General features: G+C 37.0%; 46 protein-coding genes, 2 pseudogenes and 1 riboswitch (1 of these 49 cut by a window edge). Of the genes and pseudogenes, 14 read left to right on the top strand and 34 right to left on the bottom strand.

The annotated features are described in order from the left end of the window. Positions 1 to 256: 256 nt before the first annotated feature. The 5 genes and pseudogenes from PZE06_RS10215 to PZE06_RS10195 form a co-directional block, all read right to left on the bottom strand. Positions 257 to 982 carry a DUF2161 family putative PD-(D/E)XK-type phosphodiesterase gene (locus tag PZE06_RS10215; protein WP_150915583.1) on the bottom strand — a complete coding sequence of 242 codons (726 nt, stop codon included), beginning with the start codon at positions 980 to 982 and terminating at the stop codon, positions 257 to 259. A 188-nt stretch (positions 983 to 1,170) separates the two neighbouring features. Continuing rightward, complete coding sequence (locus PZE06_RS10210) at positions 1,171 to 1,356, bottom strand: hypothetical protein (protein ID WP_150915582.1); 186 nt, start codon at positions 1,354 to 1,356, stop codon at positions 1,171 to 1,173. Positions 1,357 to 1,430: 74 nt separating this feature from the next. Next, a pseudogene (pepF, locus tag PZE06_RS10205) lies at positions 1,431 to 3,221 on the bottom strand (oligoendopeptidase F). A gap of 142 nt (positions 3,222 to 3,363) precedes the next feature. Next, positions 3,364 to 3,729 (bottom strand): PH domain-containing protein, encoded by a 366-nt coding sequence (locus PZE06_RS10200; RefSeq protein ID WP_150915581.1) that lies wholly within the window; start codon positions 3,727 to 3,729, stop codon positions 3,364 to 3,366. Between the two features lie 29 nt (positions 3,730 to 3,758). After that, positions 3,759 to 4,256 (bottom strand): GyrI-like domain-containing protein, encoded by a 498-nt coding sequence (locus PZE06_RS10195; RefSeq protein WP_150915580.1) that lies wholly within the window; start codon positions 4,254 to 4,256, stop codon positions 3,759 to 3,761. 134 nt (positions 4,257 to 4,390) lie between these two features. On the opposite strand from PZE06_RS10195, the gene PZE06_RS10190 reads away from it, so the two are divergent. After that, positions 4,391 to 4,849 (top strand): DinB family protein, encoded by a 459-nt coding sequence (locus PZE06_RS10190; RefSeq protein ID WP_150915579.1) that lies wholly within the window; start codon positions 4,391 to 4,393, stop codon positions 4,847 to 4,849. A 190-nt stretch (positions 4,850 to 5,039) separates the two neighbouring features. Here PZE06_RS10190 and PZE06_RS10185 read toward each other — a convergent pair whose 3' ends face one another. The 3 genes from PZE06_RS10185 to PZE06_RS10175 all read right to left on the bottom strand — a co-directional run bounded on the left by PZE06_RS10185 (position 5,040) and on the right by PZE06_RS10175 (position 6,875). Further along, positions 5,040 to 5,909 (bottom strand): mechanosensitive ion channel family protein, encoded by an 870-nt coding sequence (locus tag PZE06_RS10185; protein ID WP_150915578.1) that lies wholly within the window; start codon positions 5,907 to 5,909, stop codon positions 5,040 to 5,042. A 368-nt stretch (positions 5,910 to 6,277) separates the two neighbouring features. Continuing rightward, positions 6,278 to 6,472: a histidine kinase gene (locus tag PZE06_RS10180; RefSeq protein WP_150915577.1), complete on the bottom strand. Its 195-nt coding sequence runs from the start codon at positions 6,470 to 6,472 to the stop codon at positions 6,278 to 6,280. Between the two features lie 76 nt (positions 6,473 to 6,548). Continuing rightward, positions 6,549 to 6,875 carry a hypothetical protein gene (locus tag PZE06_RS10175; RefSeq protein ID WP_150915576.1) on the bottom strand — a complete coding sequence of 109 codons (327 nt, stop codon included), beginning with the start codon at positions 6,873 to 6,875 and terminating at the stop codon, positions 6,549 to 6,551. Positions 6,876 to 7,004: 129 nt separating this feature from the next. Between PZE06_RS10175 and PZE06_RS10170 the strand changes: the two genes are divergently transcribed. From PZE06_RS10170 to PZE06_RS10140, 7 genes are all read left to right on the top strand, one after another. After that, positions 7,005 to 7,145 carry a hypothetical protein gene (locus PZE06_RS10170; protein ID WP_191963213.1) on the top strand — a complete coding sequence of 47 codons (141 nt, stop codon included), beginning with the start codon at positions 7,005 to 7,007 and terminating at the stop codon, positions 7,143 to 7,145. 51 nt (positions 7,146 to 7,196) lie between these two features. Beyond that, entirely contained in the window at positions 7,197 to 7,475 is a 279-nt protein-coding gene (locus PZE06_RS10165) for a ferritin-like domain-containing protein (RefSeq protein WP_150915575.1), read from the top strand. 18 nt (positions 7,476 to 7,493) lie between these two features. Next, complete coding sequence (locus tag PZE06_RS10160; protein WP_150915574.1) at positions 7,494 to 7,835, top strand: spore coat protein; 342 nt, start codon at positions 7,494 to 7,496, stop codon at positions 7,833 to 7,835. Positions 7,836 to 8,452: 617 nt separating this feature from the next. Then, entirely contained in the window at positions 8,453 to 9,100 is a 648-nt protein-coding gene (locus tag PZE06_RS10155; RefSeq protein ID WP_150915573.1) for a glycoside hydrolase domain-containing protein, read from the top strand. 175 nt (positions 9,101 to 9,275) lie between these two features. Next, complete coding sequence (locus tag PZE06_RS10150) at positions 9,276 to 10,055, top strand: hypothetical protein (protein ID WP_150915572.1); 780 nt, start codon at positions 9,276 to 9,278, stop codon at positions 10,053 to 10,055. An 18-nt stretch (positions 10,056 to 10,073) separates the two neighbouring features. Then, on the top strand, positions 10,074 to 11,693 hold the full coding sequence (locus tag PZE06_RS10145) for a glycosyl hydrolase family 18 protein (RefSeq protein ID WP_150915571.1): 1,620 nt from the start codon (positions 10,074 to 10,076) through the stop codon (positions 11,691 to 11,693). Between the two features lie 218 nt (positions 11,694 to 11,911). Next, positions 11,912 to 12,502 (top strand): guanylate kinase, encoded by a 591-nt coding sequence (locus tag PZE06_RS10140; protein ID WP_150915570.1) that lies wholly within the window; start codon positions 11,912 to 11,914, stop codon positions 12,500 to 12,502. A 648-nt stretch (positions 12,503 to 13,150) separates the two neighbouring features. On the opposite strand, the gene PZE06_RS10135 is transcribed toward PZE06_RS10140, so the two are convergent. The 3 genes from PZE06_RS10135 to PZE06_RS10125 form a co-directional block, all read right to left on the bottom strand. Next, on the bottom strand, positions 13,151 to 13,564 hold the full coding sequence (locus PZE06_RS10135; RefSeq protein ID WP_150915569.1) for a YxiG family protein: 414 nt from the start codon (positions 13,562 to 13,564) through the stop codon (positions 13,151 to 13,153). A gap of 321 nt (positions 13,565 to 13,885) precedes the next feature. Next, complete coding sequence (locus PZE06_RS10130) at positions 13,886 to 14,119, bottom strand: RHS repeat-associated core domain-containing protein (RefSeq protein WP_150915568.1); 234 nt, start codon at positions 14,117 to 14,119, stop codon at positions 13,886 to 13,888. Positions 14,120 to 14,372: 253 nt separating this feature from the next. Then, entirely contained in the window at positions 14,373 to 14,525 is a 153-nt protein-coding gene (locus tag PZE06_RS10125) for a helix-turn-helix domain-containing protein (protein WP_225310669.1), read from the bottom strand. 142 nt (positions 14,526 to 14,667) lie between these two features. After that, positions 14,668 to 14,769: riboswitch (purine riboswitch) on the top strand. Between the two features lie 263 nt (positions 14,770 to 15,032). On the opposite strand from PZE06_RS10125, the gene PZE06_RS10120 reads away from it, so the two are divergent. Both PZE06_RS10120 and PZE06_RS10115 read left to right on the top strand, forming a co-directional pair. Further along, positions 15,033 to 15,620: a xanthine phosphoribosyltransferase gene (locus tag PZE06_RS10120; protein WP_150915567.1), complete on the top strand. Its 588-nt coding sequence runs from the start codon at positions 15,033 to 15,035 to the stop codon at positions 15,618 to 15,620. Then, complete coding sequence (locus tag PZE06_RS10115) at positions 15,620 to 16,924, top strand: nucleobase:cation symporter-2 family protein (RefSeq protein ID WP_150915566.1); 1,305 nt, start codon at positions 15,620 to 15,622, stop codon at positions 16,922 to 16,924. The genes PZE06_RS10120 and PZE06_RS10115 overlap by 1 nt, the downstream gene beginning before the upstream one ends. 509 nt (positions 16,925 to 17,433) lie before the next feature. Here PZE06_RS10115 and map read toward each other — a convergent pair. From map to PZE06_RS10045, 14 genes are all read right to left on the bottom strand, one after another. Then, positions 17,434 to 18,177 carry a type I methionyl aminopeptidase gene (map, locus tag PZE06_RS10110; protein WP_150915565.1) on the bottom strand — a complete coding sequence of 248 codons (744 nt, stop codon included), beginning with the start codon at positions 18,175 to 18,177 and terminating at the stop codon, positions 17,434 to 17,436. 153 nt (positions 18,178 to 18,330) lie between these two features. Then, positions 18,331 to 19,680 carry a UDP-glucose dehydrogenase family protein gene (locus tag PZE06_RS10105; protein WP_150915564.1) on the bottom strand — a complete coding sequence of 450 codons (1,350 nt, stop codon included), beginning with the start codon at positions 19,678 to 19,680 and terminating at the stop codon, positions 18,331 to 18,333. Positions 19,681 to 19,694: 14 nt separating this feature from the next. Continuing rightward, positions 19,695 to 20,846, bottom strand: a complete 1,152-nt coding sequence (locus PZE06_RS10100; RefSeq protein WP_150915563.1) for a glycosyltransferase family 4 protein — start codon at positions 20,844 to 20,846, stop codon at positions 19,695 to 19,697. A 15-nt stretch (positions 20,847 to 20,861) separates the two neighbouring features. After that, positions 20,862 to 21,389: a phosphatase PAP2 family protein gene (locus PZE06_RS10095; protein WP_150915562.1), complete on the bottom strand. Its 528-nt coding sequence runs from the start codon at positions 21,387 to 21,389 to the stop codon at positions 20,862 to 20,864. 850 nt (positions 21,390 to 22,239) lie between these two features. Then, entirely contained in the window at positions 22,240 to 22,695 is a 456-nt protein-coding gene (locus PZE06_RS10090; RefSeq protein ID WP_150915561.1) for a hypothetical protein, read from the bottom strand. 330 nt (positions 22,696 to 23,025) lie between these two features. Continuing rightward, a complete protein-coding gene (locus PZE06_RS10085) occupies positions 23,026 to 23,766 on the bottom strand; it encodes a sirohydrochlorin chelatase (RefSeq protein ID WP_150915560.1) in 741 nt (246 codons plus the stop codon). 22 nt (positions 23,767 to 23,788) lie between these two features. Continuing rightward, positions 23,789 to 24,565 carry a uroporphyrinogen-III C-methyltransferase gene (gene cobA, locus PZE06_RS10080; protein WP_150915559.1) on the bottom strand — a complete coding sequence of 259 codons (777 nt, stop codon included), beginning with the start codon at positions 24,563 to 24,565 and terminating at the stop codon, positions 23,789 to 23,791. A gap of 22 nt (positions 24,566 to 24,587) precedes the next feature. Next, complete coding sequence (gene cysC, locus PZE06_RS10075) at positions 24,588 to 25,184, bottom strand: adenylyl-sulfate kinase (RefSeq protein WP_150915558.1); 597 nt, start codon at positions 25,182 to 25,184, stop codon at positions 24,588 to 24,590. 2 nt (positions 25,185 to 25,186) lie between these two features. After that, positions 25,187 to 26,347 (bottom strand): sulfate adenylyltransferase, encoded by a 1,161-nt coding sequence (gene sat / locus PZE06_RS10070; protein WP_150915557.1) that lies wholly within the window; start codon positions 26,345 to 26,347, stop codon positions 25,187 to 25,189. 23 nt (positions 26,348 to 26,370) lie between these two features. Continuing rightward, complete coding sequence (locus tag PZE06_RS10065; RefSeq protein ID WP_150915556.1) at positions 26,371 to 27,450, bottom strand: sulfate permease; 1,080 nt, start codon at positions 27,448 to 27,450, stop codon at positions 26,371 to 26,373. A 14-nt stretch (positions 27,451 to 27,464) separates the two neighbouring features. Then, positions 27,465 to 28,181, bottom strand: coding sequence for a phosphoadenylyl-sulfate reductase (locus tag PZE06_RS10060; protein WP_150915555.1), 717 nt, complete (start codon positions 28,179 to 28,181; stop codon positions 27,465 to 27,467). A gap of 106 nt (positions 28,182 to 28,287) precedes the next feature. Next, positions 28,288 to 28,434 (bottom strand): YezD family protein, encoded by a 147-nt coding sequence (locus PZE06_RS10055; RefSeq protein ID WP_225310671.1) that lies wholly within the window; start codon positions 28,432 to 28,434, stop codon positions 28,288 to 28,290. A gap of 114 nt (positions 28,435 to 28,548) precedes the next feature. Next, the gene (cysI, locus tag PZE06_RS10050; RefSeq protein ID WP_150915553.1) at positions 28,549 to 30,273 is read right to left on the bottom strand and encodes an assimilatory sulfite reductase (NADPH) hemoprotein subunit; all 1,725 of its coding nucleotides are present in this window, start codon (positions 30,271 to 30,273) and stop codon (positions 28,549 to 28,551) included. Between the two features lie 26 nt (positions 30,274 to 30,299). Further along, positions 30,300 to 32,108, bottom strand: a complete 1,809-nt coding sequence (locus tag PZE06_RS10045; RefSeq protein ID WP_150915552.1) for an assimilatory sulfite reductase (NADPH) flavoprotein subunit — start codon at positions 32,106 to 32,108, stop codon at positions 30,300 to 30,302. 209 nt (positions 32,109 to 32,317) lie between these two features. Here PZE06_RS10045 and PZE06_RS10040 point away from each other — a divergent pair, with 209 nt between their 5' ends. Beyond that, positions 32,318 to 33,208: a LysR family transcriptional regulator gene (locus PZE06_RS10040; protein ID WP_150915551.1), complete on the top strand. Its 891-nt coding sequence runs from the start codon at positions 32,318 to 32,320 to the stop codon at positions 33,206 to 33,208. A 69-nt stretch (positions 33,209 to 33,277) separates the two neighbouring features. Next, positions 33,278 to 33,584 (top strand): annotated as a pseudogene (locus PZE06_RS30085) (DUF5634 family protein). On the opposite strand, the gene PZE06_RS10025 reads toward PZE06_RS30085, so the two are convergent. The 9 genes from PZE06_RS10025 to PZE06_RS09985 all read right to left on the bottom strand — a co-directional run bounded on the left by PZE06_RS10025 (position 33,526) and on the right by PZE06_RS09985 (position 42,643). Then, positions 33,526 to 34,638: a sugar efflux transporter gene (locus tag PZE06_RS10025; protein ID WP_191963212.1), complete on the bottom strand. Its 1,113-nt coding sequence runs from the start codon at positions 34,636 to 34,638 to the stop codon at positions 33,526 to 33,528. The pseudogene PZE06_RS30085 and the gene PZE06_RS10025 overlap by 59 nt on opposite strands. 44 nt (positions 34,639 to 34,682) lie before the next feature. Beyond that, on the bottom strand, positions 34,683 to 36,122 hold the full coding sequence (locus PZE06_RS10020) for a glycoside hydrolase family 1 protein (RefSeq protein ID WP_150915549.1): 1,440 nt from the start codon (positions 36,120 to 36,122) through the stop codon (positions 34,683 to 34,685). 215 nt (positions 36,123 to 36,337) lie between these two features. Then, positions 36,338 to 37,288 carry a mannose-6-phosphate isomerase, class I gene (gene manA, locus PZE06_RS10015; RefSeq protein ID WP_150915548.1) on the bottom strand — a complete coding sequence of 317 codons (951 nt, stop codon included), beginning with the start codon at positions 37,286 to 37,288 and terminating at the stop codon, positions 36,338 to 36,340. Positions 37,289 to 37,305: 17 nt separating this feature from the next. Next, positions 37,306 to 38,169, bottom strand: a complete 864-nt coding sequence (locus PZE06_RS10010) for an ROK family protein (protein ID WP_150915547.1) — start codon at positions 38,167 to 38,169, stop codon at positions 37,306 to 37,308. Between the two features lie 24 nt (positions 38,170 to 38,193). Beyond that, positions 38,194 to 38,898, bottom strand: a complete 705-nt coding sequence (locus tag PZE06_RS10005; RefSeq protein ID WP_150915546.1) for a GntR family transcriptional regulator — start codon at positions 38,896 to 38,898, stop codon at positions 38,194 to 38,196. 308 nt (positions 38,899 to 39,206) lie between these two features. Further along, positions 39,207 to 40,601, bottom strand: a complete 1,395-nt coding sequence (locus PZE06_RS10000; RefSeq protein ID WP_191963214.1) for a glycoside hydrolase family 1 protein — start codon at positions 40,599 to 40,601, stop codon at positions 39,207 to 39,209. Positions 40,602 to 40,686: 85 nt separating this feature from the next. After that, the gene (gene celB / locus PZE06_RS09995; protein WP_150915544.1) at positions 40,687 to 41,979 is read right to left on the bottom strand and encodes a PTS cellobiose transporter subunit IIC; all 1,293 of its coding nucleotides are present in this window, start codon (positions 41,977 to 41,979) and stop codon (positions 40,687 to 40,689) included. A gap of 15 nt (positions 41,980 to 41,994) precedes the next feature. Further along, positions 41,995 to 42,327: a PTS sugar transporter subunit IIA gene (locus PZE06_RS09990; RefSeq protein ID WP_150915543.1), complete on the bottom strand. Its 333-nt coding sequence runs from the start codon at positions 42,325 to 42,327 to the stop codon at positions 41,995 to 41,997. Positions 42,328 to 42,340: 13 nt separating this feature from the next. Then, a complete protein-coding gene (locus tag PZE06_RS09985) occupies positions 42,341 to 42,643 on the bottom strand; it encodes a PTS sugar transporter subunit IIB (protein WP_150915542.1) in 303 nt (100 codons plus the stop codon). 532 nt (positions 42,644 to 43,175) lie between these two features. Between PZE06_RS09985 and PZE06_RS09980 the strand changes: the two genes are divergently transcribed. Further along, positions 43,176 to 44,429, top strand: a complete 1,254-nt coding sequence (locus PZE06_RS09980) for a PucR family transcriptional regulator (protein WP_150915541.1) — start codon at positions 43,176 to 43,178, stop codon at positions 44,427 to 44,429. 113 nt (positions 44,430 to 44,542) lie between these two features. Further along, positions 44,543 to 45,480, top strand: the 5' portion of a protein-coding gene (gene ald / locus PZE06_RS09975) for an alanine dehydrogenase (protein ID WP_150915540.1). The gene runs 193 nt beyond the window's last position; only the first 938 of its 1,131 coding nucleotides appear in the window; it begins with the start codon at positions 44,543 to 44,545; the stop codon falls past the right edge of the window.

Below are 45,480 nucleotides of genomic sequence, written 5' to 3'. Positions count from 1 at the left end.
AAGATGTCTTGAAGAAAACGAATAAACAAACACAGCAATTACTTAAAAATCAACTATCACAATGGGTTACAGGTTTACCCGGTTATATTAGGGCTTACCTGCCTGATTTGGTCTGCGAAAGTTGAGTTATTCATAATAACCCGCCTTTTGCTGCGGAAGTTAAATTAACTTCATTTAAGACGCCTATTGCTGGACATTATCGCTGGAATTATTAATGCGTTCCTAAATCAAACCTAGTCTAAACTGTAGCTTTAGACTAGGTTTGTTGTTTAATCAAGCTTGTGTAGTAATGGACAGCTTCAGGGAATTTTGTTAACTCTTTTTTTCCTAGTTCACTAAGATCATAGACCCCTCTTGCAATTCTTCTAAACCAGCCGTAATGGTTTTGAGATAAAATCGATAACGTCTTGTCTCCAGTTCCCAATTGTCGAAGCTTTTTTGGTGATAATGGTCCGTAGTGAAGGAAACAAATAGCAATCTGAATACAATTTTCCTTATACACAGTCATAATTTTTGTTTGATTGCTACCGCCAATATTATTGTTTATATTTCGACCTTTAATTTCATCAAATAATTTTTGACGTTTTCTTTTATAACTTTGAACACTATATTTTCGATCATATGGTCCAGGTTCTAAAATTACTTCTAGTTTAGTAGTAGATTTTAAAAATGTAACCATAATTAAGCCAAGCTCTAATCTCTTTAGTAAATGGCACATATCATGCCATTTTTTTGAATTTCGTTTGAAACGTGGTTTTGGAATGGCAACGTACACTTGATCCGTAAGACGTTGTCGATTTGTTGCTTGAATTAGCAAATCACTGTTGAAGTGTAATTTTAATTCGATAATAATCAATTCATCCGCTTTAACGGCAACAACATCACAGTCGTTCACCTCTCCATATACTTCATAGTTCAGTTTAGAAAAATACTTTTTTACCGGTGGAAATAAATCTTTTTCATATTTCTTCTCTTTGTTCATCGATAAACCCCTCATACTTTCTGAAGGTAAGTATAACATGAATGAGTAAAAAGAATGGTCATGCTATCCAGCAGTTCAATTTCAATGACACGCTCCCCTTTGTTCACTTAACAAAAAACAATCCGATTCAACTACTCCTTTTTTCAATAAAGAAATACGGTGTTAATTGATTTTTCATCTGAAATTTTTTATTGCTGTGGTTTAGTCGATTGTCCAATCCGTGCCAACGAACCTGTTGTTCCTCCATTAAAGGAAAACAGCCAAACGCTTCGACTTTGGCTGTTTATTATTTTGGCTTTGTAAAGCAATATTGTTGATAAAATAATCGTTGGTTCATTTGTTTGAAACCGAGGTTTCGCACGTCTTTCAGCCACGCTGATCTGAACTCATGAAAAGACAGGAGAACATGAGTCAAAAATCAACAGTGATATATAACCAAGCCATTATGTTATAGAGATGAAAATTCTTCAACTAGTTGCTTAAACTTGGCCAAAGAATTTTTGATCGGCGCTGGTGAAGTTAAATCGACTCCCGTTTTCTTTAACAGCTCAAGCGGATAATCAGAGCTGCCACTCTTTAAGAACTCTAAATAAGCGTGTAAAGTTTCTTTATTCCCCTTAAGAAGATTCGTCGCAATTTGAATTGCAGATGCAAATCCTGTTGCGTACTTATATACATAGAATGGTCGATAAAAATGAGGGATTCTTGCCCATCCGTACTTCATTTCTTCATCTGCGACGATAGTATCACCATAATATTCTCTTAATAAAGTTTCATAAATGGTATTAAAGACTTCGACATTTAATGGCTCACCTTGTTCGGCTCTTTCATGTGTTAATTTTTCAAACTCAGCAAACATGACCTGTGTGAAGAATGTCCCTCTAAATTTATCAATGAAATGATTAAGCAAATGTCGTTTCACTTTTTCATCTTTTTCTTTATCTAACAAATAATTAATAAGTAACACTTCATTTACCGTTGAAGCCACTTCTGCTACGAAAATACTGTAACGAGCTGTAATTTGTGGTTGGTATTGAGAACTTAGTTGACTATGTACGCCATGACCGCATTCATGGACTAACGTAAATAGACTATCGAGATCATCTTGATGATTTAAAAGAATAAATGGATGTACGCCATAGACACCAAGATTATAGGCACCTGAACGCTTCCCTGGAGTTTCTCTGACATCAAAATAACGTGACTTCTTGAAGTGCTTTAATGTATTTATATAATCCTCACCTAGTGGAGCCAATGCTTTTATCATAATCTCATATGCTTCATCATAAGGGATATCTTGCTTTACACCACTGACAAGAGGAACATTCATATCATACTGTCTTAATTCATCGAGCCTAAGCTTTTCTTTGCGAAGTTCTGAGTATTGATGTAACGGTGCAATATGCTCCTTTGTGGCCTTGATTAAGTTCTCGTACACCTCTTTCGGAACATTATCTGCAAATAAGCCTTTTTCGAGTGCAGATGGATAGTTGCGAATTTTTGAAGTGGTTACATTATTTTTAATTGCCGCTGCTAAGGTCGAAGCGATTGAATTTTTCATCTGGAGATATGGTTGGTAATAAGCTTTGTATGCTTCCTTTCTCTTCTCCCGATCTTCATCCTCGATTAACTTCGAGTACATTCCTCTTGTAAGTTCAACCTTTTCACCTCTTTCATTTGTCACTTCTCCAAACTTAATATCGGCATTATTGATCATCCCATAAGTATTGGCTGGTGCAGATAAGGCTTCCCCAAACTGAGACATGAGCGCTTCTTGTTCCTTGCTTAATACATGCTTTTTGTATCGAAATGATTCAAAAAGATCTTTCTCAAAATAAGTTAATCATTGCTCCTCAGCTATATATTTTTTTAAGGTATGTTCTTCTAAGCTTAGTAAAAATGGGAGAAAGAAAGAAGTAGCAGAACTAACCTTCACACTTAACGCTCTTGCACGTTCCAATAAGGATTGAGAAGTTGTATCACGAGTATTTTCATCAACTTTTAGCATCGCATAGGCATAGAGGTGATTAAATTTATAGGACAATTTCTCTTGCGTTGTTAAAAATTGCAATAATTGATTTCCATTATTGATAGCTCCATCAAAAGTTTTTAATTCGTTTGCTAGCACTTCTATCAGTTGTAAATCATCTTCCCACTTTTGAAGATTTACGTAAAGGTCTTCTAAATTCCATTTTTCACTTAAAGGAACTTCATCGCGCGATTTATAAGTTATTGTCATGGTTGCACTCCTTCGTATTTAACTGATCCTGGCCCATTCGGATAAAAGTATTTCCGTTTAGTAGAAAGTAACAGACGTTTTTTTATTATTGCAAATTAACCGAGTGTTGTCCAAGAATTAAGACAATAATGATAATTCTTTTTTAAAGAATATAGCTTCCAATGATTCTGTCTAGCTTACGAACATCCACTTTTTTATTTAAATTTAATTTGAACTTTCCTGCTTTTGTCCATAATTCAAGTTCTGAGTTAAAATCAAGTCTGCCCCCGTTTTCGGAGGAGTACATGATAATCGATTTAAAAGGAATCGTATATACCTCTACTTTCTTTCCTGTCAACCCTTGACGATCTGAGATGATCAACCTTTTATTTGTAATGACAGCAATATCTCGTATCGTTTTATAAGCAACCTCTGCTCTTTCACCTGCTACTAAAATTTCCTCTACTTCTGGTGGCACACTTGTTTCCTCGTGAAAAGTCCATGACATAATTTCATTAACATTGGCCATCTAATTCCCTCCAAATATGCACTTTATTTTTATTCTGAAGTTACGGTCTCAATTGGGATGAGAATATCAAAATGTGGATCTGACAAGTCTCTATCGCGTGGATATCTTTCATGCTTAATTGGTAATGGATCGTAATACGCTTTGCTTGGATCAACATACGGGATATAGTTCATCTCATTAATCCATATCCCGATATCTGTATAGCTTTTCCCTATATTCTCTCCTTTTTGATGATGGGTGATGACGTATGTTAGTTCAGGAACATAAAATTCTATCATTCCAGGTGGGATATCCTCAAACTCGTTTACTTCAAAAAGAGAGTAATGGACAAAACCGTCAGGTCTTAAATGATAAGATAAACCAAGCTGCGTGTTTCGATCAAGCGGATTTTTTAACTCGTCTATTCGTTGACTCATTTCATTGATCACTTCTTTTAATTGTGCCACTTCACTGTAAGCACCTTCCCATTTCAAGCCAATAGCCCGATACGCAGGTAACTTCTTGACCGTATAGCGGGATGATTTCATTTAGCATACACCTCTTTATAATTAATTAACATTTAATTCGTTTACGATTACGAAAATTCCTTCTATTTTTGAAGGAAATCAGTAGCCCGATCACGTAATATATTCGTTGAAAGTGAATTTAGGGGGAATGAAAGGTGAAAAAAAGGCACGAAGTATTATTTAATCAGTTAGAAGCATATCGTACTTTAACATTAAAAACGGTTGAAGACATTAGCGAAGAGCAAGCAGAGCTTATTCCGAACGGATTTAACAACAATATTCGTTGGAATTTAGGCCATATCTATTTAGATCAATATCTTTGGATTCAGGACGTAACAAAGGAAAATGCAAATCTACCGGCAGTTTTCCAGAATTCGTTCGGTTTTTGTACATCGCCTAGCGATTTCACATGGGAAACTCCTAGTACACAAGACTTAAAAATACTTTTAAAAAACCAACCAAGCGAAATTAAAAAACTCTATGGCGAAAGATTAGAAGAGGAATTTGAACCTACAGATATGGGAATGTATACGATTGAACAGGTTCTCATCCGCACAATTTTCCACGAAGGAATACATTATCAAGCTATTTTAGATATGAAGAAATTTCTATAATTGTTTAAAAGCCGTCAACTGATGTTGATCGGCTTTTTTAGATTTCTTAAAATGTTCGTCACTTTTTAAAAGAGTGCATCGATATCTTCTTCAGCTTCATTCATTTTTTACTGCCCCGTAGTTTTCCTTACGCCAGAATCGGGATAATTCGAATTATCATTGTTGTGAAGGCACCGCACGCTTTTGTTTCTTAGCTTAATGATTTTTGCTGAGTTTCTGTCTGTTTTTGGATTAACACTTGATGTGGGAATGGAATTTCGATTCCATGGGTATCAAAAGCTTCTTTAATCGCTTTTCTTAATTGTCTCTCGATTGCCCATTGTTCACCGTTTACTGTTTTTGCGATCACACGAATGACTATTTCTGAGGTTCCGAATGCTTGGACACCAAGAACATTTGGCCCTTCGATGATTGTTGAGGTTTCTTGAGCAACTTGCTCACACGCATGCTGCATGACATCAATGGCCTTATCGATATCGTCCTCATAGGAAATGCCAATATCGACTAACGCGCGCATGTTTCCTCTTGAATGATTGCTTAAACTTGTTATTTCTCGATTCGGAATATAGTGCAGAGTCCCATCGAAACCGCGAATTTGCGTTGTTCTAAGTCCTACTGCTTCGACAACCCCGTCAAAGTTTCCGACCGTGACATAATCATTCACATCAATCTGTTTTTCAAGTAAAAGAAAAAATCCAGTTACAACATCACTTACCAATCCTTGTGCGCCGAAACCGACTGCTAGTCCGACAATCCCTGCTCCAGCGATTAAACTGGCAACTGGGATTCCGAGAACACTAAAAAGAGTGGCAGCAAGGATAAAAACTAAAGCATATGAGAAAATATTCTCCGCCAAACGATGTAATGTTAAGGCTCTTCCTTCGGTTATATCTTGGCGATGCAATACATTATTAAATGTCCGATCAAGAATTTTGCGGCCAATCCGTCTAATAATCCAGTAAGCGAGGAGTACCCCGATAATTTGAAGTAAAATAACTCCTCCTTTTATCAGCAGACTTTCCCAATCGAAATTAGTAATGAATTTTTCTAATTTAAACATAATGACATCCTTTCTTTTCTTACACAATCGCACCGTTACTTGTTGCAGTTGGCTTTTTAGATTGGTTGTTAATAAACATGATTTCTGTTTGACGTAATGCTAGATAAAGTCAGTCGCCCCTTCTCTCAGCATAGATTTGTCAGAGACTAACATAAAAGTTACGCTAAAATTGAAGTTAAAAAACAAACGGTTTAGACTAGTTTGAAATTCTTTTAAATTTGTTTTGTTATTGGTTGGTTTTGATTTTTGCTACCGTTTTATTGAACTGAAATACTTGTAAATTCTTAGTTTCATAAAGGATTTGCGTATAAGTTTTAGAACAATATTATTGAACACATCCAAATAATAAAAGATGAAACCTACTGATTTCATCTCCGTTTATTTTCTTCATTTTCAGGAAAGAGAAAATAGGAAATAATTCCTGAAAAAACAACGGCACCGAATGTAATGAACAACCGAATGGTAAGATCAATTTCGGAATAGCCTGTTTGTAGCATCCAAATCGATGCTATGCCAACAACCATCATAATTGGAATGATAAAAGTAACTCTTTTTGATTTCAAAATCTTGTTTCCCCTTTTTTCAGCATTTATCTTTTTCTATTATAGCGATCTTGCTTCAGTTGGTAAAATGGAAGGTTTAATAAAAATGCTTCAAAATATGGATTCTTGCAGAGTAAATAAAGAGATCATCTAAATTATTTTCTATATATTCAGCAATATTTTCAATTGCTTTGCAAGCTCTGGCGATTAATGCTTCGGACTGTTCCTTTTGCCAACTAAATCGATTAAGTCGGACAATTTCTTCCCCTAATAATTGTATACGATATTCTTCTACGATGTTTTTGAGTCGAAATAGTTTATGGCGATCAGATAGGTAATTTACATCTTCACTATTAAGCACATATTGCGCAAAATGAATTAAATTTTCTCCAAATAGAGTTGCACGCTCTTGTTCAAATTTCAATTATTGTCCCTCCTCACACTGCTGTTATTATCATAAATGTATGTGAATTTGTCGATTTTTAGAAGATGCCTTGAACGATGAATATCCGATTTAATAATTGGAAACCTAGTGATGAGGAGGTGTACATAATTGAAGAAACAGAAAAAACGAGGCCAAAAAAGGGATTCTATGAATGCGATGGATCAAGGATTCAACCTCGTTTTTCAAAGTTTTAATCGTGCAACAGGAGTTGATAAAGGGAATGATGGAAAAGAGGGAAATGAGTCTTAAGTTACAACATGGCCCTTTATTAACATAAATTTTTTTGTAAAGGAGAAGACTATGCAATTTTCACAACAAACACCAATGCCATCACCACCACCCGCTATTACGACAAAGGACTTGTCCTATTTAAAGGATGCAATGTCGTGGGAATTACTTGCATTTAAGAAATTTCACTTCTATGCACAGCAAGTAAATGATCCGGAAATTAAACAAGCATTTGAACAGGCTGGAAAAATGCATCAAAACCATTACCAACGTTTACTTTCTCATTTACAAGTCAATAACGATACCATTATGGCGAATGTACCGAATCCTAATCAAGGTCAACAGCATTAAGAAAGCAGGTGATGTATTTTGCAAAATCAACAACAAAATAAGCAGATTGCGAATCCTTCAACAGGACAGCTACCTAAAGTAAAAACACCAGAAATGAATGAAAGAGATTTTATGAACGATGGTCTTTCTACTTGTAAATATTTAACAGATAGTTTAAATGTTGCCGTTCGTGAAGCAAGTCATGACCAGTTATATCAAGAATTTTTGCAAATATTAGAAGAGACACATCAAAGTTCAAGAGACCTATTTAATTTAATGTTTAAAAAAGGTTGGTATAAGTTGGAGGCCGCTGAACAACAAAAGGTTGATCAAGCACACCAACAATTTAGTAATTACTCTACACAGTTTCCTTATCAATAATATTGCCTTTTTACCGGGATGATTTTGCAATGTGAACGGCGCTTAAGTTTGGGTTTATTTAACCAAATGAGTGTTGTGTTACAAGGCCTGCTCTGACTCGCTAAAATGTTAAGAGAGAGTTGTTGACTTTATCCTTTTCGTTTGCTCGAATCTCGAATCAGAGTTATTGTCCCGTTATTAAAAACAAACATATGTTTTCATGGTAGCTTTGTTAACCAAAGAGTTGTAAAAATGATTTTTGGCTCATTTCGTGTAAATGCCTTTTAATTATACGGAAAGGAGAGAAAATGAGCCAAAAATCAACTTCATATAACCTTTTAATACTCCCCCTCTTCTCTCTTCTAATGGTTTTACAATCTTATATAAGTAACAACAATGCTGAATCAACGGACCATCACTCCATTTTCTAATCCGTCTAAATGGTTCTTTTTTGATGCTATCTCCTCCTTCTATTTATTGATTTAATCAACTCTTTTAGTTAAAATTCCTGCGAATTCATAAAGACATGGTGTAAGAATGAATATTGGTTGATTTGTGGTGAGAGTTACTGGTCTATGACAAGCATAGCTAGAATAATATTTATAATTAATGATGCTCTTGAGAAAGGAGAGAATAGATTGCCTTATTATTGGGGAGTAGATTCTGCCACAACGGTAACGAATGATTTATATGATTGTGTCTTAAAGAACTTTGGGAAGCCATCTTATTGGGGAAGATATTTAGCATCTGTCCCGGGGAGAGTGGATATGTTAAAAAAAGAGGAAGTGAATTTGCTCCATCGAAGTGGAACTAAAATTCTTCCAATTTTCAGTAACTTCGAGCGCGCGATTGGTTATAGAGAAGGTGCGGTTATTGCTCAAAATACGATCTATCGGGCTCGAAGAATCGGCGTCCCTACAGGTAAAGTAGTATTTGCCAATCTTGAAAAGCATTTTGATATAGATGAAGCATGGATAAGAGGCTTTGTCGATGGAATATTTACAAGTGGATATAAGGCGGGGCTGTATCACGACCCTATTAATGGTTCGTTTAGTACTGCGTATTGCGAAGCGTTGTCCCATGATAAAAAGGTAGGCAATCAATTGATATTATGGAGTGCTGAACCACAGCATGGTGTAACAATATTGCGAAGAGCACCAAATTTCAAACCGCGAAAGCCCCCATGTAAAGGCAATGTGTGGGGTTGGCAGTATGGAAGAGAATCTGATGTCTGCCCGATTGATACGAATCTTGTGAATGGACAAATGTTTGAGTTGCTTTGGTAAACAAAAGGAAAACATGCTTAAGTTAGTATGTTTTCCTTTTGTTTATTTTTGTCGTAATGATTTGAATAGTTTTTGCGTTCCAGTCAAAAGCTTATAGTATCGCCTAAAAACATCGAAATAAGCTAAGGTGAATTTGACTTCCATTTTACCACTATTAATGAAGGAGGAATTGAGCATGGCACATTATTATCGAACGCTGCTCCTTGTTTGTTTTCTATTTTTGTCTGCTTGTAACGGTGATCAAAAACAGCCCCTTGAAGGTCAACCGATTAGCGAGAACCCCCTTCTCCCTCTTTCAACAACAAACGACCATGCTGATCCGACAGAAGAAATTTTCACTGAAGAGGATCGTAATAATCAGTTAAAGGATCCGGAGCCTGTGAACCCAGAAGAAAATAATATGTCAGATAATGCTGAGAGTGACATGGTAAAGGAAGGAATAGATGACGTTCCCCCATCACCTGGATACGGAATTCCACAAGCAAAACCGAGTCAGCAAGAAACCATTGACACAGGAGAAAGCAATGATTTTCAACTGCCGCTTGCAGATTTTCGGGAGCGTTGGAATGCCATTTCAAACGAGCAAGGAATGGATCTTAAAATACCGGCTTTGGAAAAAGTTGAACAAGGGAACTTTAAAGCTACTCTTAAAAACAAAATTAATCTTTATCTTAGAGCTCCAAGTGATCGCATTGAAACAATTGAAGTTGTGACAAGCGATATAGAGCGGGAACAGCTATTAAATATGCTTGCTGCATGGAGCCAAGTTATTTATATGCTTGAACAAAATGCGGATCCCCATCAAATTGATCAAGTTTTTTCTGAATTTAACATTGGTCCTAACGCTGATTTAAGTGGAGTGCAGGAGAAAACGATTGTTCGTGGAAATCTTCGGTATACCGTAAAACCATTAGGGACAGGCTATTTTTTCGAAGCTGCATATACCAATTCCTAAATAGAAAGGAATAGTCGAATGAAAGCCAAAATAATTTTTTTTATTGTAATTCTTGGAGTCACTTCGTACTCTTTAGTAAAGGCTCGAACGGAACTATTTAATATGTCCTATATTTTTTTTGGAAGTCCCAACACTTATATTAATCAAGTCAACGCAACAAAAAATAGTTTACATGTCGTTTCCCCCAATTACTTTGATATTACTAAGGATGGTACCCTGAGCATTACTTGGACATTGCAAACATCCTTTATTGATGAAATGCATAAAAGAGGGAAAAAAGTTGTTCCGTTTTTATCGAATCACTGGGATTCTACAGCAGGAATAAACGGTTTAAATAAAAGAAAGCAATTGGCCGCTGACATTGCAGCCGCTATTGAAAAATATAATTTAGATGGTGTTAACGTTGATATTGAAGGAGTTGGGGCAGCTTATAAAGATGCCCATACCGATTTCATTAAAATACTAAGACAAGCGATCCCCAGCCATAAAGAAGTATCAGTTGCAGTTGCTGCAAATCCAAATGGGTGGACCGCTGGATGGCACGGATTTTATGATTATAAGAAAATATCTGATTATGCGGACTATCTTATGATAATGGCTTACGACGAAAGCTGGGAATCTCCCGATAGTCCAATTGGACCTGTTGCTAGCATATCTTTTTCAGAAAGATCTATCCAGTATGCCATCAACCAAGGAGTGCCGAAGGATAAGATTGTTTATGGTCTTCCCTTTTACGGTCGTCTATGGAAGTTAGATGGTCCAACATTGGAGAATAAAGCCATTACTGGTCTTGGTGTGTCAAGCACTCGCGTTGAGCCTGTAGTCAAGCAGTTTAGAGGAAGTATTTTATTTGATGATAAAACACAATCATCCTATGCTAATTTCACCATCCCACATGGCCAATCTTACTATATTGGAAGCACGAAACTAACGGAAGGTAAATATGTCGTCTGGTTTGAAAATGAGCGCTCTTTAAAAGCAAAACTGCGGCTTCCAGCGAAATATGGCATTAAAGGAACTGGGTCCTGGGCACTTTATCATGAAACACCGGATACATGGAACTATTACACTGCTTGGTTAAACGGTAAATATTTTTCAGATGTTAAACCTGGCTACTGGGCAGAGAACAATATTCAGTATGTTTCTCAACAAGGATGGATGCTAGGGACGACAAGTACCACTTTTTCTCCTACAACGAATTTAACTAGAGCTCAAGGTGCTGTTATATTAGTGAGAGCTTTAGGAAAGGATAACCTGACGCCAAAGTCTTATGCTTTTACTGATGTTAAAGGTCATTGGGCGCAAAAAGAAATTGAAGTGGCGAGAGAATTGGGTTACTTACACGGGGTTACCCCGACTCGTTTTGCTCCTAATTCGCTATTAAATCGAGAACAATTAGCGACAATATTAAATAACATTTTTAAGTATAATGTGAGTGACCAACCTTCAGAATCAGTCTTTCTTGATATGACAACAACTGACTGGTCCTATCCTGCGGTATTTGCAATATATCAACAAGGACATATTCAAGGGATTGGTGATGGGAAATTTGGACCGAAAAAAAGTTCTACAAGAGCTGAAATGGCCGCACTTATGGAACGGATGTCAGCCGATATTTTAGCAAAACGCGCTCAATAAGAATCATTCTAACTGGTATTCATATAAATAACCAATTTGTAAAAGCGGATGAAGTTTCATTCGCTTTCTTTTATTTGCTTGAAAAAGTTTAAAAAAAGTAGAACCCTTGACAAAATATTCTAATTTTAAAAAAATTCTGATACAATATAAATAAGAATAAACTCGGCAGCTATTTCTATTGCACATGACACCAATTATTTAATTGAGGAGGTTTGTCCATGTACAAGATTAAAGAAAAGGAAATGCTATTTATTTATACTGGCCCTGATGGTTCTGGTCGAAAAACAGTAGCAAAAATGGTGGCGACTGCTTTTGATATGCAGACAGTACTCTCTTACACGACACGTCCGCCCCGCCACTACGAAACAAACGGAGAGGATTATCACTTTGTCGATGAAGAGACATTTAAAAAAATGAACTTAGCTGGAGAATTTTTAGAAGCTGTTGAGATTGATGGAAATCACTATGGTATTCGAGAAAAAGATATAATTAAAGCTTTTGAAAATCATAATCTTGTCTACTTAACTTTAAATCCTGAAGGAACGGAAAAGCTGAAGAGGATGTATGATGAACGGGTCATGAGATTTTTTATTTATGCCAATCGTGATACAGTCATAAATAGACAAAAAGAACGAGGTGACAACGAGAAAGATATTGAGCGTCATCTCACCCATTACGATGAAATTATGGCTTACAAAAACGAATGTGAATATGTATTTGAAAATTATGATTCACCGCAAATATCGTATCAGGTCAGCGAAGAAATTGAAAAATTTTTAGACCGAGATTTGATTGTCACCGATTATTAATCACTGATCCTATTTATGAAAAGCCCATGCTAAACTATTTTGTTGATAAAGTGAATTTTGACTCATTTCGTGTGAAACCAATGTTTCACAATGAAATGAGTCAAAATTCAACTCGAATTATACCAAAGCCTATAGAGGTCCTACCAATAAAAAGCGAAAAACATATGCTAAGATTTCGACACGAAGAAAGCCGATTTCCTATGCTAATTAATCGGCTTTTTGATTTGATGTTGATTAAAAATAAATTTCCTACTTCATAATATCCATATTCTTTTCTTGTTATAGGGATATGAATTAAACACTCAAAGCAAAGATATATACAGTTTAACTTGTTGGAACTAACCATTTAGAGAGAATATAGTAATAATAGATCAATTAGAGGGCAACGTAAATTGCTAGAAAAGAAAAAACACTGTAGAGATTTCTTTCCAAAGAGCCCTTCTTAAAGGACATTGAATCTGTCCCTTTGTCCCCGGGCAGTCAATCGAAGAAAGCTTGAAGAAATAAAAAATAAGGATCATCAATTTTTTGTCCATTTACTTTTATTACAGATTACTTTGCGGTCTACAGTATGAACCCTGTCTATCATTAAACCTAATTAACAAAATTGTAAAAATTTTACTTTTACAAACGGTTTTTTAATATTCGTTAAAATTTCATTAAATGAGTGTAAGTTTTTTTATTGAGTTCAAAGATATCCGCCTCAATTAATAAAAGAGAACTCCATATTTCTACCACAAAATTAGCGCTAGAATAATATTCTTTTGTCCATTCGTAAGATGAATTCATAGAAATCTCTCCTATACCATTTTCAAAATAGTCAATAGATGTGAGTTCTAAATAATCCCCATCTTCTAATTCATCAAAAGAAAATCTATTTTCTCCTTTGTTCTTTAAAAAAGAATAAGAGGAGACATTTTTAAAAGCTATTTCAAAATATTCAACATTTCCATTTTCCGTTAACTTCAAATTCATACGAATTGAGTTTTCCATTAAGTTAAAGTCAATTTCTTCAATTACACTTGCCCACAAACTACCTAACTTTTCATTTAAATTCTCCATTTACATCATTTCCTTTTAGTTGCATTTACCATCTTGGTTATTTGACTTAAGAATTTATCACCTAAATCAATATGAGTTTATCCTTTGTCCCAAGAAAGTTGACCTTTAATTGTATAAGACCCCTTTTCCATCAAAACTTACTCTCAAATATGGTTTAGCCCTACCACCTGAATCAGTATTCATTATTTGAACAGTAATCGGTTTCTTTCCATTAGGTATTTCAACTTTATAACCATTTTTTAATTTGGAGGATTTTCCGCCAATTTTCTTTGCTGCAAGTTTTGCAACAGTTTGTTTGTGTAAATGGTATTGGCATTTTTTTTATATTTTTTGGCAGCATACTTCATCTCTTTTTTTGCAACATACCGCCACCAGTGAATGCTCACCATCCGGATCATCTAGCATAACTGGATTATTTTGAGCATACGCATATGGATGCTGGCTAATAGGATCTTTTTGCTTCACCTGGCTTAGATCAACAGCTAAGAAAACTCCTTCTTTTGGTTCATAATATCGTGCCAACAAATAGTATAAACCTGTTTCATTGCAAGTCAAAGGTCAAGTTGCCCATCTTCTACAGATTTAACAACCTTCGCCGCTCCATATCAGTTACGTTCATTTTAATATTAGGATATTCCTTGTGAAAATTGGCCATGATACTTGAAAAAAAAGACTACCGATGAACGGAGATAAACCGATTTGAATTTCCCCCTTTTTAAATTGGTTAAATCATTCAGTGTTGTCGTCATATTGTCTATTTCAGAAAATATTTTTTGTGCATATTCCATAACAATTAAGCCCACATCGGTTAATTGGAACGCAAAAGCAAGGTCATATCAAGTTCTTCTTCTAATTCTTTCATCATTTTACTTAATGCAGGCTGTGAACTATGCAATACTTGAACAGCAATCGTAAAATTTTTACATTTTGCTATTGTAAGAAAATATTTTAATTGCCGCAATTCCGATTTTATAAACCTCCAAACCTTTATCTATAACTTATTATTAGCACGTTTTTACTAGTTAAACAATCTGCATTCATTATTAATATTTCAACTTCTCCCATTTACAAAATTAAGATTTGCTCCTATAATACTTTCATACAAATGAATAAGTGCATTCACTCATATAATCGCGGGGATATGGCCTGCAAGTTTCTACCAGTGTACCGTAAATATACTGACTATGGGTGAGCAATGGGGATAACACCTAATGAAAGGTGTTTATTCCATTTCCTTCTATGATAGCACCTGAAGGTCATTGGCTCACTCATGTTTGAGGAGTGTCATGACGTTCAGTTTTTTTTATGTAATGGCTTTTTATACTGTCGAATTTTTGGTTCATGTCCTCTTTAAATTATTAAAGTGTTACTTAAAAAGAGTGTGAAGCTTTGATTTCATACGCAATGATCCAAAATCACTTTATCAACCATTCTGTTTTAAAAAGCCAATGCCATAAGGAGGAAAATGATGAAAACATTAAAAGACAAGATTAGGTTTGAAGGAAGAGTACTTTCTTCACAAGTTTTAAAAGTTGATTCTTTTTTAAACCATCAAATTGACCCTCGATTGATGGCGGAAGTTGGAAAGGAATTTGCCAACCGTTTTAAGGAAGAAAATATTACTAAAGTGTTGACGATCGAGTCTTCCGGAATTGCACCAGGCTTAATGGCCGCTTTAGAATTAGAGGTTCCTGTCGTTTTTGCTCGCAAAAGAAAGTCACTGACACTAGTTAATGATTTACTCACTGCGAGCGTGCACTCGTTTACAAAAAATGAAACAAACGAGATTTCTGTTTCTAATCAATTTTTAACGCAAGATGACCGTGTCTTAATTATTGATGATTTTCTCGCTAACGGTCAGGCAGCATTAGGTTTAGTCAATATTGTCAAAGCTTCGGGTGCAGAAGTCGCAGGTATTGGGATTGTGATTGAAAAATCATTCCAAAATGGTGGCAGCCTACTTAGAGAAAAAGGCTTTCGAGTCGAATCTCTTGCTAGAATAAGTTCTCTTGAAGACGGCGTGCAATTTTTGGACGAAGTGGAGGCAGCGCTATAATGGATAAGAATTTGTTTAAAACAACATCATTAGGGATTCAGCATGTTTTGGCGATGTATGCTGGAGCAGTGATTGTACCGATTATTGTCGGAGGTGCACTAGGATTAACAGGTGAGCAGCTTACTTATTTAGTATCAATTGATATTTTAATGTGTGGGGTTGCAACCCTTTTGCAGGTTTGGAAAAATCGTTTTTTCGGAATTGGCTTGCCGGTTGTACTCGGATGTACATTTACCGCAGTCGCTCCTATGATTGCTATTGGTGGAGAACATGGAATTTCCGCAATTTATGGAGCTATTTTAGTATCAGGTTTAATTGTCATTTTAATATCAACTATTTTTAGTAAATTGGTTAAATTTTTTCCACCGGTAGTAACTGGCTCTGTTGTAACAATTATCGGTATCACTCTTATCCCAGTAGCGATGAATAATATTGCTGGTGGTGAAGGAAGTGCTGATTATGGCTCACTGACAAATATTTCCCTTGCCTTTTCTACTTTATTATTCATTTTACTGTTGTATCGCTTTACGAGAGGATTTGTCCGCTCCATCTCAATCTTAATCGGGCTGTTAGCAGGTACAGTTGTTGCTTACGTAACCGGCATGGTTGATTTTAGTGAAGTTGCCGAAGCTTCATGGGTGCATTTGCCAACACCGTTTTATTTTGGAATGCCGACTTTTGAATGGTCTGCTATTTTGACGATGACGATTGTCGCTATTATCAGTCTTGTAGAATCCTCAGGCGTCTATTTTGTGTTAGGTGAAATTACTGAGAAAAAAATTACTGAAAAGGATTTATCGAAAGGATATCGTGCAGAAGGCTTAGCGATTGTTTTAGGAGGCTTATTTAATGCATTCCCGTATACAACCTATTCACAAAATGTTGGCTTGCTCCAGCTCTCTGGAGTTAAAAGAATTAATGTTATATACACAGCAGGTCTCATTCTGATCTTGCTTGGTCTTATTCCCAAAATAGGTGCATTCACAACGGTTATTCCAACCTCTGTGCTCGGTGGAGCAATGGTTGCTATGTTCGGTATGGTGATTGCAGCAGGAATCAAAATGCTTAGTAGGATTGATTTTAATTCTCAAGAGAATCTATTAATTGTTGCGTGTTCCATTGGAATGGGGCTCGGTGTCACAACGGTTCCCGCTATTTTTAGCAATCTTCCAGAAGGAATTCATATTTTAACAAGCAATGGCATTGTTATTGGAAGTTTAACAGCAATCGTGTTGAATATCATTTTCCATATTGCCCCTCGAAAAAAAGCAAGTCATCCGGTTCAAGAACAGCAAGCATCATAAATGATAAAAGCACTCATTCTTTTAAGAAGAGTGCTTTTTTACGGTATAAAAGATTACTTATCTGGTAGGAGAAAAGTATGAATACAATTGATTACCGATTTTCCCGTTAACATTGAAACGATGAGTACTGGTGTTTTTCAAATGAGATTGTCTACTACCCGAAAAAACAATTTGGTTATTAAAGTTGTCTAAAGTTTTATTGATAGGCAAGTTGGCACATTCTGTCAACGGTTGTTGCGATACTTGATCCTTACTTATGAAACGAAAAAAGTACCACTGGAAGAAAACACTAAGTTTTCTTAATTGAATCATTCATATCAAGACGCTCTTTCTTATAGAATGACTTAAATTAAATCACTTGATATATGACGATCCAACAAAAAGAAAAGCTATGTATGTTAGAAAATTGGTGGATTTACTACGTTAAATGCTCATACTAATAGAGTAATTTTGAACGATGAGGCGTTATTGTAGCTTCGTTAAAGCAATCAATTGGCGTATTATGGCTTTTACAATGTAGTAATAATTGGTCCTTCCTTGGTTAGAATAACGGTATGTTCGTATTGAGCGACAAAGCTTTTATCTGTTAAAAGAGTCCATCCATCTTCTGATTGAAAAACTTCCTCTTCAAAAGTAGAGATCATAGGTTCAAAGGCAATTACTATACCATCTTTTAAAATCTCGTCATTCCATCGGGTAAAGTAATTAAAAATATGTTTTGGCTCTTCATGAATCGAACGCCCGACACCATGTCCAGTAAGATTTTTAATGACTGTTAAGCCATGCTGTTTTGCTACATTGTGTGCAGCTTTTCCCAGTGTGCTTTTTTTTGAACCTGGCTTTGCTTTCTTTAAACCAGCATAGAATGCTTCTTTAGCAACGTCACATATTTTGTGTAGAATTGGCTCTCCTTCCCCCACTACAAAGGAAATTCCCGTATCTGCGAAATATCCATTTTTTGAACCTGAAACATCAATATTTACGATGTCACCTTCTTGAATGGTCCGTTTCCTCTTCGGAATTCCGTGGGCTACTTCTTTATTTATGCTGATGCACGTATATCCAGGAAAATCGTATTCACTTTTTGGGGCAGATTGGGCTCCTGCTTTTTCAAACATCTTTCTCGCAATTTCATCTAGCTCTTTGGTAGTAATTCCGGGTTTCGTCCAATGGACTAATTCATCTCGAATGGCTCCACAGATTTCACCAATTATTTTTAATCCGTTAAAATCCTCTTTATTTTTTGCAACCATTGATATCCCTACTTTTTAAAGTTTTATGATTATTATTCACTTTAGATATTAACATAGATGGGATGTTTGCAACAATCTCGTTCTCTAAGGCCATAAAAAACGTTTCTTTATTTCCTCTTTCTTATAACTAAACAGCTGCTATGTTAATAATTACTATATATACATACTGTTTAGATGAAAATTTCTTATGCCATGAATCACTTGTCTTCCGATGGAGTGATATTCAATTGCATACTGGGAAATCTTGTTAAGCGGATAACAATTACGTCCATCAAAGATAACGGGCCTTTTCATTAATTTTTCATATAAGGCTAAAGGGAAATCCTTAATAACATCCCAATCGGTAATGATAAAGGCGAGATCCGCATCTTGGAGGGCGTGGCGGATATCGGCGGTAACCTCCACTTCTTCTGGAAGCAGCTTTTTCCCCTTTTCAAACGCGACAGGGTCGAATGCTGTTACCTTTGCCCCTTCTTGAACAAGTTTGTTTGCCAATGGTAGCGCTGGTGATTCCCTCATATCATCTGTGTTTGGTTTAAAAGAAAGGCCAAGAAGTGCTATTTTTAAATGATTAAGTTCTGTAAATCTCGTTTTCGCTTTTTCAAAAAGTAGTGATTGTTGCCGATTATTTACATGTATAACAGCTTCAAGAAGTTCGAATTGATGACTTAAATTCCCAGCGATTTGCATTAATGCATTCGTATCTTTCGGAAAGCATGAGCCGCCATAGCCGATTCCAGCTTTTAAAAATTGCGTTCCGATTCTTGAGTCACTGCCCATTCCTCGAGCAACATCATCAATATTGGCGTTTAATTTTTCGCAAATGTTGGCAATTTCATTAATAAAGCTAATCTTCGTCGCTAAAAATGCATTGGAGGCATATTTAATTAGTTCTGCGCTTCTTAAGTCAGTGCGAATAATGTTCAGATGCATCGGTTCATATAATTCCATTAAGATTTTAGCACCAACGTCATCATCAGCACCGATGACGATCCGGTCTGCGTGAAATGTATCTTGAAGTGCTTGCCCTTCTCGAAGAAATTCTGGATTGGAGACAACGTGGACATTAATTGGCTGTACCGCATGCTTTTCGATATATTTCTTTACCATTTCACTCGTACCGACGGGAACAGTACTTTTCGTGACAACAACGATATCATCATGGGCTGAGAGACTGATTTCTTTGGCGGCTTCCATCAGATAGGAAAGGTCGACGGAACCATCCTGCAATGATGGGGTCCCCACTGCGAGATAAATAATATCTGCATTTTGAATGGCTTGGCGATGATTCCACGTAAAAGAGAGTCGTCCGCTTTTTAAATTTTGCATTAATAATGGCTCTAATCCAGGCTCATATATAGGGGATTTCCCAGCCATTAAAAGGTTGATCTTCTCTTTATCAATATCAACACAGATGACGTTATGTCCGAGTTCTGCTAGAGATACAGCAGTAACTAAACCAACATAGCCAGTTCCGATTATCGCAATTGCCCTCTTCTCCAAAATGACCCCTCCAATTATAAATTTGCAATCATGCGCTTAGTTTCTGTCTCTGTAATAACGCCTTCGTACTGTATTAAAAGATCCGAAAATATTCTTTCCCATGATTGCCCTAATGCATAATTTCTTGCTTCCAGGCCCATTAATTTTAGAGTAGATTGCTTATTTACTAGTTCAGTGATGCTTTCAACAAACTCGGTTATATTTCCTGGTTGGCATAGTTTTCCTGTGCGTCCATCTTCAATGATTTCTTGAACTCCGCCAGCTTTAGCTCCAACGACTGGAGTTCCACAAGCAAAAGATTCTAGCACAACATTTCCGAAAGTCTCAGTACTTGAAGGAAAAACAAACAGATCAGAAGCTGCATAAAGCTCTGCTAAGCTCTCTCCCTTGATATAGCCTGTAAATGTCATATTTGCTAGCTTCTGTTCTTGTAGTTCCTCATACAGCGGCCCGTTCCCAGCTATTATCCAATGTACTTTATTTTGGATATGAGAAGGCAAGCGCTTTGCGATTTCCATTAAGACATCAAGATCTTTCTCAGGTGCTAGTCGTCCTACATAACTTAAAATATATGGCTCTGTTATTTTGTATTGCTCTCTTAAGCGAGTAGAAGAAAAATGGGGATGAAATACAGAACAATTCACACCTCTACTCCAGATATCTACATTTGTAAACCCTCTGTTAATCAATTCCGTTTTGGTTTCATAAGAAGGAACAAAAGTTTTTTTAAACGAACGATGAAACCAACGTAGGTATTTCCATATGAATTTAGATAAAAATTGTAAGTCGTAATATTGCAGATATCGATCAAAATGGGTATGGTATGACCCCACAAGGGGAATCTGAAGTTTTTTCGCATAATAAATACCGGCTAATCCAATATTAAAGGGAGTCGCCACATGAATGATATCCGGTTGAAATTGTTCAAGTTCTTTTTTTATATGAATGATGTTTGGTAAGGCGAGGCGACATTCAGGATATAGAAAAAACTGATAACTTGTAAATCTGAAAATTTGGTTGGAAAATAAATCTGTTTCATGGCCGTCTGGAACAAATAACCGATATTCGATCCCTACTTCATCCAAATAATCGACAAAGCGTTGAAACGTTAAGGCGACCCCATTAACTTGTGGTGTAAATGTATCGGTAAAGATGGCGATTTTCATGCGCGTTTCCCCTCCTTAAAAAATCGATTCGGCTAAAATGGCAAAGATCGAACCTAATAATGCACCTGCTAACACATCTGAAGGATAATGCAGGCCTAAAACGACGCGCGATGCCCCTACACAAAAGCCAATTGGATATAGGAGGAGACTAGTGATTGGCAAATGTATAATGAATGGAGTAATGACGGAAAAAATCGCTGTTGTATGTCCGGAAGGAAAAGAGTGATCCTTTAATGGATTGATATCAACGAATGCTTCTTTAATCGAGAGATAAGGACGTTCTCGCGGATAAATTTTTTTAATTAGCATGACGACAAGATGGCTAAACAGCAGAGCAAGCCCACTTTCAATTCCCCACATTTTTACTGGGGATTCTGCGAATAGAATGATAAAAAGGCAGAAAGCGATTGTAAAAGTGGCTCCGCCAAAATAGGTAATACGGCTAAAGAAGATATTTAATGCCCTGCGCTCAAATAGACAATTTAGCGAATGAAATAATCCGCAATCATAACGATACAGATGATGGGCCCACTTTGTAATCATGAGTAATCCCCCTTTATGTCGTTTTACTCTATTTTAAGCTGTTCGTATATGGGGAATATTAACGGGGTGTAAAACTTCATTAAATCTTTTTTGATGAACGGAAGTGAATTTCTCAATCCCTATTGTTGAAAAGCGGCATCCATTATTTTTAGAAATTCCCCGTCTCTATTTTAGGGAGCGTCCTCTTCTAAACATAGGCTTTATTATATGTTTTCTTTTTCAATAATACTGCCATTACATTAAAGGAAAAAACCCTATTTGCCGCTCTAACTAAATTTTGAAAAAGGAGCAAAATCGCTGTTTAGTAGAAGCAACTGAAGCAATTGTTTAGAAAGTTTGTTTACAGGTGAAACGTTTATTATCCGGATTATAACTAGGAATACATTCTAATGAAAGCAACTCTTGAACTGAAAATGATATTTACTGAAATATCAGTTTTGCTAAGATTAAAAAGAAAAACGGGTTCGGCTGAAGGAGAGATAATGGTAAAGAACATACCAATTTTCTCAAGAATTATGACCACAATTAGCAGAGATTTAACACTATAACTAAAAAAATGCACCCGTAACTTACTGATGCTATTTCAATGGCAATATTATTTCGAGATTTGTCGTTATTCTGGTTTAGGTTGAAAAAAAACTTAATAATTCACAAAATTTGTGGTGAGTATGAAGCTGTTGGATTAGATAATTCTTGTAAACTAAGAAGAGTAATTAGGGAATTAGCTAACAAATCCTGCGAAAGGAACGATGAAGCATTAAGAAAAACGGATACTACAACATGGAAAAATAAAGTTAAAAATTTTGGCATTGGATTAAGGCTCTAATGCCGTTTTTATAAATACATTTAATTATTCAATAAGAACAAGATTCCCAACATATTGAGCATTGCCTCTATCAGTTTGAAGATTTACTTCAATCACATACTCGCCTTTTTCTTTTGGTAAATAGAAGGAAATATCATCCGCTTGCAAATTTAACGTATTATCATTTTGCCAAACCGAAACATTAACCCCTTCAGTCTTGAAATCTGCGTGTTCAGAAAGTATATCCACTTTTTCCCCTGTTTTAAAGTATATTGGTTGTTGTTTTTTTGCTAACGCTAAAATGTCATTTGTTACTTTTTCGATTAGGTTATTATCTTCTCCACGCCAATCAATATTTGCTTCTGCTAATTCCTCGGATTTAATGTTGCTGTTACTAGAAAGATTAATTGCGGGAGGAGAGAAATCATAATTCTCACCAATACACCCTGTTATGATAAAAACAAAAATAAACCCGATAGATAATTTAAAAAATATTTTCATTTCACACCTCATAGTTCTTGCTTCACTAATCTGCTTCTTAGTAGTTTAGAAGTATATATTATATTAGCATAAATTTCCACAAAACCTTAAAACTTCATCCCATTTCTTAAATAGGATGATTTACCTTACATAAATTATATCGGTCAATGTGTGTCTGTTACTCCTAATTGTTGAGCAGGTGTAGCAATGAGCTTCTCCTCTCCATCAGATCTCTTTCTTAATCGGTAACTGGCTGGCATAGTTTAATTACATGAAATTTAAAGCGCTCGCTAAAAAAGAAAAAGCCTCCCCATTGTTATTGGAAAGCTTTAAGTAAAAACTATTTTTACACTAAGCATGGAGTGCCGTTACTTTTTCCGTTTCAAGTACGGAACGAATGACAATATTTTTGATTGCATCATGGCGACTTAGTGGTTCAACTTGAACAATTTTAGGTGTGAATTTTTGACACCAATGGGTTATTTCTGATAAAAGAAGACCGGAGAATAGGAGATATGGAATGACAATCACCCTTTTTTTATTTTTACCAAGCATGCCATCTAATCCTTCTTGAAAAGTTGGTTTTGCTGCCGCAAGATAACAAGTCGAAATTTCCGCGATTTTTAGCCTTTTCGAAATTCCTTCTTCAATTTTAAAAAAGGCTTGATGAATATCGCGATCACTGCTACCCCTTCCAACAATTAAAAGAGCGTCCTCTTCAGATAAATCTGGTACTGCCGAGTAAATTAATTGTGCTAGTGCATCTAATATTTCCGTTTGCACCCCAAACGCATTTCCAATTGTGACTTGTACGGTTGGATATTTCTTTTTCAGTCTACATATCACATCAGGTATATCTTTTTTCATATGTCCAGCAGAGAGAAGAAAGATTGGAACGATCATAATTTCCGTTGCTCCCCTCGCGATACACTGATGGAATCCTTTGTCTATGGATGGAGAAGTGAGTTCAAGAAAGCTCATTTCTTGTATTTGTATCGGAATTTTTTTCATGATGCTTTCGATAAACATCTTTGCTTCTAATGCTCCTCTTTTTGATCGGGTTCCATGCCCTACATAAAGAATGGCTTTCATGATAATCACCCCCTAAGTTGATTTAGCCCTCAGCTACTGAAACGAATGAGTTCATCTCAGCATTAAACCAATTTAATTGTTGATTAAGTCGCACTACTTCACCAATGACAATCATGCTTGGATTGATAATATTTTCTTTATTTACAATTTCTCTAATTGTTTCCAGAGTTCCAATTACTGTTTTTTGTTTCAATAAGGTGCCCCATTGAATAACGGCGATCGGAGTATTTTTATTCTTTCCATTTTTAATTAAATTTTCAACAATGAATGAAAGTTGGCTGATCCCCATATAAATACAAAGTGTATCTACCCCTTTTGCCAAATGATTCCATTGTAATTCTGCTGCTTTATCTCCAGCTTGATGACCTGTTATGAAAGCAAAGCTTTTGCTTAATGTTCGATGAGTTACGGGGATCCCAGCGTAGGCAGCAGCGCCGATCCCTGCTGTTATTCCTGGAACGATTTCAAAAGGAATTTGATTATGGATACATGTTTGTGCTTCTTCGCCTCCACGACCAAAGACAAAAGGGTCTCCCCCTTTTAAGCGAACTACTTGCAGACCCTTTTTGGCATATTTAACAAGAAAGTGATTTATCGTCTCTTGTTTCATTATATGTGCGTGCGGCTGTTTTCCACAAAAAATTAATTGTGCATCCTTGCGTGCATATTGTAAAAGCTCTTGATTAACTAAGCGGTCATATAGAATGACATCTGCTTCTTTTATATAGCGAAGACCTTTTACGGTTATTAAATCAGGGTCACCTGGACCAGCTCCAACTAAATATACTTTGCCAACCATAGACCCCTCATCCTTCCTTAGACTATAAAAGATTTTTTTTCTGTAAAAAGCGAATAATTGCCTCAACCGATTCCTGAATCGATAATTGATTTGTATGAATGACTAGATCAGGGTTTTCAGGTGCCTCGTACGGAGAGTTAATTCCTGTGAAATCTTTAATTTCTCCCCTTCTCGCCTTTGCATAGAGCTGTTTTGGATCTCGCTTCTCACATTCTTCAAGGGGACAGTCAATATGAATTTCAAAAAATTCATCATCGTCGAAAAGCTTGCGCACTTGATCACGATCCGCTTGAAAGGGTGAAATAAAAGCAGTAGTAACAATTTTCCCGCTATCGACAAATAATTTGGCAACCTCACCAATTCTTCTAATATTTTCGGTGCGATCTTCTTCACTGAATCCTAGATCTTTATTGAGTCCATGGCGAATATTATCACCATCAAGAACATATTCGTTGATGCCATGGCGAAATAACTCACCTGAGACCGCATTAGCAATCGTTGATTTTCCAGAGCCAGAAAGTCCGGTAAACCATAAGACGCAACTCCCATGTCCATTCTGGCTTCTTCGTTCCTGCTTCGTTATGGTTGTTTGATGCCATGTGAGATTACTAGCTTTCAAGTTTATCGTCCTCCTGCCACTGTTGTAGCTTCTTTAAGACCATCGATTAGGACTTGAATCACTTCTTTTCTACTAAAAGTAGATGGTGGTAAAACACCATTGCGCAGCATTTCTCTAACTTTTGTTCCGGAAAGAATAACCCGGTCTTCTTTTCCATGCGGACAGGTTTTGTCTGATGCCATTCCTTCACATTTTTGACAATAGAAGCTATGTTCAAAGAAAAGTGGTTTTATTCCTAATTCTTCTTCTGTGAACTGATTAAAAATTAGCTGTGCATCATAGGTACCGTAATAATTACCAACTCCAGCATGATCCCTTCCAACAATAAAATGTGTACAACCAAAGTTCTTGCGAGCGATGGCATGGAAAATCGCTTCACGCGGGCCTGCATATCTCATTGCAGCGGGATAGACACCGAGATGGACCCTTTCCTTTGGATAATAGTTATCGAGCAATACACGATAGCTCTTCAAGCGAATATCCGCGGGGATATCATCTGCTTTTGTTTCTCCTACAAGTGGATTGACAAAGAGTCCGTCTACCGTTTCCAAGGCGACTTTTTGGATGTACTCATGCGCTCGATGAATAGGGTTTCGTGTTTGAAAACCAACAACTGTTTTCCAACCATTTTTTTCAAAAAGTGCACGGGTTTCCTTCGGTTCATACCAAACATCTGTAAAGATGCCCTTATCAGGCTTTTTGACGAGAATTACATCTCCTGCAACATAAATATTTCCTCTTTGATAGAGATTTTTAACTCCAGGGTGAGCAGTTTCATCTGTTCGATAGACTTGAACTGCTTCCTTTTGCAAATTTGGCTCAAACCACTCAGATACAGTAATAACACCGAATGTCTCTCCTTCAAAGTTCAGCTTATACATTTCCCCTTTTATCAAAGTTTGAGCGATCTCAGCTGTAATCGGTAAAGTAATCGGAATGGACCATATGGTACCATTTGCTAACCGCATGTTTTCTACAACTGATTCGTAGTCTTCTTTGCCAAGAAAACCAGTCAGTGGACTAAAGAGTCCGTTTCCTATTAGTTCTAAGTCACTTAATGAAATGGCATCAATAGGAATTTCTCTCTCAATCGATTTTAGATCGAATGTTGGATGATATAATTGAATTAATGTTCCACCATGTGGATTTGGTAAAAATGACAATCTTCTCAATCCTTTCCAAAAAATTAACTTTTTTCCGTTAAAGATGTTTCCTTACTCGTTTGAGTTGGCAGGGAAACAAACTTTCTTTTCATAACAAGCACACCGCCTACGATCAGTATAAGGGCCATCGCCAGCAAGAATATTGGATAGAAATTCTTTTCAATGATTATTTGAATAAGGCTGTAAGAAAGCGCCATCGAAATAATGGGGGACACGACCCAAACGGTTAATAGTTGAATGACGATCTTCTTTTTCAGGACATTAATACCATCTTTTACAAAGCCAATGCCGATAATTGAGCTTGTTGTAATTTGTGTTAACGGAACGGGGATGCCAAAAAGGGAAGCTGCCATAACAATGCTTGCTCCAGTTCCAGAAATAATGCATCCATCTTCTAAACGTATGCTGGTAATTTTTTTTCCGTTCGTTTCCAGTACCCGTTTCCCGAGAATCAGCGCCCCTAAGGCAACAAAAAGCCCGCCCCAAAAGATTCCTGATTGAATAGAAAGTATTTCTGCTCCCACTAACGGCCCAACGGCATTGGCAACATTGTTCATGCCTGCAGAAAAAGCTTCAAACATTCCCATTGCTATTACAATGAATGGTAAGATCCGGCTGATTGAAGGTTTCTCTAACCATTTTTTTATTTTCTTTATTTTAAGAATCATGGCAGCAACAACTGCCATGATAAAGGCAACAAAAGGAGTCAACACCCAGAATAGTAAGATCCATGCCAATTTATCGAAAAATAAAGATTGATAGACAATCCCAACTCCGACAATTGCGCCTACAACAACTTCACTTGTCGAAAGTGGAATTCCTAAAATATTCGCTAAAAATAATGACAAGGCGGCTGAAAGAAGAACTAGGATTGTAACAGAAACCGTAAACGTATGTCCTGGAACGATACCGCTACCCAATGTTTTTACGACTTCTCCCCCGCCTAAATAGGCACCAAGAAACACTGCAATGGCACATAGAAACAATGCCATCCCCTTTTTTACAACACCCGTTCCATAGGCAATTCCCATCGATGCCGCTGCACCTGAAGCTCCTATGTTTAGGGCAAAAAATAATGCAATGAGAATGGCTAAGATCACCATCGTGCCAACCTCCTCTAGCTTGTGTGAAGTCCACACTCTGTCTTGCTACTACCAGACCAACGGCCTGCTCTAGAATCACCCTCATTTGCTACTGGTTGTGTACATGGAAAACAGCCAATACTTGGGTAATGATGATCGTGCAATTCATTGTATGGAAGTTCATGTGCTTTAATATATGCCCAAATTTCGTCCCACGTCCAATGGATTAACGGACATATTTTTATATTTTTAAATTTTTCATCTTTATTAAGAAATTCAGTCTTAGCTCTTGATGGGGATTGATCTCGTCTTAGCCCTGATATCCATGCTTCTTTTTCTCCAATTGCTTCTCGTAACGGTACAACTTTGCGGACATGGCAGCACTGGTTCGGCTCTCGTTTCCACAATGCTGTCCCATATTTTTCAGCTTGTTGTTCTAAAGTGAGCGCAGGTTTCTTTTTTTCAATTCGTAATGCAGGAAAACGTTTTTCAATTTTTTCGATCACATCGTATGTTTCAGGAAAATGTAAATCCGTATCTAAAAAAACGATATGCGCATCAGGCTTTATTTGATGAATGAGGTCAATTAAGACAATTCCCTCAGCTCCAAAGCTAGAAGCGTAAATGATTTTCTCTTCAGGATATATGTCGTAAGCCCACTCAAGTACAGAGTACGCTCCTTTAAATGGTTCATCAATTTCGAACTGGGCGGAAATTGGCTGCCAATTCTCATAAGTTATTGCGGTTTTCATAGAATAACCCTCCTTTTTCCATTCAAAAAGGCAGACTCCCTTTATAATTTATTAAAGGAGAGCCTGCCTCTAGTTTGTCTAGTCAGCAAGTGTTCATATGAAATGTTTAAGGAAGACGAATCTTTTCGTTTTTTTCAATCTGTACGATCTTTCCATCCTGTACGACTAAAGTAATTGAGCCGAACTTCATAGTCGCAAGCATTTCTTCTAAATGCTTGAACGTATTTTGCCATTCTGCTTGTTTCAGAGCGATTCGCCCTCCTTTCATGAAAGAAGTTCGTAAAATGGACGATAGAAGTTATATTAATCCTACCATCTCGATGTGATTTGTCAACATTTATAGACGAAATATTCTCACTAAATTTTCTTACTTAAGCTCATGAAAATTGGTTCCATCAGTCGTCTCTCCAACAATCCCAGCTCGTATTACAAAATCTCCGAAATGTTCCCCTTCTTTTCTTTCCCTTGCGTATCTCGGCAGGAGTATTTTTAGCTCTGATAGAATTTCCTCTTCGCCAATGTTTTCGCGATACAATTTACTGAGGCGGCTTCCATCAAATGCCGCACCTAAATACATATTGTATTTGCCAAGTGACTTCCCGATAAATCCGATTTCTCCTAATGCGTGTCTGGCACAGCCGTTCGGACAGCCAGTCATTCGAATTGTTATCTCTTCATCGCGCAGGCCATTTTCATCAATAATGGTTTCGATCTTGTCAATAAGAGTAGGTAAATAACGTTCGGCTTCTGCCATGGACAATCCGCATGTTGGTAAGGCCACACAAGCCATCGAGTTTCTGCGTAAAGCGCTGAAGTGACGTCCATCTGTTAATCCGTATTTTTCCAATAATTCATCTATTTGTTTTTTATTGCGGCTTGATACATTTGCAATAATTAAGTTTTGATTTGGAGTAAGTCTGAAATCTCCTTTATGAATTTTAGCAATCTCACGAATACCAGTCTTAATTTTAGCATTCTTAAAATCTTTCACCCTTCCACCTTCAATAAAAAGGGTGAAATTCCATTTTCCTTTAACTCCTTTAACCCAACCGAAACGGTCACCGTTATGAACAAATTGGAAAGGTTTTGCTTGCGCTAATGGCCAACCAAGCCTTTTGTTTAACTCTTCTTTAACAGTTGAAAGACCGAGCCGATCAACCGTATATTTAAAGCGGGCATTTTTTCGATTGGAGCGATTTCCATAATCTCTTTGAATCGTGATGATTTTTTCTGATACTTCGTACATTTGTTCTGGCTTACAAAAGCCAATCACTTTTGCTATTTGCGGATAGGTTTCCGGATCACCATGGGTCATACCCATTCCACCACCGATCAAGACATTAAAACCTATTAGTCTATCTTCCTCAACAATAGCAATAAAGCCTAAATCCTGTGAAAAAACATCGACATCATTTGATGGGGGTATCGCTATGCCGATTTTAAATTTTCTTGGCAAATAAACTGGTCCATACATGGGCTCGACTTCTTCCATTTCTGGACTGCTAAAAATTTTTTCTTCATCTAACCAGATTTCATGATAAGCTCTTGTTTTAGGTAGCAAATCATCGCTGAGTTTTTTCGACCATTCATATACTTCAGCGTGGAGTTCAGATTGAAACGGGTTCGCATTGCTCATGACGTTACGATTCACGTCTCCGCAGGCAGCAATTGTATCGAGCAGCACTTGATTGATTTCCTGCATCGTGTTTTTCATATTCCACTTCAAAATACCATGCATTTGAAATGTTTGTCTCGTTGTTAGTTTAAGTGTTTGATTGCCGTATTTTTCAGCAATTTCATCCATGATAAGCCACTGTTCAGTTGTAGCAACTCCGCCAGGCAACCGAACGCGAATCATAAATTGATAGGCGGGCTCAAGCTTTTGTCTTTGCCGTTCATTGCGAAGATCACGATCATCCTGCTGGTAGCTCCCGTGAAATTTTAAGAGTTGGTTTGAATTTTCAGATATCCTTGCGTAAAGCGGGTCTGCCATCTCTTCTTTTAATGTACCTCTTAAAAAATTGCTCTCCCTTTTTAACTTTTCATTTTTACTTGGAGGGCCATCAGGGGCTTTGATCATTTTGTCAGCCATCATCCATTCTCCTCTCGCTTAAATCTTTAATATACGTCTCTTTGATAGCGCCTTAGCTGCTGAAGATTACTCAAATATTCTTCTGCAATTGCCCGACTCACATTCCCTTCTTTTGCAATAATTTCAATTAATGTCTCATGTACATCCTTTGCCATATTCTTCTCATCACCGCAAATGTAAAGGACAGCTCCTTCCTCAAGCCAAGAGTACAGTTCTTTACTATGCTCTTTCATCCGATGCTGTACATATATTTTGTCAGCACCATCACGGGAAAAGGCAACGCTCATTTTTGTTAGTACTTCATTGTTTAACCATTGATTCCATTCTGTTTGGTAGAGAAAATCAGTCATAAAATGCTGATCTCCGAAAAACATCCATGATTTCCCTGTCGCTCCTGTTTCTTCGCGTTCTTGCATAAAAGCGCGAAATGGAGCAACCCCTGTACCCGGTCCGACCATAATAATCGGCGTACTTGGATCATCTGGAAGGCGAAAGTTATCATTAGATTGGATAAAAACAGGGATCTTGTCACCAATAGAGATTCTTTCTGCACAGAAAGTAGAGCAAACCCCTTTTCGATTTTTGCCATGGGCGGAATACCGAACTGTACCAATCGTTAGGTGAACCTCGTCTGGATTTGCCTCATAGCTGCTTGCAATCGAATATAAACGCGGTGGTATTTTGCGTAATACCGATACAAATTCTTGTGCTGAATCCCCCCATATACCAAAATCTTCAATGAGATCAAGAAGATCTCGCCCTTCAATGTAGTCTCTAAACGTTGTCTCGTTGCTAGTCTCCAGAAGTTTGTCTAAATTTGGGTGCTGAAGCAGTTCTTGAACTTTTTGTAAAAGCGGCTTTGTAATGACCGTAATTTCATAGTGTCTCGTTAATGCTTCTTTTAATGATAAAATATCGCCTTGTTTATTAATTATTACAGATTCATCTGCGCCCCATTTTAATACGTTTAATAAAGAATCAACGAGCGCTGGATCATTTTCAGGAATAATTCCTAAACTATCCCCTGGTTTGTAGGTTAGCCCCGATCCTTCTAGTGATAATTCTAAGTGGCGTGTTTCTTTATTTGAGCCTTTCCCGTTTAAATTAAGATTTTCCAGTACTTCAGCTTTAAAAGGATTGCTCCTCGAATACGCAGAAACGGTTTGCGAAGTTGATAGATGCTTAAGTGCTTGAGGTTCGCCGTCTGGATTAGCTTCTTTTAAGCTTTTGATCACACCTTCTAGCCATTCCTGAGCTGGTTCGTCAAAATCAAGATCGCAATCAAAGCGAGGATAAATCCGTGTAGCGCCTAATTCTTCTAGTTTACGGTCAAATTCTTTTCCTACCTGGCAAAAAAACTCATACGAGCTATCTCCAAGTGCCAAAACGGAATAGTGCAAGTGCTCAAGTTTTGGTGCTCTTTTACCGTATAAAAATTCATGAAAGATAATGGCATTATCAGGAGGATCCCCTTCACCATGGGTACTGACAATAATGAGTAATTGGTTTATCTTTTTTAGTTGATTTGGCTTAAAATCGTTCATGGCAGCGACAGTCACTTTGAAGCCGTTTTTTTCAAGCTCCTCTTGCGCTTTTTTTGAAAGACCTTGAGCATTTCCTGTCTGTGAACCGTATAGGATCGTAATTTCATCTTTTACCGTCATGGTAGGTTGCTCTTTATTACTGAGTGCCGTTGTTTCACTATCTCTAGATAGGGAGCCTGAAAAAAAACCACTTAACCAGATTTTTTGTGAATCTGTTAAAGTTGCTAGTAACTGATTTATAAGTTCAACCTGCTCCTGATTAAATGGACTGTTTCCTACTTGAATTTGCAATACTATCCACCTCACAAAAAATTTGGTAATATATCATTATATTTACTTTTCCTATCAAATAAGTTGGTTTTATAATCAAAAAAAATCTCGTGTTCTTAATTTCAGAAAAGCTTTAACTATGTAAAAACTTTAACGAAGAAAAGCTGAAATGTAAAATAATTTTAAATAATCGGAATCATCATGATTCCTAATCATAAGGTGGGAGATGAATGCAGTTAGAAGAACTTAAAACATTTGTGACATTAGCGGAAGTGAAAAATTTTACGAAAACAGCAGATAAACTTCTAATGTCTCAACCAACCGTCAGCCTTCATATTAAAAATTTGGAAAAAGAATTTAATACGGAACTATTTCAACGCTCACCAAAGTTTTTAAAAATAACACCAAGTGGACAGCTGCTATTAAAGCGAGCAAAAGAAATGATTAAAATTTACGAATTGGCGAAACAAGAGATTTTAGAATATCATCATAAAATAGCAGGAAAATTGACAATTGGTGCGAGCTATACGATCGGCGAATACATCCTCCCCTCCCTCCTGTGTGAGTTACAGAGAAAATATCCTGCTCTTGAAATTGAAATGATGATCGGGAATAGAGAAGAAATATTGCAATCTGTTCGTGAGTTTCGCATTGATATTGGCTTCATTGAAGGCGAGGCTAAGGAGAATGTTTTTCATGTTATTCCCTTCATGGAGGAAGAGTTTTATATTGTTTCTTCTTCTGATCACCCACTCGTGCATAAAGAAAAAATCCACTTTTCTGAACTGATAAATGAAACTTGGCTATCACGAGAAGAAGGTTCCGGTAATCGCGATTTTTTAATGGAGGTCTTGGCTAATAATGGTCTGAAAATAAAATCACTTTTGACGATGAATAGCATTCAGGCAATTAAAGAATCAGTCATCAGCGGATTAGGACTTTCCTTGTTAGCGAAAAATTCTATTAAAAGAGAAATAGCTCATCGCTATTTAGCTGTTCTTCCTATTAATCAGCAGCCATTTAAAAGAACTTTTTCTTATGTATATTCTCCAATTATGAAAAATAATAAAAATGTTGAAGCTTTTATTATAGTATTGGAAGAGAAATGGGAGCAATCATAATGATTGGTAAGGATTTGGATAATTTACAACGTCAGTAGCCATATTAAATACATCGAATTTTCTAAAGGAGTGATCGTATTGGAGTACTTATCTAGAGCACAAATCATAAATGATTTACAAAAGCCTTTCCAAACATATCTTGAACAATATGAAATTGATGAAATTGGAATTTACGAGGAAGATGGACAGGATGGTATTTACCATATCGGTTATACTGTTACAAAAGAAAACCTATCATATCCACTCTTCTTTCCGAAAGAATGAGAATGAATTTTTAGCCCCTTTAAATAATTTATGGACACTTGAAACTGACGAGCCTAGTGGGGATGACCGCACTGGTTATCGAGATGTAGAGAGTGTATTTCAGAAGATTTAAAATTACAATACAGAGTCGTTGCTGTACCTTGTGCAGTTGGAATAAAATCTTGAAAATATGAGATCGCTATTCCTGCGGTAATCGATACTTGAGCCGCACTTAATATTTGCAGTGGATAGATTTGCCAGGTTTCTGTTACAAAACTAAACAATAAGAAATAAGTAAAAGCGATAAAAAATCCTGCTTTAACAAGGAGTCCGTTATCCATTTTAGTTGCTAGGATGCCAAGAGCAATCATAAAAGGCACCTCAAAAATGGGTGGAACGCTGAAGATTACTCCGACATCGACCTCTGTTCCATCAAGGACTTTCATGACAAACTGAGGAACATTTAACATATGGATCGATGTGGCAGCTGCTAATAGCAGAGCGGCACCTAGATTAGCAAGAATATGTGGCTTTGACAAATAGTTCCTTATGGCTATTGATTCTTTTCGTGCTTCACTTTGTGTCTCTAACTTTTTCAAAAAAAAGAAAATCGTTAAAAATGCTAGTAAATAGCCTGCTGCGACAAATAAAAACAACCCTTTGAACCCAATCATAATAAGTAGCCAGGAACCTAATGCCGGTCCGATCGTCCATGACAGTGCGAAAAACATACGAAAAACATTCATAACAAAAGGGGTTTCTTCACTGGCAATACAGGCAGCTTTTAAGGCATCTCTAGCATATGCCCATAGCTGCGGTACTGCTGCAGCTGTTGTTCCAAGTAATACAAAAGCTGTTATGAGCAAAGCTAGATAATCACGTAAAAATGCAAACATGGAGTAGCCAAGAATTCCTGTAAAAGATGTGAGCAGCAGTAATGTTCTCCGGTTTGTTTTTAAGTCGGAACGTTTGGCGATATAACTGCTAATCACCACTCCACCAACTGCCATAACGGTCATAAAGATCCCGAAGCTTGCGTTCGTCATCCCTACTTCATCAATACCGAAGAGAGATGAAAAAGGGACAAAGAAAGACATCGACAATCCAAAAATTGTATTAATAAGAAATAAAACTGGAAAAGATGGGATTGCCCATACAAATCGTATTTTTTCTATAATTTTTTTCATTAACAGCATCTATCCTAACCATAAAAATATGAAGTGATCACTAGTTATAAAACCGTGCCGTTGGAAGCAATCACTTTCTTATACCAATCAAAGCTTTTCTTCTTCACGCGGCGAAGATCATGTTCTCCTTCCTCATGCTGATTGACATAAACAAATCCATAACGTTTTTGGAAACCGTTCAGCCAACTAAGCAGGTCGGTAAAAGACCAGACGCAATAGCCAAGTACGTCTACTCCATCGGAAATGGCCTCTTGCATCGCTTCGATATGGGTACGAATATAGTCAATACGATAATTATCATTGACAACATCGTCTTTTTCCAGCTTGTCAAAAGCCCCTAAACCATTTTCACTAATTAAAATTGGTAAGTTGTAGCGATTGGTTATGCGGCGCAGAGCAATTCTAAGGCCAAGAGGATCGATATTCCAATCCCAATCAGTTCTTTCTAGATGAGGATTCTCTACGGTTTTAAAGACCCCTGGAATCCCTGTATCCTCCGAGGTGCCTTTTTCCCCAGTCGTATTAATTTTGGCTATTCCTGCTCCGTTGTTTAAAGGGTTTTCTTCATAGGTTGTCGTTTGATAATAGTTGACCCCCATGAAATCAGGAGTACCTTGACGCAACAGTTCAAAATCGCCTTCTTCAATTCGTGGAGCAAGACCGCTGCTTTCTAAATAATTCCAGACGGCTTTCGGATATCTCCCCCATGCATATATGTCCATCCACCAATGGCTATTTAGCTCTTCTGCATTTTCAGCTGCAATAATATCTTTTGGGTTGGATGTTCGCGCATAGGCAGGGGAATAGGCAAAACTTGGGCCGATTTTTCCATCAGGCACATATTTTCTAAATTCTTTAATGACGCTTGCGTTAGCTAGATTTGCATGATGATTGACTTGATAGAATAATTTATCATCCATGACACCAGGAGGATGAGCGGCCAGACGATAACCTAGCATCGTAAAGATATTTTGCTCATTAAGGCTGACCCAATATTTCACACGATCCCCAAAACGCTTAAATAATTCAACGCTGTATCGGGTAAAATCTGAAATGATTTCTCTAGATTCCCAACCTCCATATTCATCCTGTAGAGCTTGTGGAAGATCCCAATGATAGAGCGTTAAAATCGGCTCAATTCCGTTTGTTTTTAACTCGTTAATTAAATGATCATAAAATTCGATCCCTTTTTCATTTAATTCACCGCGACCACTTGGAAAGATTCGAGTCCAAGCGACAGAAAAACGATATGCTTTCATCCCCATCTCGTTCATTAATTGGATATCCTCTTTATAGCGGTGATAATGATCAACAGCTACATCACCTGTTGTGCCTTTAAATGTTTTACCAGGAATTCGAACAAATTTATCCCAATTCGAAATCCCCTTTCCATCAACATTCCAAGCTCCTTCTACTTGATAGGCTGCCGAAGCTGCACCCCAGAGAAAATGTGGGGGAAATGATTTAAGTTCTTTATGAATCATGCCCTTCACTCCTTTACTTGAAAATATTTCCCTCATTAAAAAGGGAAGATGCTCTTTCATCGCCTACATGCAGACTAATCTTCATGATCATTATTTACGTAAGTTACGACCAAGATTCTTTGCTTATGAACTTTTGTGCCCTTTTTGTTAGTGTTTACGAGGGAAACGATTAGAGCCACAAAGGTACGAAACCAGACGATTTTGTCTATTATTTTTTAAGGATGAGAAACGATCAATTCACAGTTTCCCGATATTGCAAATTCACCCATGCCTACAGGGACGACAAAGTGAACTCCTTTCTTTATTGGGTACGCATGACCATCATACTGGAATGTACCTTCGCCTTTTAAAACACTCATAAGCAAATATCTCACCCCTTCAGAGAATTTGGCAATTCCGCTTATTTCCCATTTGGATACAGAGAAAAACTCTGATTGAATAAAAGTGGTAATCGTTACATTTTCCTTTGTTTCTATAATTGGTGTTGTTTTTACGGCTTTATGTGGAACTTGTGTTACTTCAAGCGCCTTATTTAAGTGGAGTTCACGAAGGTTTCCTTTTTCATCATGACGCCCATAATCGTATACTCGATATGTCGTATCAGAGCTTTGTTGCGTTTCTAATACAAGGGTCCCTTCACATAACGCGTGTATCGTTCCACTAGGGACATAGAAGAAATCACCGGGCTTTATTTTGACACGGCGAAGCAAATCGTTCCATTTGCCTTGAGCGATCATTTCTTCAAGCTCTTCTTTCGTTTGCGCGTTATGGCCGAAAATCATTTCAGCATCTTCTTTACAATCAATAATGTACCAACATTCCGTTTTCCCTAATTCTCCGTTCTCGTTCTTCTTAGCATATGTATCATCAGGATGGACTTGAACAGATAAATCCATATTAGCATCCAAGATCTTAGTTAAAAGGGGAAACGCCTTATCAAGCGGATGACCAAATAGCTCAGGATATTCCATCCATAACTCTGCTAACGTTTTCCCAGCAAAATGGCCATTTTCAATGATCGATGGACCGTTGGGATGGGCAGAAATTGCCCAACATTCACCCGTTTTTTCTGAAGGAATATTATAGCCATAGTGTTTCTTTAATAATGTACCACCCCAGATTCTTTCCTGAAAAATTGGTTTTAAAAATAATGGTTGCAGTTGCAATTAAAGTTCCTCCCTTTTTAGTTTTGTTGTAATGCCTCATAAGCCAGTAATAAAGCTCCTGTTATCCCAGCGTCATCCCCCAATTGAGGAGAAACAATATAATTGGTTAGCTCAGGTAATTCTACATAACCATTCAAAAGCTCTGTTAAATGGTGATAAATAAAAGGAAATACATGCTTTTGCTTCATCACTCCACCGCCAAGAATGATCTTTTTCGGTGAAAGAATCAGAATATATTGCACAAGTGCCTGAGCGATATAATAACCTTCTAACTCCCACACTTCAGAGCGTTCCGAAAGAGTTACTCCAGTCTGTCCCCAACGTCTTTCAATACTTGGACCTGAAGCTAAGCCTTCCAAACAGTCCTTATGATAAGGACAACTTCCTGCAAATAAATCTTGTGGGTGACGTCGAACATAGGTATGTCCCATTTCAGGATGCGATAAGCCCTGTAATAATCGTCCCTGTACTAGCGCTCCTGCTCCGATTCCAGTCCCGACAGTAATATAAAGACAGCTGTCTAACCCGATTGCAGCTCCGAGTTTTGCTTCCCCTAAAGCGGCGGCGTTGACGTCTGTATTAAAACCGATTGGAACTGAAAATGCTTCCTTTATCGTTTTCACGAAGGGGAAATTTCGCCAAGCTGTTTTGGGTGTGGAAGTAATATATCCATAGGTAGGGCTTTTTTCATTTACATCAATGGGTCCAAAAGAACCGATTCCGATTGCGTCAACTTTAAATTTTCGAAAAAAGGTGCTCACTTCATGGAGCGTTTCAATTGGTCTAGTTGTGGGAATTTGTATACGCTCGGCAATCATTCCTTTTTCATTGCCAACGGCGCAAACAAATTTTGTGCCACCTGCTTCAATGGCTCCTAGCATAGCTTATCCCTCCAATACGTGGTGTTAGTTGATAGTCGTCACTTCAAATTTGTCATAGCGATGCCGTGAAAAAGAGTATTCAAATGGTACTCCATTATTTAAAAAACCGACATGTTCCACTTCTAAAATGGGGTCATCAGGTAAGCATGCCAAATATTGATGATCAAGCTCTTCTGATTTACATGCCCGTATTTTTCGATGGGATCCTGCAATTGTAAGTCCTAACGTCTCCCGAATATATGAATAGATCGAGCCATGTAAAATATCATCTGTGATTCCTGGAATCAAGATCGTGGGCATATATGTCCTTTCCATAACATATGGTTCATCATCGACCAATCGCAGACGGATTAAAAAATAAACAGGAGTTTTTACGTCTATTGCTAAATGCTCTGCGACTTCTTGCGTAGGAAATTGGACATCAAATTTAATCACTTCGCTCGTCACTTTCTTCCCCTTTAAAAGGCGCGACAAGCCTAAAATCTCGTTTGTACCAACGTTTACAACATTCTGAGATATAGCAGATTGAATAATAAAAGTTCCGTGCCCTCTTTTCCGGTACAGCAAACCTTCTTTCACTAAAATATCCAGCGCCCGTTTCATAGTCATTCGGCTGCACTGAAACTCTTTTGCTAATGTAATTTCATCTGGTATTGGTTGATCGATGGGATAAAACTGATTTTTTATTCTTTCTCTCATTACGGATGAAATAGTCTCGTATTTTGGCATCACCGGTCTCCACCTTATTCATAATTTCTTTTTCTAGTAGCTGTGCCATATGGGATCGTTTTGAGTATGCTTCATTTCATTTATTAGGATAGCTTCCCACTACTTCTTAACCAAGAACATTTCCTCAGCGAAAACGAGCAACGATGGTCTTTAGCACACACAGCTTTTCTATAAGGTTTAATTTCAAAAAATAACGTCTTACGCCTAAAAATGCGCTTTCTACTCTATCATACATCAAGTTATCAAAAATGGTTGATTGTTTTCCAATTTTCCTTTTCGTTGAAAAAAGATGGTCAAAACGACCATCTTTAAAAACCATTATGTTCTGAAATGCTTCTAAACCATTGACCGCTCTTTTTAATTGTTCTTTCACCATCTTTGTGTAAATTCACTGACACTAGGCCGTATCGATTTTTATAAGCGTTTGTCCATGACCAATTATCCATAAAAGTCCACAAATGATAGCCTCTCACGTTCGCTCCCTCTTCTAACGCTTTATGAACCCATTTGAGATGTTCTTGAATAAATTTAATGCGATAATCATCTTGAATTATTCCATTTTGGTCACGGAATTTTTCTTCACCTTCAACACCCATTCCATTTTCTGATATAAAGCACTCGATATTGCCGTAGTTCTCTCTTAAATTTGTTAAAATATCATAAATCCCTTTTTCATAGATTTCCCAGCCCCGATGAGGATTCATTTTGCGACCGGGCATCACGTAATGATCAAAGAATCGCTCAGGCATAAAAGGAGCACTAGGATTCGGCAAGTTTTCCTTCGCTTTTACCCTTCTTGGCTGATAATAATTGACACCAAGCAGATCGACAGTGTTTTCTTTAATAACTTCTAAATCACCGCTCTTAATATGCGGTAAAAAACCTTCTTCTTTGAGAATTTGTATCAATTCCGGTGGGAATTCTCCCTTTACAGATGGATCCAAAAATGAGCGATTAAAGAAGGCGTCAGCAATTTTCGCTGCTTGCAAATCTGCAGGGTTTTGGCTTCTTGGATATGAAGGAGTCAAATTAAGAATGATCCCAATTTTTCCATCATGTTTCACACTTCTATAAGCTTGAATCGCTTTAGCACTTGCAAGTATCGAATGGAAGGCAACTTGAACGGCTTTGCCGAAATCAACTTCATTAGGGTAATGGAAATCGTATAAATACCCACCTTCAACTGGTACAATCGGTTCATTATGGGTGAACCAAAATTTCACTCGATCACCGAAGAGCTCAAAGCATGTTTGTGCATATTTCACATAGGCATCAACAGTCTCGCGATTTATCCAGCCTCCAATTTCTTGCAACTTCAATGGCATATCGAAGTGAAAGAGATTAACGAATGGTTCGATTCCGTGAGCAATCATTTCATTTATGACATTATTGTAAAATTCAACTGCTTTTTGATTGACCTTGCCTCTTCCTTCAGGAATAAGACGTGACCACTGGATCGACATTCGAAAAGAATTATGGCCGCTTTCTTTCATCAGGAGGATATCATCTTTATACTTGTAGTAAAATTGCGATGTTTTGTCGGGTCCTACCCCATCAAAAAAACGATTTGGCTCAATTTCATACCAGTGATCCCAAATATTCTTTCCTTTGCCATCCACCGCAGCGGCCCCTTCCGTTTGTGGTCCAGATGCGGCAGATCCCCACCAAAACCCGTCTGGGAAACGATATTTTATCTCATTCATGTTAGTCATCACTGCAGTCTCCTTTTTTATCGATATTTTGAACAGGGTATTTATTTGTTCAAAGTTTCTACTCGCTTTAAAATTTTCAAGCAGCTTTTTCTGCTTCTTTTTCTTTTATTAAATTGGTTTTATCTAAAGTTTTTAAAAATGGGAACCAAATTAGCCCAACAATCACCATGTTTACGAGCTGCAAAATTCCTCCCGCTAAAGAGTTAGTTGCCATGATCCCGTTGATGAAGAATGGTACTGTCCAAGGTATGGCAACCCCTGTTGGTGGTGGTACTAAACCAATTGACATAGCAAAGTAAGAAACGAGTGTAACAACCATTGGTGCTATAATCCAAGGAACAATGACAATTGGGTTCATGACAATTGGTAATCCAAAGATAACAGGTTCATTAACATTGAAGAGACCTGGACCAACCGCAAGCTTACCCACTTGTTTTAATTGTCTGCTCTTCATGAAAGCAAGCATTGCAAAAACAACCACAAGCGTCATACCAGTACCGCCCATTCCAACTGTATAAATTTCCATAAAAGGTTTGGAAATAATATGCGGTAACGCTGCACCTGCTTGATAAGCTTCATAGTTTTCTATCATTAAAGTGTTCCAAATTGGATCCATCACAGAGTTAATAATGATTTGTCCATGTAAACCAAAAAACCAGAAGATTTGAATAAAGAATACAGCTACTAGTGTTGGAACTATTCCACTTCCTAATCCTACCAACGGTGCTTGAATAGCGTTATAGATAATATCATGCAAATTTGTGTTAAACAATTGTGTTACCAATACGTTAATCATCAAAAAAACAGTTAATGTTATGATTGCAGGAATTAACGCTGCAAATGATTTAGCTACTGCTGGTGGAACCCCAGGAGGCATTTTTATCGTTATATTTTTTTGAACGATACGTCGATAGATTTCCGTGGCAAGAAATGCTGTAATCATGCCGAGGAACATGCCTTTTGCACCTAAGCGATCGAGCGGAATCACACCTGACACAACCTCCCCACCCTCAAGTGTTACAATAAATGGAGTTAATAATAGAAAGGAAACAAGTGAAATCGCTCCTCCGAAAATTGCTTCAACCTCATAGCTTTTCGACAAGTAATATCCGATGCCGAATACAACAAAGACGGACATAATCCCCATCGTTGCTGAGGAAGCGATTCCAAACATGTCCTTAAAATTTGCTAGAGCTCCAGCACTCATAATTTTTTCTAAGAATGGTAGATTTGTTAATACGACAAAAATGGAACCGAAAATCGTTAATGGGAACGCTAACATAAATGCGTCGCGCAACACTGATAAAAAGCGATTATTATTTAATTTTCCAGCGATTGGAATAAGATATTTACTTAGTTTCTCAAACATCGCCGCTTCCTCCCTTTATAATTTTTTTTGTTTAAAGAGGTCTAGCATTTCCTTTACTAGCTCTTTCATTGATAATGTTGACATTAAATGATCTTCTGCGTGCATAAGTAATAATGCAAACTCGACTTTTGTCCCTGAAGCTTCTTGCTGAACCATCTTAAAGTGAATTTGATGGGCGACTTTTAAATCTTCTTCAGCTTCAATCAGCAAATGATCAGCTTCTGTTACTCTTCCTTCTTTATATTCGCGCAATGCTTGAATTACTTTGCTCCTTGCATTTCCGCTATGAAGAATAAGCATAAAATTGACTTGTTCTGCTGATAGCTCTTCTAAATTGAGGTTATCCACGACCATTCCTCCATTACATTAGTGAAAGTGCTTGTTCATACGCTTTTTTACCATCGGCCATTCCGTAGGCCATCATGTCGATAACTTCCACTTTAATTCCGTATTGTTCTGCGTCTTTCTGGAATTCTCCCTTTAAAAAACTCATTTGTGGTCCGATTAAAACAACATCAGCATTGGCGAATTCTTTTTTTGCTTGATCCTGGCCTACTGCCCAAATTTTTACTTCATCACCGATCGATGCCGCGTACTCTTCCATTTTCGTCACTAAAAGGCTTGTTGACATTCCAGAACTACAGGCTAATAAGATTTTTTTCATCTCAATCAAACTCCTTTATTATGAAATATTGGATAAATAATCAAAAAAAGCGCTTTCTTGAATCGTTTACAAAATTAATTATATACTTATTTTATTAAATGTCTATACTTTTATTTTTAAAAATATTATCTTTTGGGATTTCTTTTGAAAATACAGAGAAAATCTATAAAACTATTAAATACTAACTCCATGTTTTCGGCATAAATGCTCTAAAGTAAAGACTTTATTTTATGTCAATGTTGTTTTCCCCTCATTTTTCTCTAATCTTTCATTATAATTGAAAGGAGTGTGAAACTTTTGTTTTCGCACGACATAAGCCAAAAATTTAGTTTAAGAAAACCAAATAAAAAGAGCTTGATGTGCTCCATAATGATTGATATTGAGCTTGATTTTTCACAAATGTAGCAAACCTTACTTGCACGATTAATTTCCCCTATTTTTATTCGCAAAAATTTCTGCAATTTACATATACAAGTCCCTAAAACGTAAGCTATGATTATACATATTTCAGTTTATAAGGAGAACGGATACGATGGATCTTTACAGTAAAAATGATAATCCGTTTAAAGGGAATTTTAAGACATTAGAAAGCTTGGTTGATCGCATAAGTGAAGTTTTTCATTGTCCTGTTACAATCGAGGATGCCAATCATCGTCTTCTTGCTTATAGTCAGCATAATGAAGAAACCGATCAAGCGAGAATTCAGACGATTATAGGACGGCGTGTTCCTGAAAAAGTGATTAACAGCTTGTGGAAGAATCATATATTACCGAAAATTAATCGTACTGATGAACCTGTGCGAATTGCTCAAATTAAAGAAGTTGGTCTCGGAGATCGAATCGCGATTGCAATTCGAAAAAATAACGAGGTACTTGGTTATATTTGGGCGTTGGAGGTTGAAAGAAAGTTGTCTGATCAATCTTTTCCCCTTTTTAAACAAGCAGCTCAAGCAGTGAAGAATCATTTACTCCAACTTCAAGGTTTGCAAAAAGAATCAGATGAAGGAATTAATGAGTTTTTTTGGAAGCTATTAACAGGGAATATACGCTCCAAAAAAGAAATTCGTGAAAAATTTGCGGAATTTCAACTTTTGCCTCCTGCAATCTTTTCTGTTGTTGTCTTTCAATTTCAAGAAGAAATTTCTAAAGAAAATCAGCAACAAATTTTCTATCTTCTTTCAACGACACAACAATTGAAAATCATTTTTCGTGTTTTTGATGAAAAAGAAGTTATTTTACTCACAGCCCCAAACGAGGATAAATATACTGAGAGGGATTTGAAAGCATTTATCACGGAGTTTATCGCCCATATGTGTAAGCGGTTTAGTATAAACTCAATCAATGGTGGGTGTGGAACAATTTCTCAAGATTATACTGATATTGAAAGGAGTTATCAAGAAGCTCTTTTCGTTCTTCAATGCCAAAAGAAGTTTCCCGATCTAGCTGCACAATTGATCAATTATCAAGAACTGGGGATTTATCGATATTTAGATTTAATCTTTGAAAAAAATAGATTGGAGCATTACGAAAATCTTTCATTAAAAAGGCTTAAACAATATGATTTAAAGCATCATACCCAACTTCTCCATACGTTGGAGACGTATTTGATTTTTGATAGTAACATGAACGAAGCTGCTAAAGCATTACATATCCATTTAAATACATTAAGTTACCGATTAAAGCGAATCGCAGAAATAGGAGCAATAAATTTGCGTGATCCCCATCAAAAAGTAGCGTTATTTATTGATTTAAAACTTGAGCGTCTTCAAGAAAAGGAGCATTTGTGAAATTTCACAAATGCTCCTTTTCTTTTTTTAATCTTTCGACAATGTTCAAAATATTTTCAAAAAATTATAATTAAAATAGAATTTTAGGTCAACATTTATAAGGGGGATTTTAAATGTTAATTGGTGTGCCAAAAGAAATTAAAAATAACGAAAATCGAGTGGCGATGACGCCTGCTGGTGTTATTGCTCTAGTGAAAGCAGGTCATCGTGTTTTAATTGAAACAGAAGCTGGAGCCGGAAGTGGTTTTACAGATAAAGCTTATATCGAAGCAGGTGCTGAAATCGTATCAACACCTGATAAAGCATGGGCGGCCGAAATGGTTATGAAGGTAAAAGAACCTCTCCCATCGGAATATGGCTATTTTCGTCAAGGTTTAATTCTCTTTACTTATTTACATTTAGCTGCTGAACCAGAACTGGCAAAAGCGTTGGTTGATAATGGTGTTACAGCTATTGCTTACGAAACAGTGGAAGTTAATCGCACCTTGCCCCTATTGACACCAATGAGTGAAGTAGCTGGCCGTATGTCAGCGCAAATTGGAGCGCAATTTTTACAAAAATCTAATGGCGGTCAAGGGATTTTGCTTTCTGGTATTCCTGGTGTCAAGCGTGGCAAGGTCACGATCATCGGTGGTGGTGTAGTAGGTACGAATGCAGCCAAGCTTGCTATTGGTTTAGGTGCCGAAGTGACAATTATTGACTTAAGTCCCCACCGTCTCCGACAATTAGATGATTTATTTGGAAACGATATTCAAACATTGATGTCCAATCCACTTAGTATTGCCCAATCAGTGCGCGAGTCTGATTTAGTAATTGGTGCCGTATTAATTCCAGGTGCAAAAGCACCAAAATTAGTTACAGAAGAAATGATTGAATCAATGAAACCTGGCTCAGTTGTAGTTGATGTCGCAATCGATCAAGGTGGTATTTTTGAAACCGTGGATCGCATTACTACACATGATGCTCCAACTTACTTGAAACATGGTGTTGTCCATTATGCTGTTGCTAATATGCCTGGTGCTGTTCCAAGAACGTCTACAATTGGTCTAAC

The organism is Robertmurraya sp. DFI.2.37 (genome assembly GCF_029211245.1).
Lineage (GTDB): Bacteria > Bacillota > Bacilli > Bacillales > Cytobacillaceae > Robertmurraya > Robertmurraya methanolica_A.
Note: the sequence above shows the minus strand (reverse complement) of the source record. Positions and strands in the feature narration are given on the sequence as shown.

Bases quoted from the DNA above. Each gene is read 5' to 3' on its own strand.
- PZE06_RS10060 (WP_150915555.1), bottom strand. From the start codon at position 28,181: ATGAAAACCGCAATAACTTATGAGAATTGGCAGCCAATTTCCGCCCAG.
- cobA (WP_150915559.1), bottom strand. From the start codon at position 24,565: ATGGTTGGCAAAGTATATTTAGTTGGAGCTGGTCCAGGTGACCCTGAT.
- PZE06_RS10150 (WP_150915572.1), top strand. From the start codon at position 9,276: ATGGCACATTATTATCGAACGCTGCTCCTTGTTTGTTTTCTATTTTTG.
- PZE06_RS09980 (WP_150915541.1), top strand. From the start codon at position 43,176: ATGGATCTTTACAGTAAAAATGATAATCCGTTTAAAGGGAATTTTAAG.
- PZE06_RS10145 (WP_150915571.1), top strand. From the start codon at position 10,074: ATGAAAGCCAAAATAATTTTTTTTATTGTAATTCTTGGAGTCACTTCG.
- PZE06_RS10120 (WP_150915567.1), top strand. From the start codon at position 15,033: ATGAAAACATTAAAAGACAAGATTAGGTTTGAAGGAAGAGTACTTTCT.
- PZE06_RS10025 (WP_191963212.1), bottom strand. From the start codon at position 34,638: ATGAAAAAAATTATAGAAAAAATACGATTTGTATGGGCAATCCCATCT.
- PZE06_RS10185 (WP_150915578.1), bottom strand. From the start codon at position 5,909: ATGTTTAAATTAGAAAAATTCATTACTAATTTCGATTGGGAAAGTCTG.
- PZE06_RS10020 (WP_150915549.1), bottom strand. From the start codon at position 36,122: ATGATTCATAAAGAACTTAAATCATTTCCCCCACATTTTCTCTGGGGT.
- PZE06_RS10115 (WP_150915566.1), top strand. From the start codon at position 15,620: ATGGATAAGAATTTGTTTAAAACAACATCATTAGGGATTCAGCATGTT.
- PZE06_RS10010 (WP_150915547.1), bottom strand. From the start codon at position 38,169: ATGCTAGGAGCCATTGAAGCAGGTGGCACAAAATTTGTTTGCGCCGTT.
- PZE06_RS10200 (WP_150915581.1), bottom strand. From the start codon at position 3,729: ATGGCCAATGTTAATGAAATTATGTCATGGACTTTTCACGAGGAAACA.
- PZE06_RS10095 (WP_150915562.1), bottom strand. From the start codon at position 21,389: ATGATTACAAAGTGGGCCCATCATCTGTATCGTTATGATTGCGGATTA.
- PZE06_RS10215 (WP_150915583.1), bottom strand. From the start codon at position 982: ATGAACAAAGAGAAGAAATATGAAAAAGATTTATTTCCACCGGTAAAA.
- PZE06_RS10085 (WP_150915560.1), bottom strand. From the start codon at position 23,766: ATGAAAGCCATTCTTTATGTAGGGCATGGAACCCGATCAAAAAGAGGA.
- PZE06_RS10100 (WP_150915563.1), bottom strand. From the start codon at position 20,846: ATGAAAATCGCCATCTTTACCGATACATTTACACCACAAGTTAATGGG.
- PZE06_RS09985 (WP_150915542.1), bottom strand. From the start codon at position 42,643: ATGAAAAAAATCTTATTAGCCTGTAGTTCTGGAATGTCAACAAGCCTT.
- PZE06_RS10135 (WP_150915569.1), bottom strand. From the start codon at position 13,564: ATGGAGAATTTAAATGAAAAGTTAGGTAGTTTGTGGGCAAGTGTAATT.
- PZE06_RS10040 (WP_150915551.1), top strand. From the start codon at position 32,318: ATGCAGTTAGAAGAACTTAAAACATTTGTGACATTAGCGGAAGTGAAA.
- map (WP_150915565.1), bottom strand. From the start codon at position 18,177: ATGGTTGCAAAAAATAAAGAGGATTTTAACGGATTAAAAATAATTGGT.
- PZE06_RS10140 (WP_150915570.1), top strand. From the start codon at position 11,912: ATGTACAAGATTAAAGAAAAGGAAATGCTATTTATTTATACTGGCCCT.
- PZE06_RS10195 (WP_150915580.1), bottom strand. From the start codon at position 4,256: ATGAAATCATCCCGCTATACGGTCAAGAAGTTACCTGCGTATCGGGCT.
- PZE06_RS10090 (WP_150915561.1), bottom strand. From the start codon at position 22,695: ATGAAAATATTTTTTAAATTATCTATCGGGTTTATTTTTGTTTTTATC.
- PZE06_RS10065 (WP_150915556.1), bottom strand. From the start codon at position 27,450: ATGGTGATCTTAGCCATTCTCATTGCATTATTTTTTGCCCTAAACATA.
- PZE06_RS10165 (WP_150915575.1), top strand. From the start codon at position 7,197: ATGCAATTTTCACAACAAACACCAATGCCATCACCACCACCCGCTATT.
- cysI (WP_150915553.1), bottom strand. From the start codon at position 30,273: ATGGCTGACAAAATGATCAAAGCCCCTGATGGCCCTCCAAGTAAAAAT.
- celB (WP_150915544.1), bottom strand. From the start codon at position 41,979: ATGTTTGAGAAACTAAGTAAATATCTTATTCCAATCGCTGGAAAATTA.
- PZE06_RS10005 (WP_150915546.1), bottom strand. From the start codon at position 38,898: ATGCCAAAATACGAGACTATTTCATCCGTAATGAGAGAAAGAATAAAA.
- PZE06_RS10000 (WP_191963214.1), bottom strand. From the start codon at position 40,601: ATGAATGAGATAAAATATCGTTTCCCAGACGGGTTTTGGTGGGGATCT.